50 protein-coding genes and 1 riboswitch (1 of these 51 only partly in view) are annotated in these 57,056 nt (G+C 71.0%); of the genes, 38 read left to right on the top strand and 12 right to left on the bottom strand.

What is annotated here, in order from left to right; all coding sequences use genetic code 11:
* Positions 1–875 carry the 3' portion of a methionine adenosyltransferase gene (gene metK, locus ABD932_RS00480; RefSeq protein WP_345007923.1) on the top strand. Its footprint begins 334 nt before the window's first position, so the window shows 875 of its 1,209 coding nt (coding positions 335–1,209); its start codon lies beyond the left edge, outside the window; its stop codon occupies positions 873–875.
* Positions 876–1,211: 336 nt separating this feature from the next.
* Complete coding sequence (locus tag ABD932_RS00475) at positions 1,212–3,395, top strand: primosomal protein N' (protein WP_345007921.1); 2,184 nt, start codon at positions 1,212–1,214, stop codon at positions 3,393–3,395.
* A 134-nt stretch (positions 3,396–3,529) separates the two neighbouring features.
* On the opposite strand, the gene ABD932_RS00470 is transcribed toward ABD932_RS00475, so the two are convergent.
* Entirely contained in the window at positions 3,530–4,072 is a 543-nt protein-coding gene (locus tag ABD932_RS00470; protein ID WP_126390098.1) for a hypothetical protein, read from the bottom strand.
* Between the two features lie 403 nt (positions 4,073–4,475).
* Between ABD932_RS00470 and fmt the strand changes: the two genes are divergently transcribed.
* Complete coding sequence (fmt, locus tag ABD932_RS00465) at positions 4,476–5,408, top strand: methionyl-tRNA formyltransferase (RefSeq protein ID WP_345007918.1); 933 nt, start codon at positions 4,476–4,478, stop codon at positions 5,406–5,408.
* Between the two features lie 98 nt (positions 5,409–5,506).
* Positions 5,507–6,925 carry an RsmB/NOP family class I SAM-dependent RNA methyltransferase gene (locus ABD932_RS00460; RefSeq protein ID WP_345007916.1) on the top strand — a complete coding sequence of 473 codons (1,419 nt, stop codon included), beginning with the start codon at positions 5,507–5,509 and terminating at the stop codon, positions 6,923–6,925.
* Positions 6,926–7,091: 166 nt separating this feature from the next.
* On the opposite strand, the gene ABD932_RS00455 is transcribed toward ABD932_RS00460, so the two are convergent.
* The gene (locus ABD932_RS00455) at positions 7,092–9,245 is read right to left on the bottom strand and encodes an MMPL family transporter (protein ID WP_345007914.1); all 2,154 of its coding nucleotides are present in this window, start codon (positions 9,243–9,245) and stop codon (positions 7,092–7,094) included.
* A gap of 146 nt (positions 9,246–9,391) precedes the next feature.
* Here ABD932_RS00455 and rpe point away from each other — a divergent pair, with 146 nt between their 5' ends.
* From rpe to ABD932_RS00420, 7 genes are all read left to right on the top strand, one after another.
* On the top strand, positions 9,392–10,078 hold the full coding sequence (gene rpe, locus ABD932_RS00450) for a ribulose-phosphate 3-epimerase (protein ID WP_345007912.1): 687 nt from the start codon (positions 9,392–9,394) through the stop codon (positions 10,076–10,078).
* 78 nt (positions 10,079–10,156) lie between these two features.
* On the top strand, positions 10,157–11,200 hold the full coding sequence (locus tag ABD932_RS00445; RefSeq protein ID WP_250085479.1) for a sugar-binding transcriptional regulator: 1,044 nt from the start codon (positions 10,157–10,159) through the stop codon (positions 11,198–11,200).
* A gap of 95 nt (positions 11,201–11,295) precedes the next feature.
* Entirely contained in the window at positions 11,296–11,601 is a 306-nt protein-coding gene (locus tag ABD932_RS00440; RefSeq protein ID WP_345007908.1) for a barstar family protein, read from the top strand.
* A gap of 453 nt (positions 11,602–12,054) precedes the next feature.
* Positions 12,055–13,497: a GuaB1 family IMP dehydrogenase-related protein gene (locus ABD932_RS00435; protein WP_345007906.1), complete on the top strand. Its 1,443-nt coding sequence runs from the start codon at positions 12,055–12,057 to the stop codon at positions 13,495–13,497.
* Positions 13,498–13,584: 87 nt separating this feature from the next.
* The gene (locus tag ABD932_RS00430; protein WP_345007904.1) at positions 13,585–14,079 is read left to right on the top strand and encodes a GNAT family N-acetyltransferase; all 495 of its coding nucleotides are present in this window, start codon (positions 13,585–13,587) and stop codon (positions 14,077–14,079) included.
* A 243-nt stretch (positions 14,080–14,322) separates the two neighbouring features.
* A complete protein-coding gene (locus ABD932_RS00425; protein WP_345007902.1) occupies positions 14,323–15,795 on the top strand; it encodes an amino acid permease in 1,473 nt (490 codons plus the stop codon).
* Between the two features lie 10 nt (positions 15,796–15,805).
* The gene (locus ABD932_RS00420) at positions 15,806–16,258 is read left to right on the top strand and encodes an Lrp/AsnC family transcriptional regulator (protein WP_053192400.1); all 453 of its coding nucleotides are present in this window, start codon (positions 15,806–15,808) and stop codon (positions 16,256–16,258) included.
* 74 nt (positions 16,259–16,332) lie between these two features.
* On the opposite strand, the gene ABD932_RS00415 is transcribed toward ABD932_RS00420, so the two are convergent.
* Both ABD932_RS00415 and ABD932_RS00410 read right to left on the bottom strand, forming a co-directional pair.
* On the bottom strand, positions 16,333–16,695 hold the full coding sequence (locus ABD932_RS00415; protein ID WP_345007898.1) for a hypothetical protein: 363 nt from the start codon (positions 16,693–16,695) through the stop codon (positions 16,333–16,335).
* A 77-nt stretch (positions 16,696–16,772) separates the two neighbouring features.
* A complete protein-coding gene (locus ABD932_RS00410; protein WP_345007896.1) occupies positions 16,773–17,513 on the bottom strand; it encodes a GntR family transcriptional regulator in 741 nt (246 codons plus the stop codon).
* Between the two features lie 229 nt (positions 17,514–17,742).
* Between ABD932_RS00410 and ABD932_RS00405 the strand changes: the two genes are divergently transcribed.
* The 6 genes from ABD932_RS00405 to ABD932_RS00380 all read left to right on the top strand — a co-directional run bounded on the left by ABD932_RS00405 (position 17,743) and on the right by ABD932_RS00380 (position 24,517).
* Positions 17,743–18,900: an ABC transporter substrate-binding protein gene (locus ABD932_RS00405; protein WP_345007894.1), complete on the top strand. Its 1,158-nt coding sequence runs from the start codon at positions 17,743–17,745 to the stop codon at positions 18,898–18,900.
* Positions 18,897–19,793: an ABC transporter permease gene (locus ABD932_RS00400; RefSeq protein WP_345007892.1), complete on the top strand. Its 897-nt coding sequence runs from the start codon at positions 18,897–18,899 to the stop codon at positions 19,791–19,793. Before ABD932_RS00405 ends, ABD932_RS00400 begins: the two co-directional genes overlap by 4 nt.
* Positions 19,781–20,593, top strand: coding sequence for an ABC transporter permease (locus ABD932_RS00395; protein WP_345007890.1), 813 nt, complete (start codon positions 19,781–19,783; stop codon positions 20,591–20,593). The genes ABD932_RS00400 and ABD932_RS00395 overlap by 13 nt, the downstream gene beginning before the upstream one ends.
* A 2-nt stretch (positions 20,594–20,595) precedes the next feature.
* Positions 20,596–21,687, top strand: a complete 1,092-nt coding sequence (locus tag ABD932_RS00390; protein WP_345008328.1) for an ABC transporter ATP-binding protein — start codon at positions 20,596–20,598, stop codon at positions 21,685–21,687.
* 88 nt (positions 21,688–21,775) lie between these two features.
* Positions 21,776–23,215: an HAD-IA family hydrolase gene (locus ABD932_RS00385; protein WP_345007889.1), complete on the top strand. Its 1,440-nt coding sequence runs from the start codon at positions 21,776–21,778 to the stop codon at positions 23,213–23,215.
* Between the two features lie 105 nt (positions 23,216–23,320).
* Positions 23,321–24,517, top strand: coding sequence for an MFS transporter (locus tag ABD932_RS00380; protein ID WP_345007887.1), 1,197 nt, complete (start codon positions 23,321–23,323; stop codon positions 24,515–24,517).
* Here ABD932_RS00380 and ABD932_RS00375 read toward each other — a convergent pair.
* Complete coding sequence (locus tag ABD932_RS00375; RefSeq protein WP_345007885.1) at positions 24,486–25,049, bottom strand: Repetin; 564 nt, start codon at positions 25,047–25,049, stop codon at positions 24,486–24,488. The genes ABD932_RS00380 and ABD932_RS00375 overlap by 32 nt on opposite strands.
* A gap of 296 nt (positions 25,050–25,345) precedes the next feature.
* Here ABD932_RS00375 and ABD932_RS00370 point away from each other — a divergent pair, with 296 nt between their 5' ends.
* Positions 25,346–26,134 carry a carbon-nitrogen hydrolase family protein gene (locus ABD932_RS00370; protein ID WP_345008327.1) on the top strand — a complete coding sequence of 263 codons (789 nt, stop codon included), beginning with the start codon at positions 25,346–25,348 and terminating at the stop codon, positions 26,132–26,134.
* A gap of 50 nt (positions 26,135–26,184) precedes the next feature.
* Positions 26,185–27,888, top strand: coding sequence for a flavin monoamine oxidase family protein (locus ABD932_RS00365; protein WP_345007883.1), 1,704 nt, complete (start codon positions 26,185–26,187; stop codon positions 27,886–27,888).
* A gap of 77 nt (positions 27,889–27,965) precedes the next feature.
* On the opposite strand, the gene ABD932_RS00360 is transcribed toward ABD932_RS00365, so the two are convergent.
* Complete coding sequence (locus ABD932_RS00360) at positions 27,966–28,652, bottom strand: DUF5995 family protein (RefSeq protein WP_345007882.1); 687 nt, start codon at positions 28,650–28,652, stop codon at positions 27,966–27,968.
* Between the two features lie 173 nt (positions 28,653–28,825).
* On the opposite strand from ABD932_RS00360, the gene ABD932_RS00355 reads away from it, so the two are divergent.
* Positions 28,826–29,962 (top strand): glycoside hydrolase family 6 protein, encoded by a 1,137-nt coding sequence (locus tag ABD932_RS00355; protein ID WP_345007880.1) that lies wholly within the window; start codon positions 28,826–28,828, stop codon positions 29,960–29,962.
* A gap of 26 nt (positions 29,963–29,988) precedes the next feature.
* Here the strand turns inward: ABD932_RS00355 and ABD932_RS00350 are convergent, their stop codons facing one another.
* Positions 29,989–31,410, bottom strand: coding sequence for a uracil-xanthine permease family protein (locus tag ABD932_RS00350; RefSeq protein ID WP_345007878.1), 1,422 nt, complete (start codon positions 31,408–31,410; stop codon positions 29,989–29,991).
* Positions 31,411–31,523: 113 nt separating this feature from the next.
* Positions 31,524–32,735, bottom strand: a complete 1,212-nt coding sequence (locus tag ABD932_RS00345) for an MFS transporter (protein ID WP_345007876.1) — start codon at positions 32,733–32,735, stop codon at positions 31,524–31,526.
* Positions 32,736–32,892: 157 nt separating this feature from the next.
* Between ABD932_RS00345 and ABD932_RS00340 the strand changes: the two genes are divergently transcribed.
* Positions 32,893–34,143, top strand: a complete 1,251-nt coding sequence (locus ABD932_RS00340; protein WP_345007874.1) for an ROK family transcriptional regulator — start codon at positions 32,893–32,895, stop codon at positions 34,141–34,143.
* Positions 34,144–34,428: 285 nt separating this feature from the next.
* Here ABD932_RS00340 and ABD932_RS00335 read toward each other — a convergent pair whose 3' ends face one another.
* Positions 34,429–35,184, bottom strand: a complete 756-nt coding sequence (locus ABD932_RS00335) for an SDR family oxidoreductase (protein ID WP_345007872.1) — start codon at positions 35,182–35,184, stop codon at positions 34,429–34,431.
* A 374-nt stretch (positions 35,185–35,558) separates the two neighbouring features.
* Positions 35,559–35,689, top strand: a riboswitch (FMN riboswitch).
* Between the two features lie 147 nt (positions 35,690–35,836).
* Between ABD932_RS00335 and ABD932_RS00330 the strand changes: the two genes are divergently transcribed.
* The 9 genes from ABD932_RS00330 to ABD932_RS00290 all read left to right on the top strand — a co-directional run bounded on the left by ABD932_RS00330 (position 35,837) and on the right by ABD932_RS00290 (position 43,279).
* On the top strand, positions 35,837–36,454 hold the full coding sequence (locus ABD932_RS00330) for a riboflavin synthase (RefSeq protein WP_126390047.1): 618 nt from the start codon (positions 35,837–35,839) through the stop codon (positions 36,452–36,454).
* Positions 36,451–37,092: a nicotinamide mononucleotide transporter family protein gene (locus tag ABD932_RS00325; RefSeq protein WP_345007869.1), complete on the top strand. Its 642-nt coding sequence runs from the start codon at positions 36,451–36,453 to the stop codon at positions 37,090–37,092. Before ABD932_RS00330 ends, ABD932_RS00325 begins: the two co-directional genes overlap by 4 nt.
* Complete coding sequence (locus ABD932_RS00320; RefSeq protein ID WP_345007867.1) at positions 37,089–38,459, top strand: bifunctional 3,4-dihydroxy-2-butanone-4-phosphate synthase/GTP cyclohydrolase II; 1,371 nt, start codon at positions 37,089–37,091, stop codon at positions 38,457–38,459. The genes ABD932_RS00325 and ABD932_RS00320 overlap by 4 nt, the downstream gene beginning before the upstream one ends.
* A 25-nt stretch (positions 38,460–38,484) precedes the next feature.
* On the top strand, positions 38,485–38,970 hold the full coding sequence (ribH, locus tag ABD932_RS00315; RefSeq protein ID WP_126390041.1) for a 6,7-dimethyl-8-ribityllumazine synthase: 486 nt from the start codon (positions 38,485–38,487) through the stop codon (positions 38,968–38,970).
* Between the two features lie 34 nt (positions 38,971–39,004).
* On the top strand, positions 39,005–39,277 hold the full coding sequence (locus tag ABD932_RS00310) for a phosphoribosyl-ATP diphosphatase (RefSeq protein WP_007491392.1): 273 nt from the start codon (positions 39,005–39,007) through the stop codon (positions 39,275–39,277).
* Positions 39,278–39,326: 49 nt separating this feature from the next.
* Entirely contained in the window at positions 39,327–40,187 is an 861-nt protein-coding gene (gene hisG, locus ABD932_RS00305; RefSeq protein ID WP_345007864.1) for an ATP phosphoribosyltransferase, read from the top strand.
* Positions 40,188–40,207: 20 nt separating this feature from the next.
* Positions 40,208–40,666 (top strand): PH domain-containing protein, encoded by a 459-nt coding sequence (locus ABD932_RS00300; RefSeq protein WP_345007862.1) that lies wholly within the window; start codon positions 40,208–40,210, stop codon positions 40,664–40,666.
* 202 nt (positions 40,667–40,868) lie between these two features.
* A complete protein-coding gene (locus ABD932_RS00295; protein ID WP_345007860.1) occupies positions 40,869–42,194 on the top strand; it encodes a hemolysin family protein in 1,326 nt (441 codons plus the stop codon).
* The gene (locus ABD932_RS00290; protein ID WP_345007858.1) at positions 42,191–43,279 is read left to right on the top strand and encodes a hemolysin family protein; all 1,089 of its coding nucleotides are present in this window, start codon (positions 42,191–42,193) and stop codon (positions 43,277–43,279) included. The genes ABD932_RS00295 and ABD932_RS00290 overlap by 4 nt, the downstream gene beginning before the upstream one ends.
* Positions 43,280–43,304: 25 nt before the next feature.
* On the opposite strand, the gene ABD932_RS00285 is transcribed toward ABD932_RS00290, so the two are convergent.
* Together ABD932_RS00285 and ABD932_RS00280 are read right to left on the bottom strand one after the other, a co-directional pair.
* A complete protein-coding gene (locus tag ABD932_RS00285) occupies positions 43,305–45,170 on the bottom strand; it encodes an AAA family ATPase (protein WP_345007856.1) in 1,866 nt (621 codons plus the stop codon).
* 431 nt (positions 45,171–45,601) lie between these two features.
* Positions 45,602–46,222, bottom strand: a complete 621-nt coding sequence (locus tag ABD932_RS00280; RefSeq protein ID WP_345008326.1) for a hypothetical protein — start codon at positions 46,220–46,222, stop codon at positions 45,602–45,604.
* Between the two features lie 262 nt (positions 46,223–46,484).
* Here ABD932_RS00280 and ABD932_RS00275 point away from each other — a divergent pair, with 262 nt between their 5' ends.
* From ABD932_RS00275 to ABD932_RS00255, 5 genes are all read left to right on the top strand, one after another.
* On the top strand, positions 46,485–47,438 hold the full coding sequence (locus ABD932_RS00275; protein WP_345007854.1) for a hypothetical protein: 954 nt from the start codon (positions 46,485–46,487) through the stop codon (positions 47,436–47,438).
* A 124-nt stretch (positions 47,439–47,562) separates the two neighbouring features.
* Entirely contained in the window at positions 47,563–49,017 is a 1,455-nt protein-coding gene (locus tag ABD932_RS00270; RefSeq protein ID WP_425587394.1) for an amino acid permease, read from the top strand.
* A gap of 246 nt (positions 49,018–49,263) precedes the next feature.
* On the top strand, positions 49,264–50,625 hold the full coding sequence (locus ABD932_RS00265) for a peptidase C39 family protein (RefSeq protein WP_345007850.1): 1,362 nt from the start codon (positions 49,264–49,266) through the stop codon (positions 50,623–50,625).
* A 46-nt stretch (positions 50,626–50,671) separates the two neighbouring features.
* Entirely contained in the window at positions 50,672–50,812 is a 141-nt protein-coding gene (locus ABD932_RS00260) for an SCO1431 family membrane protein (protein WP_126390023.1), read from the top strand.
* A 146-nt stretch (positions 50,813–50,958) separates the two neighbouring features.
* Positions 50,959–51,618, top strand: a complete 660-nt coding sequence (locus ABD932_RS00255) for a TetR/AcrR family transcriptional regulator (RefSeq protein ID WP_345007847.1) — start codon at positions 50,959–50,961, stop codon at positions 51,616–51,618.
* Positions 51,619–51,725: 107 nt separating this feature from the next.
* Here the strand turns inward: ABD932_RS00255 and ABD932_RS00250 are convergent, their stop codons facing one another.
* Positions 51,726–52,976 carry a glycoside hydrolase family 18 protein gene (locus ABD932_RS00250; RefSeq protein WP_345007845.1) on the bottom strand — a complete coding sequence of 417 codons (1,251 nt, stop codon included), beginning with the start codon at positions 52,974–52,976 and terminating at the stop codon, positions 51,726–51,728.
* Between the two features lie 332 nt (positions 52,977–53,308).
* On the opposite strand from ABD932_RS00250, the gene ABD932_RS00245 reads away from it, so the two are divergent.
* The 3 genes from ABD932_RS00245 to ABD932_RS00230 all read left to right on the top strand — a co-directional run bounded on the left by ABD932_RS00245 (position 53,309) and on the right by ABD932_RS00230 (position 57,046).
* Complete coding sequence (locus ABD932_RS00245; RefSeq protein WP_345007843.1) at positions 53,309–54,481, top strand: acyl-CoA dehydrogenase family protein; 1,173 nt, start codon at positions 53,309–53,311, stop codon at positions 54,479–54,481.
* A gap of 350 nt (positions 54,482–54,831) precedes the next feature.
* Positions 54,832–55,935: an Rv3169 family protein gene (locus tag ABD932_RS00235; protein WP_486389360.1), complete on the top strand. Its 1,104-nt coding sequence runs from the start codon at positions 54,832–54,834 to the stop codon at positions 55,933–55,935.
* Positions 55,936–55,948: 13 nt separating this feature from the next.
* Positions 55,949–57,046 carry a phosphotransferase family protein gene (locus ABD932_RS00230; protein ID WP_345007839.1) on the top strand — a complete coding sequence of 366 codons (1,098 nt, stop codon included), beginning with the start codon at positions 55,949–55,951 and terminating at the stop codon, positions 57,044–57,046.
* Positions 57,047–57,056 lie beyond the last annotated feature (10 nt).

The raw sequence follows: 57,056 nt of genomic DNA, 5'->3' as shown, positions 1-57,056 counted from the left end.
AGTCCCGGGTCGAGGGCGACGAGGACGAGCTGGACCGCCAGGGCGCCGGTGACCAGGGCCTGATGTTCGGCTACGCGACGGACGAGACGCCGACGCTGATGCCGCTGCCGATCTTCCTGGCGCACCGCCTGTCCAAGCGCCTGTCCGAGGTCCGCAAGAACGGCACGATCCCGTACCTGCGCCCGGACGGCAAGACGCAGGTCACCATCGAGTACGACGGCGACAAGGCGGTCCGCCTGGACACGGTGGTCGTCTCCTCGCAGCACGCGAGCGACATCGACCTGGACTCGCTCCTCGCCCCCGACATCCGGGAGTTCGTGGTCGAGCCGGAGCTGAAGGCCCTGCTCGACGAGGGCATCAAGCTGGACACCGACGGCTACCGTCTGCTGGTGAACCCGACCGGCCGCTTCGAGATCGGCGGTCCGATGGGTGACGCGGGCCTGACCGGCCGGAAGATCATCATCGACACCTACGGCGGCATGGCCCGGCACGGCGGTGGCGCGTTCTCCGGCAAGGACCCGTCCAAGGTGGACCGTTCGGCGGCGTACGCGATGCGCTGGGTCGCCAAGAACGTCGTCGCGGCGGGCCTGGCCTCGCGCTGCGAGGTTCAGGTGGCGTACGCGATCGGCAAGGCCGAGCCGGTCGGCCTGTTCGTCGAGACCTTCGGCACGGCCAAGGTCGAGACCGAGAAGATCGAGAAGGCCATCGACGAGGTCTTCGACCTCCGCCCGGCCGCGATCATCCGCGCCCTGGACCTGCTGCGCCCGATCTACGCTCAGACGGCGGCCTACGGTCACTTCGGCCGTGAGCTGCCGGAGTTCACGTGGGAGCGGACGGACCGGGTCGAGGAGCTGCGGAAGGCGGCGGGGCTGTAAGGCCCGGCTCGACTGGTTCCTGCACCACTGGTTTGTACGAGGCCCGGCGTCCCCTTGGGGCGCCGGGCCTCGGCGTGCTCCGCCTTGCCGTGGGGGAAATCGGGCGGCGGTCGGGCACGGCGGCTCGTACGCTCTCTTGCGAGGAATCTGACGCCGGGGCGCCCGGTGCGAAGGTGACGGGTACTTCGGGGCTGTAGGCCCCCGCGGGTTCGAATCCCGCCGTCGGCCGGGTGGGTCCGGTGGCGTGGCCGAGTGGTCCAAGGCAGAGTGCGTTCCGTTGCCGTGAGGGAACTCGGGCGCCGCCGGTTGTCAGTGGCGTTTGGTAAGAATGCAAGCGTGAGCAGCGAGAACGGGCAGGCGGGCGGTGGGGCCGAGGGGGCGCCGCCCGAGCAGCTTGCGTTCATCCGGGAGAGCGTGCGCAAGGCCAAGGCGCCCAAGGCCAAGCCGCGGACGTGGCGGGGGGCCGCGCTGGCCAAGGAGCTGCCCGTGGCGCGGGTGCTGGTCGACAAGGGTGTGCTGCACCTTGATCGGTACTTCGACTATGCCGTTCCCGAGGAGTTGGACGCCGACGCGCAGCCGGGTGTGCGGGTGCGGGTGCGGTTCGGGGCCGGGCGGCATCGGGTGCGGGAGGGGCGGCGTGAGGGCGGGGGGCTCATTGACGGGTTCCTTGTCGAGCGGGTCGCGGAGTCCGACTACTCCGGGCCGCTGGCGGCTCTCGCGCAGGTCGTCTCTCCTGAACGGGTGTTGAGCGAGGAGCTGTTGGGGCTGGCCCGGGCCGTCGCCGATCGGTATGCCGGGGGGCTTGCCGATGTGCTGCAGCTGGCCGTGCCGCCGCGCAGCGCTCGGGCTGAACAGCGGCCTTCGCCGGAGCCCCTTCCGGTGCCCGCGGCGCCCGAGGCGGGGTCATGGGGGCGGTATGAGCGGGGGGCCGCCTTTCTGGAGTCGTTGGCTTTGGGGGGTGCTCCGCGCGCGGTGTGGAATGCCCTGCCGGGGCCCGAGTGGAGTGAGGAGCTGGCTCGGGCCGTCGTCGCGACGTTGGCCTCCGGGCGTGGGGCACTCGTCGTGCTGCCGGACGGGAGGGCTGTCGCGCGGGTCGACGCCGCCCTGACCTCGCTCATGGGGGAGGGACGGCATGCGGTGCTGACCGCGGATGCCGGGCCCGAGAAGCGGTATCGGGAGTGGCTCGCGGTGCGGCGGGGCAGTGTGCGGGCCGTCGTGGGGACGCGGGCCGCCATGTTCGCTCCCGTGCAGGATCTTGGGCTGGTCGCCCTCTGGGACGACGGCGACGACAGCCACAGCGAGCTGCATGCTCCGCAGCCCCATGCGCGTGAGGTGCTGCTGCTGCGGGCCGCGCAGGACAAGTGCGGCTTTCTGCTGGGGAGTTGGAGCTGCACCGTCGAAGCCGCCCAGCTCGTGGAGAGTGGTTGGGCCCGGCCGTTGGTCGCCGGGCGGGAGCAGGTGCGGGGCGCGGCTCCGCTCGTACGGACCGTGGGGGACGGGGATCTCGCGCGGGACGAGGCCGCTCGGGCCGCTCGGTTGCCCACTCTTGCCTGGCAGGCGGTGCGGGAAGGGCTGCGGCACGGGCCGGTGCTCGTGCAGGTGCCCCGGCGTGGATATGTGCCGCGGATGGCCTGCGCCAACTGCCGGGCGCCCGCTCGGTGCCGGCACTGCTCCGGGCCCCTGGAGGCGCAGGGCTCCGGGGCCGATCTGCGGTGCGGGTGGTGCGGGCGTGACGAGGGTGCCTGGCACTGTCCGGAGTGCGGTGGGTTCCGGCTGCGGGCTCAGGTGGTGGGGGCGCGGCGGACCGCCGAGGAGTTGGGGCGGGCCTTTCCCGCCGTTCCGGTGCGGACGTCGGGGCGTGAGCATGTGCTGGACACCGTGCCGGGCACGCCCTCACTGGTCGTGAGTACGCCTGGGGCCGAGCCCGTCGCCGAGGGCGGGTATGCGGCGGCGCTGCTGCTGGACGGCTGGGCGATGCTCGGGCGGCCCGATCTGCGGGCGGGAGAGGACGCGTTGCGACGGTGGATCGCGGCCGCGTCGCTGGTACGGCCGCAGCGGGGCGGGGGGACGGTGGTGGTTGTCGCCGAGCCCACCTTGCGGCCCGTGCAGGCGCTGGTGCGGTGGGATCCGGTCGGGCATGCGGTGCGGGAACTGGCCGAGCGGGCCGAGCTCGGTTTTCCGCCGGTGTCCCGGATGGCGTCCGTGGCCGGGCCGGGGGAGGCGGTCGCCGAGTTTCTCCGTGCGGTCGAACTGCCTCCGGAAGCACAGGTGTTGGGGCCGGTTCCGGTACCTGTGACGGCGGTGGGGCGGCCGCGGCGCGTGGGGGCGCCGCCGCCCGGGGAGCACTGGGAGCGGGCGTTGATCCGGGTGCCGCCGGGGCGGGGGGCCGCTTTGGCGGCTGCCTTGAAGGCTGCGCAGGCGGCGCGGATGGCTCGGGGGAGTGGGAGTGGGAGTGGTGCCGGGGGCGGGGGTGGTGAGGCCGTGGTGCGGGTGCGGATGGATCCGCCTGATATCGGGTGACGTTGGTGCTTGGTGCTTGGTGCTTGGTGCTTGGTGCTTGGTGCTGGTGCCTGGTGCTCGCGCGTGTGGCTCTTCTGGCATGGCATGGCTCTGCCCTCCCGGGTGCGCTCCAGGAGGGCAGAGTTAGGGGGGTGTCAGCCGTTGCGAGGGCCTGGGAAGGCTGTGGGCCTGGCCTCGTCGCGGAGGCCGGGGCTGCCTGCCGTCGGCTGCGTCGGCATGGAGCGGGCCGCGGGGACCGTCGGCACCGGGGGGAGTGCGGTGGTGACGTTGACCGTACGGGTTCCCGAGGGCTCGGTCGTGCGCTCGGCCTCGGCTGCCGCCTGGGTGGCGGCGCGGCGGGCGCCGTAGCGGCGGTGCACCGCCTGTTTGGTGACGCCGAGGGCGGAACCCACCGCGTCCCAGGAGAAGCCGAGCGAGCGGTCGAAGTCCACGGCTGCCGTGACCAGGGTCTCGACACTGTCCCGCAGCTCCTGGGCGAGACGGACCGTCGGGGCGGGGGCGCGTCCGTAGACGACGAAGCCCGTGGAGGGACCGGAGCGGCGCGGGCGGTAGACGTTGCCCAGTTGCGCGGTGAGCGTGCGCAGTGCGTCCACCTGCCGGCGGACCCGCTCGATGTCCCGCACCAGCAAGTGCAGGCTGGCCCGAGCCTGGGCGTCGTGGGTTGCGTGGTCGGCCATGAACAAGCCTCTCGAACCGGCGTTGAAGGAGTGGGCCGTGGATACGGATGCGGCGCATGCGGCCCGTTGTGGTCAACTCTTTCTTGACCAACGCGGGAGCGCTCCGCGGGTCACGGTGTGGGGGCGTGTGGGCATATGCCTACGCCCCTGCGCGGGGGTTGTGCGCCTCGGCCTTCGGTCTTGGATGCTTGGCCGCCCGCGCACCACCCGATTCCGGTCGGCCAGGAGGCTGGACCATCCTGTCGCGATTGTTCGCCGTCGGCGGCTTTCCGCTTGCGGGTGAGGCCGTAGGCGTTCTGCGGTCCGGTCGTCCTTGGTGCCGCCGACGTGAGGCCTTGTGGCGTGCACCCATAGACTTGTGCGTTGCCCATGCCAACCCCGCCCGAGAGGCCCGTGCCCACCCATGAAGCTTGTCTTCGCCGGTACCCCCGAGGTCGCCGTTCCCGCTCTGGACGCTCTGATCGCCTCCGGGCGGCACGAGGTGGCCGCCGTCGTCACGCGGCCCGACGCGCCGGCCGGGCGTGGGCGCAGGCTGGTGGCGAGCCCGGTGGCCGAGCGGGCCGAGGAGGCCGGGATCGAGGTGCTCAAGCCGGCCAGGCCGCGCGACCCCGAGTTCCTCGAGCGGCTCAGGGAGATCGCGCCCGACTGCTGTCCCGTCGTCGCCTATGGCGCCCTGCTGCCCCGCGTCGCCCTCGACATCCCGGCCCACGGCTGGGTCAACCTGCACTTCTCGCTGCTGCCCGCCTGGCGTGGGGCTGCGCCCGTGCAGCACGCCATCATGGCCGGTGACGAGATCACCGGGGCCTCCACCTTCCTCATCGAGGAAGGGCTCGACTCCGGGCCCGTCTACGGCACCGTCACCGAGGAGGTCCGGGCCACCGACACCAGCGGTGACCTGCTGACCCGGCTCGCCTTCGCGGGTGCCGGGCTGCTGGCCGCGACCATGGACGGGATCGAGGACGGCACGCTGAAGGCCGTACCGCAGCCGTCCGAAGGGATCACCCTCGCTCCCAAGGTCAACGTCGAGGACGCCCACATCGACTGGAGCGCGCCCTCCCTGCGTGTCGACCGCGTCGTGCGCGGGTGCACTCCCGCGCCGGGTGCCTGGACCGTCTTCCGTGGCGAGCGGCTCAAGCTCATCCACGTGCAGCCGGTGCCCGGGCGGGACGATCTCGCGCCCGGTGCGCTCTCTGTCGGGAAGAACAACGTGTACGTCGGGACCGGGTCGTACGCCGTCGAGTTGCTGTGGGTGCAGGCTCAGGGCAAGAAGCCGATGCGGGCGGCCGACTGGGCTCGTGGGGTCAGGATCGGCGACGGGGAGATCCTCGGGGTCTGACGGGGCCGGCGCCGGTGCCGGTGACCGTCCTGCGCGCCGGTGCCTGGTGCGACGTACGCTGTGTGCGTATCTCATCCAGCAATCCGGAGCACCTTTTCGTGAGCGACACCTCCCGTCGGCCCAGTAAACCCGGCAAGCCCTACCGACGGCCCAAGAAGGACCCCGTCCGCATGCTCGCCTTCGAGGCGCTGCGCGCCGTGGACGAGCGGGACGCGTACGCCAACCTCGTTCTGCCTCCGCTGCTGCGGAAGGCGCGGGACAAGGGCGACTTCGACGGGCGGGACGCCGCGCTCGCGACCGAGCTGGTGTACGGGACGCTGCGGCGGCAGGGGACGTACGACGCCGTCATCTCCGCCTGTGTGGACCGGCCGTTGCGTGAGGTCGATCCGCCGGTGCTCGATGTGCTCAGCCTCGGTGTGCATCAGCTGCTCGGGACGCGGATTCCGTCGCATGCCGCCGTGTCCGCGTCCGTGGAGCTTGCCCGGGTCGTGCTCGGTGACGGGCGGGCGAAGTTCGTCAACGCCGTGCTGCGGAAGGTCGCGCAGGACGATCTCGACGGGTGGATCCAGCGGGTCGCGCCGCCGTACGACGAGGATCCCGAGGAGCATCTCGCCGTGGTGCACTCGCATCCGAGGTGGGTCGTCTCGGCGCTGTGGGACTCGCTCGGTGGGGGTCGGGCCGGGATCGAGCGGTTGTTGGAGGCCGACAACGAGCGGCCCGAGGTGACGCTGGTCGCGCGGCCGGGGCGGGCCACGACCGAGGAACTGCTCGGGGAGGAGGCCGCCGTGCCGGGGCGTTGGTCGCCCTATGCCGTGCGGCTCGCCGAGGGTGGGGAACCGGGGGCCATCGAGGCCGTGCGGGAAGGGCGTGCGGGGGTGCAGGACGAGGGGAGTCAGCTCGTTGCCCTCGCCCTTGCCCATGCTCCGCTGGACGGGCCCGACGAGAGGTGGCTCGACGGGTGTGCCGGGCCCGGGGGCAAGGCGGCGTTGCTCGGGGCGCTGGCCGCGGAGCGGGGGGCCGTGTTGGTCGCCTCCGAGAAGCAGCCGCATCGGGCGGGGCTTGTGGCCAAGGCGTTGGCGGGGAATCCGGGGCCGTATCAGGTCATCGCCGCCGATGGGACGCGGCCGGCGTGGCGGGCCGGGAGCTTTGACCGGGTGCTGGTGGATGTTCCGTGTACCGGGTTGGGGGCGTTGCGGCGGCGGCCCGAGGCTCGGTGGCGGCGTCGGCCGGAGGATCTGGAGGGGTTTGCGCCGCTGCAGCGGGAGTTGTTGCGGGCGGCTCTGGATTCTGTGCGGGTGGGTGGGGTGGTCGGGTACGCCACGTGCTCGCCGCATCTTGCTGAGACGCGGGTGGTTGTCGAGGACGTGTTGAAGCAGCGGGGTGGTGGGGAGCTGATGGACGCCCGGGGGTTGTTGCCTGGGGTGCCGGAGTTGGGGGAGGGGCCTGATGTGCAGTTGTGGCCTCATCTGCATGGGACGGATGCGATGTATTTGGCGTTGATTCGGCGGGTTGGCTGAGGGCTGTTCTCGCCCCCGCCGCCCCTACCCGTCCCATCCCCAGGGGCGCTGCCCCTTCGACCCCGCCAGGGGCTCCGCCCCTGGACCCCGCTGGGGCTGCCGCCCCAGACCTCGCTTCGGGCTGGGATGTGGGGTCGGCCCGGTGAGTGAGCGCGTCCGGGGCCGGTCACGTGCCCGGCTGACCGGCCCTCTCCTCCCCCTCCCGTGCCAGCCCGCTCGGCCACCACACCTTCGGCCCCACGTCCAGGAACAGCGCCGTCACCAGCACCGAGCGGACGATGAACGTGTCCAGGAGTACCCCCAGCGCGACCGCGAAGCCGATTTCGGCGAAGGCGACCATGGGGAGGGTGCCGAGGGCGGCGAAGGTGCCGGCCAGGACCAGGCCGGCCGAGGTGATGACCGCGCCGGTGGCGGCGAGGCCGGTGACCACGCCGGGGCGGGTGCCCTGGTGGGCTGCCTCCTCGCGGATGCGGGTCGTGAGGAAGATGTTGTAGTCGATGCCGAGTGCCACCAGGAAGACGAAGACGAACAGCGGGAAGTCGGTCGTCTCGCCCGCGTAGTCGAAGAGGTGGCGGAAGGCCAGCGCGCTGATGCCCAGGGCGGCCGCGAAGGACAGGATCACCGTGCCGATGAGGAGGAGCGGGGCGATCAGTGCGCGCAGCAGCGCGCAGAGGATCAGGAGGACGACCAGCAGGACCAGCGGGATGATCAGGATGTTGTCGTGCGTCGTTGCCCTGTCCATGTCCAACAGGGCTGCTGTACCGCCGCCCACCTGCGCGTCGGCGTCCGGCACCGTGTGCACCGCGTCACGTACGCGTTCGACCGTCTGCTTCGCGGCCTCGCTGTCGGCGGGATCGGTCATCGTGGCCTCGAAGAGCACCTTGCCCTCGTACGACGGCTTCGTGCCCGGCGGAAGGCCGAGTGACTCGGGGACCACGCCTCGCGTCTCGGCCACCGCGCGGCCCACCTGTTCGGCCTGTGCCCGGTTGCTGACGATGACCAGTGGGTCGCCGCTGCCGGCCGGGAAGTAGCGCTCGGAGACCTCCTGGCCGGTGATCGAGCCCGGCTTGTCGGTGAACGCGTCGGCGTTGCTCAGGCCCTCCGCGCGCAGTTGGATCAGGCCGAGGGAGCAGACCGCGAGGGCGATGGCCGTGACGGTCCAGACCATGCGGGGGCGGTGCGAGATACGGCGGCCCATGCGCGCCCACATGCCTCGCTTCTCCGGGTTCTCCGTGCCCAGATGCGGGATCGCCGGCCAGAAGATCCAGCGGCCGAAGATCACGAGGAGGGCCGGGAAGAGCGTGAGCATCGCGATCAGGCCCACCGCCACGCCGATCGCGGCGACCGGGCCGAGGCCGCTCGTCGAGTTCATCTCCGCCGCGAGCAGCACCAGCATGCTGAGGACGACCGTCGCGCCGGAGGCGAGCACCGCCGGGCCCGCGCGGTGCAGGGCCAGGGCCATCGCCTCGTGGCGGTCCTCGTGGCGGCGCAGTTCCTCCCGGTAGCGGGCGACGAGGAGGAGTGCGTAGTCGGTGCCCGCGCCGAAGACCAGGACCGTGAGGATGCCCGCGCTCTGGCCGTTCACCGTCAGGCCCGCGTGTTCCGCCAGGAGGTAGATGAAGGCCTGCGCGGTGAACAGGGCGGCGATCACCGACAGGAGGGGGACCAGGAGCAGGGTCGGGCTGCGGAAGGTCAGCAGGAGCATCACGATGACCACCGCCATCGCCGAGAGCAGGAGTGTGGAGTCGATGCCCTCGAACGCTTCCGAGAAGTCCGCGGACGTGCCGCCGGGGCCCGTGATGTGCACGGCCAGGCCGCCACCGCCCTCGCCGACGTCATCCTGGATGGAGTCGACCGCGGGCGCGATGCGCTCCCAGCCCTTCTCGTCCATCGTGATCGGGACCTGGACCTGGGCCGCGCGCGGGTCCACCTCGCGGTCGAAGACCGGGCCCCGTGTCTCGGCGCCCCGGATGCCGTGGTCGGTCAGCTGCTTGAGCTGAGCCACGTCCTCGGTGATCGCCGCCCGGTCCTGTGCCGTCAGGCCGCCGTCACGGGCGTAGATGACGACCGCGGGGATCTGCTCCGGCCTGAAGTTCTCGGAGACCTCCAGGACTTGGGTGGATTCGGCGGAGCCGGGCAGCCAGGAGGCCGCGTCGTTGTCCTGGGCGTCGGTCAGCTTCTGGGCGAACGGTGCCGTCAGGAACAGCACCACCAGCCACAGGACGAGCACCACCCACTTGGCGCGTCGCCCGCAGACCAGGTGCGCGATGCCCTGCTGTCCCGGCCGCGTCTGCTGCCTCTTCTCCTGGATCTTCGTCATGGCCACCCCCGCAGCCGCACAACGATCCGGCCAACCGTCCGGTTGGCCGCCCAGCATGGCACGCGTGAACCGAACACAACATCCGATGAACGTCTCAGGTCTGTACCGGCGCGAACATTCGTGCCGGGACATGGCAGTCTTGGGTCATGGCCGCGCAGATCAACCCCAGCATCCTGTCCGCCGACTTCGCCCGCCTCGCGGACGAGGCCAAGGCGGTCGAGGGAGCCGACTGGCTCCACGTCGACGTCATGGACAACCATTTCGTCCCGAACCTCACGCTCGGCGTGCCGGTCGTAGAGTCTCTGGCCCGTGCGACGGACACCCCGCTGGACTGCCATCTGATGATCGAGGCCCCCGATCGGTGGGCGCCCCAGTACGTGGAAGCGGGGGCCTCCTCCGTCACCTTCCATGTCGAGGCCGCCGCGGCCCCGGTGCGGCTGGCCCGGGAGATCAGGGCCAAGGGCGCCCGCGCCTCCATGGCGCTCAAGCCCGCGACCCCCATCGAGCCGTACGAGGATCTCCTTCCCGAACTCGACATGCTGCTGATCATGACGGTCGAGCCGGGCTTCGGTGGTCAGGCGTTTCTCGACATCATGCTTCCGAAGATTCGCCGCACCCGCGAGTTGATCAGCAAGCACGGTCTTGAGTTGTGGCTCCAGGTCGATGGTGGTGTGGCCGCCTCGACCATCGAGCGATGTGCCGAGGCGGGCGCCGATGTCTTCGTCGCCGGTTCGGCGGTGTACGGGGCCGAGGACCCGGCCGAAGCGGTCCGTGCGCTGCGTGCTCAGGCAGAGGCGGTCACCAGGACCGCCGCCTGGGCATGCGACCACTGAGCCAAGGGAACGTGAACGGCGCCCATCAGGGCGGATCAAGAGCGCCGGATCTGCAAGGATGAACGGCGAATCCAGAGTGTGAACAGCAGTGAGGAGATCGCCGTGTCGGGTATGTCGGCTGGCCGGTCAGCCATGCGGATGGGACCCGCTGAGCTGGTGCAGGCGGCGGCCATGGCCCGCCGCTTCTACCTCGAGGGCAAGTCCAAGATCCAGATCGCGGAGGAGTTCGGCGTCAGCCGCTTCAAGGTGGCCCGGGTCCTGGAGACCGCTCTCGAACGGGATCTGGTGCGCATCGAGATCCGTGTGCCGGCCGAGCTGGACGCGGAGCGCTCGGACGCGCTGCGCGCCCGCTACGGCCTCAGGCACGCGGTCGTGGTCGAGTCCCCGGCCGAGGCCGAGGAGACGCCCGACCCCGAGAACCTGGGAGAAGTGGCCGCCGACCTGCTCGGCGAGCTGGTGAACGAGGGGGATGTGCTGGGACTGGCGTGGGGCCGGTCCACCATCCACATGGCGGCCGCCCTGGACCGGCTGCCGCCGTGCACCGTGGTGCAGCTGACGGGCGTGTACGACGCCGGGACCGCCGAGCGCGGTTCGGTGGAGGCCGTGCGCCGGGCCGCGCAGGTCTCCGGCGGCGACGCGCACCCCATCTACGCGCCGATGCTGCTGCCGGACGCGGCCACCGCGGCGGCGTTGCGTCACCAGACCGGGATCGCCCGGGCCTTCGAGTACTTCGACAAGGTCACGGTCGCCTGTGTCTCCATCGGCTCCTGGGAGCCGGGCATCTCGACGGTGCACGACATGCTCAGCGACGAGGAGCGCGCCCACTACGCCTCGCTCGGCGTCGCCGCCGAGATGTCCGCGCACCTCTTCGACGGGGAGGGGCGCCGGGTCGGGCGGGACCTGGGGGAGCGGTGCATCACGGTCAAGGCCGACCAGCTCCGCCGTATCCCGGAGGTCGTCGCGATCGCGGGCGGGGCGCGCAAGGCGGCCGCCATCGACGCGGTGCTGCGCTCGGGGCTCGTCACCAGCCTGGTGACGGACACCTCGGCGGCGGACGTGCTGATGACGGCGGGGCCGACGCCGAAGCCGGCGCTCAACAGGGCTGATCCGGACGGACACTGACGGAGTGTCAGGAGGGGGTGGCCGGAGCGGCCGCCCTCTCATTCGTCGAACGGCCATCAAGACCGAACGGCCACTACTACCTGGGCGGTACTGAGATGACGGACCTCGTGGTCACGCTGGACCTCGACGGGGTCACCGACAAGGCCGGCCTGATGGACCGCTGCGCCGGTGCCCTGCGGCTGCCCGACTGGTTCGGCCGCAACTGGGACGCGCTGGCCGACTCCCTCTCCGACCACTCGGTCTGGCCGGAGGGTGCCGTCGAGCGGGGGCTGCTGGTCGTCGTACGGAACTGGCAGCCGTACGCGAAGACCAGGCCCGAGGAGTGGGCGGTCGCGCAGGACGTTTTCGGTGACGCGGTCGCCCGTACGTCCTCGCTCACCGTGGCGCTCGCCCTTGGGTGACGCCTTGCGCGTGGGCTGACGGAATAGCAACTCCCGTTACCGGATGGGTTCGTGCCGGGGGCTGTTGTGCTCCCTCGGCGCCGACTGGATCCGGCGGTACTGGTCGCTGACGCACGGCAAGCGGCTGGTGGCCGAGGGACGACCGCTGCCCCGTTTCCTGGAGGCCGCCGAAGCGGTCGCCGGTACGCGCAGGGCGTGGGAGGGGCAGCCGACGGATCGTCCGGGGACCTGGAGCGGGCCTACAGCGTCGTAGTCCTGGAGGGCCCGGCGGAGCGCGCCGCCCTCGCGCAGGACTGACACCGGCCTTGGAGGTTCCTCCTAAGGGGCCTCTGACCTGCTTGGATGATGTGACCATGCATCCCATTCCGGTCAGCATGGGACAATGAAGTACGTGCTCCTCCCCCTGGCTGACCTGTCCGGGGGCCACCTCTGATCGACTGGGATGTGCAGCACGTGCGTTTCCTCAATGACATCCAGCCCGCGTACGACCTGACGTACGACGACGTCTTCATGGTCCCGAGCCGCAGCGCGGTCGGCTCGCGGCAGGGCGTGGACCTCAGCTCCCCGGACGGCACGGGCACCACGATCCCGCTGGTCGTCGCCAACATGACCGCCATCGCCGGCCGCCGTATGGCCGAGACGATGGCCCGGCGCGGCGGCCTGGTGGTCATCCCGCAGGACATCCCGATCGACGTGGTCACGGACGTCGTCTCCTGGGTGAAGAGCCGCCACCACGTCCTCGACACCCCGATCGTGCTGGCCCCGCACCAGACCGTCGCCGACGCGCTGGCCCTGCTGCCCAAGCGCGCGCACAACGCCGGTGTGGTCGTCGACGACGACTTCAAGCCGATCGGCGTGGTCACCGACTCCGACCTGTCCGGCGTGGACCGCTTCACCCAGCTCGAAGTGGTCATGTCCCGGGACCTGCTGCTCCTCGACGCGGACCAGGACCCGCGCGAGGCCTTCAACACCCTCGACCACCACAACCGGCGCTACGCCCCCGCCGTCGACGCCGACGGCCGCCTCGCCGGCATCCTCACCCGCAAGGGCGCCCTGCGCGCCACGCTGTACACGCCGGCCGTCGACGCGAACGGCAAGCTGCGCATAGCGGCCGCCGTCGGCATCAACGGCGACGTGGCGGGCAAGGCCAAGCAGCTGCTCGACGCGGGCGTCGACACGCTGGTCATCGACACGGCGCACGGCCACCAGGAGTCGATGATCGCCGCGATCAGGACCGTGCGCGCGCTCGACCCGCAGGTGCCGATCGTCGCGGGCAACATCGTCGCCGCTGAGGGTGTGCGGGATCTGATCGAGGCGGGCGCCGACATCATCAAGGTCGGTGTCGGCCCGGGCGCCATGTGCACCACCCGCATGATGACCGGCGTCGGCCGGCCGCAGTTCTCGGCGGTGCTGGAGTGCGCCGCCGAGGCGAAGAAGTACGGCAAGCACGTGTGGGCCGACGGTGGTGTCCGCCACCCGCGCGATGTCGCCATGGCGCTGGCCGCCGGTGCCTCCAACGTGATGGTCGGGTCCTGGTTCGCGGGCACGTACGAGTCGCCGGGCGACCTCCAGCACGACGCCCAGGGACGCGCGTACAAGGAGTCCTTCGGCATGGCGTCCGCGCGGGCCGTGGCCAACCGTACGTCCGAGGAGTCGGCCTACGACCGCGCCCGCAAGGCCCTGTTCGAGGAGGGCATCTCCACCTCCCGCATGTTCCTCGACCCGGCCCGCCCGGGTGTGGAGGACCTGATCGACTCGATCATCGCGGGCGTGCGGTCGTCCTGCACCTACGCGGGCGCCGGCTCCCTGGAGGAGTTCGCCGAGAAGGCCGTCGTCGGCATCCAGAGCGCGGCCGGTTACGCGGAGGGCAAGCCGCTGCACGCCAGCTGGAGCTGACGCCAACTCCCTTGCCTACGGCCCCCGTTGTCCCGACTGCCGGGAAAATCGGGGGCCGTTTCGCATGCCCGGCTCTACCGTCGGCGTATGGAGATAGCCGCCTGCAGGGCCGAGGACATCGAGGTGCTGGATCGCTTCATGCCGTCACGCAGTCTCGACGGCAACCACGCTGCCCGCTTCGCGCGACAGGAGGCGGGAGACAGCACGTATCTGATCCCGTGGCTGGACGGCAGGCCCGTGGGTCACGCGGAGGTGCGCTGGACCGGGTGCGAGGCGTCGGAGGTGCGGACCGCGCAGCCGGGCTGCCCCGAGATCAACGGCCTCTGCGTATGGCCCGAGTCGCTCCGCTCCCAGGGCATCGGCACCGCCCTGGTGAGCGCCGCCGAGCGGCTGGCGCGGGAGCGCGGCATCGGCTCCATGGGCCTCGGCGTCGGCGACGGCAATCCGCGCGCTGCGGCGCTCTATGCCCGGCTCGGATATCTGCCCACGGTGGCGTACGTCGACCGCTGGGCCCACCTCGACGACCACGGTGTTCGGCATGAGCAGGCTGATACCTGCGTGTTCCTGGTGAAGGCCCTCTGAGTGCCCTCTGCCGGCCTCTTGCGCAACGGTCGAAAGCCACCGCGCAACGAACACCCACCCAACCCCCAGGAACGCAATGATCTTGCGGACATGCGCAAGGTTGCTGCATTTCACCCGCAACGTCACACCTCATAGGCTGTCGCCTCGTACGTGGCGTGGCGGGGACCCCGCTCGGTGGGTCCCTGCTCGTGGGGGTGCCGTCGGTTCCCGCCGCCCAGATTGGCAGCGATAAGGAGCCAGCGCGTGCTCGACCAAGGCGCACCACCGCAGAACCCAAGCCAGACCGCCGCCCCCGCGTCCCTGGGCGTCGGCGCGCGCCTGATGCGACGCAAGCCCGTGGAACACCTGGTCGCGGAGGGCGGCCAGGGTGAGGGAGGGTCCCTGCGGCGCTCCCTGGGCATGTGGCAGCTCACCATGATCAGCATCGGTGCCACCCTCGGCACCGGCATCTTCGTCGTCCTCGGCGACGCCGTCCCGGAGGCCGGTCCCGCGGTCACCCTGGCCTTCGTGATCGCCGGTCTCACGGCGCTCTTCTCGGCCCTGTCGTACGCCGAGCTGGCCGGCAGCATCCCGGTCGCGGGCTCCTCGTACTCGTATGCGTACGCAACGATGGGCGAGCTGGTCGCGTGGGTCTGCGGCTGGTGTCTGGTGCTGGAGTACGGCGTCTCGGTGGCCGCCGTCGCCGTCGGCTGGGGCGAGTACCTCAACGAGCTGCTCGACGGGACCATAGGGGTCACCATCCCGTCCGCGCTGTCCTCGGCGCCCGGCGAGGGCGGGATCATCAACCTGCCCGCGCTGATCGTCGTGCTGCTGGCGATGGTGTTCCTGCTCGGCGGGGTCCGCGAGTCCGCCCGCGCCAACACGATCATGGTCGCCGTCAAGATCGCCGCGCTCGTGCTGTTCTGCGCGGTCGGCTTCATGGGCTTCAAGTCCGGCAACTACGAGGACTTCATGCCGCTCGGCATGGCGGGCGTCAGCGCCGCCGGTGCCACGCTCTTCTTCTCCTACATCGGCTTCGACGCCGCCTCCACCGCCGGTGAGGAGGCCAAGGACCCCAAGCGGGACCTGCCGCGGGCGATCATGCTCTCGCTGATCATCGTGACCGCGCTGTACGTGCTCGTCGCGGGCGTCGCCGTCGGTGCGTGGAACTGGACCAAGTTCGAGGGCTCCGAGGCGTCCCTCGCCGCGATCATGACCGACGTCAGCGGCCAGACCTTCTGGGGCACCCTGCTCGCCCTCGGCGCCGTCATCTCCATCGCGAGCGTCGTCCTCACCGTGCTCTACGGCCAGACCCGCATCCTCTTCGCGATGTCCCGCGACGGCCTGGTGCCGAAGGCGCTCGGCAAGGTCCACGCGAAGACCGGCGCGCCCCGTCTCAACACGGTCATCGTGTCGCTGTTCTGCGGTGTCCTCGCCGCCCTGATCCCGCTGGGCAAGCTGGTCGACGCCACCAGCATCGGCACGCTGTTCGCCTTCGCGCTGGTCAACATCGCGGTGATCGTGCTGCGCGTGAAGCGGCCCGAGCTCGAGCGCACGTTCAGGGTGCCGTTCGGGCCGGTGCTGCCGGTGCTGGGCTTCCTGTTCTGCGCGTACAACATGTTCAGCCTCGACACCGTCACCTGGGTCGTCTTCGGGTTCTGGATGGCCGCCGGTCTCGTGTTCTACTTCCTGTACGGCTATCGCCGTTCCCGTCTTGCCATGCCAGAAGTGAAGTGAACCACCCGCAGTGCTGAACGATCTCGACGAACGCATCGTGCACGCCCTCGCCGAGGACGCCCGCCGCTCCTACGCGGACATCGGGCACCTCGTCGGCCTGTCCGCGCCTGCCGTGAAACGGCGCGTGGACCGGCTGCGCGCCACCGGAGCCATCACCGGATTCACCGTACGGGTGGACCCGTCGGCGCTCGGCTGGGAGACCGAGGGGTTCGTCGAGATCTACTGCCGGCACAACACCTCGCCGGACACCATCCGGCGGGGTCTGGAGCGGTACCAGGAGGTCGTGGCCGCGTCCACCGTCACCGGGGACGCGGACGCGGTGGTGCAGGTGTTCGCCTCTGACATGCGGCACTTCGAGCGGGTCCTCGAGCGGATCGCGGGGGAACCGTTCGTCGAGCGGACCAAGTCCGTGCTGGTGCTGTCGCCGTTGTTGCGGCGGTTTTCCTCCGGGTCGCCTACGTAGTGCTTTGCCCGCGGGCCGGTGGGGGCTGGTCGCGCCCACGTGGCGGAGCCGCATATTCGTACAGCCCCGCGCCCTCAGAGGGCGCGTTTGCGGATCTTCCTCAGCATGTGCCGCATGATGATCGCGTGGCCGCCCGAGCCGATGACGACTCGGCGGTAGAGGGCGCCCGCGGCACCGGGGAACATCGCCCTGCTCTCGGCCCGTAGCCGGGTGTGGCCCTCGTCCGTCTCGTCCAAGTGGAAGATCAGCGCGTACCTGGAGAAGGGGTGATGGCCCACCAGGGCCAGCTTCTGGCCCGGGGTCGACACTGCCACCCGGAATCCTCGGGCGCCGTCCATCCGGGCGGTCAGTTCGCGCCAGACGGCGTCCGCGCTCGTCTCGACGACCGTCGCGTGTTCGTCGACGAACGGCAGTGCGGGGATTTCGGTGGCGTCCATGTGAGCAGTCTCGTCTGCTTGCCCACGCCGTGGCCTCCTCCGTCAGGCGGACCCGTATAGCCGCTCGGCGGAGGGCGTCAGTCGGCCGTCTTGCGCGCCAGCGCGTTGTTGTCGATCGAGTTGTGCACGCTGAAGCTCACCGCGTCCGAGCGGTAGCGGTCGTCCGACCATTCCACCGGCCGGCCCTCGCGGGTCGTCGTCACGCGTCGTACCCGCAGCAGGGGGCTCGTGCGGCGGATGCCCAGCAACTCAGCGTCCTGGGCGCCCGCCGCCACCGCGTCGATGACGTGCTCGCCGTAGGCGAAGACCAACCCCGTCTCGTCGTACAGGCGTTGGGTGACGGACGGGCACTCGGGCTCTATGGCCTCTACGGCGGGGGAGATCCAGTCGGCGTAGACCGTGCGCTCCAGCAGCACCGGCTCACCGTCCAGGCCGCGCACGCGCAGGACGTGCAACACGGGTGTGCCGACGCGCAGTTGGAGGCGTACCGCGTCCTCCTGGGTCGCCGGGGTGTACTCCTGCGCGACCACCTGGCCCGTCGCCTCCCGGCCCATCGCCCGCGCCCACTGGGCGAAGCTGCGCAGTTCGGCGAAGCTCTGGCTGCGGCGGCTGGCCAGCACCACGCGACGGGCGCCCTGGCGCGAGCCGATGAGGCCCTCGGCGGTCAGTGTGGCGACGGCCTGCCGGACCGTGCCGCGTGAGACGCCGTAGTGAGCCGAGAGTTCCGTCTCGGCGGGCAGCAGACTGCCGACCGTGTACTCCTCGCGGTCGATCGCCCGGCGCAGCTCGTCGGCGATCTCCTCGTGTCGCGCCGCCATGCTTCCCCTCTGAGTCGGTTGCTGTGCACAGCGTGACCAGCCTAGTCGAGATCGTCCGGTGAGCCGTGTCGGCGGGGAGTGCGCACAAATTCAGGGCGGAGGCTTTCGCCAGTGTTAACGAACGTGTCACCATCGGCGGGCCTACTGGGGCCAACTTGTTCAGACAAGTTTGAGACCTTTCCTGGGCAAGATCCTCCTGCACCCTCGCGCGTCCCCCTGGAGAAAAGCCGTGACCGTGTCCCTGCAGAGAACCGCCGTCCCGGTCGGCGCCCTCGTCGTCGTAGCCGCGCTCGCCCTGAGCGCCTGTGGCGCCGCCCCCGACAACGCGTCCACCACAGCCGACGGCAAGAGCGCCGCCACCGCCACCTCCGCCGAGGACTTCGGCGGCATGGACGCCCTGGTGAAGGCGGCCAAGGAAGAGGGCACGCTGCACGCCATGGCGCTGCCGCGTGACTGGGCCAACTACGGCGCCCTCATCGACGGATTCGAGAAGAAGTACGGCATCAAGGTCGAGGTCGAGAACCCCGACGGCTCCAGCCAGGACGAGATCAACGCCGTGACCTCGCGCAAGGGGCAGGACCGGGCGCCGGACGTCCTGGACCTCGGCAGCTCCTTCGCGCTGAGCGCCGCCCAGCAGGGGCTGCTCGCCCCCTACAAGGTGCAGGCCTTCGGGGACATCCCCGAGGGGCAGAAGGACGCGCAGGGGCGCTGGTACAACGACTACGGCGGCTACATCTCCATCGGGTGCGACGCCAAGCGGGTCAAGCAGTGCCCGAAGACCTTCGCCGACCTGCTCAAGCCGCAGTACAAGGGGCAGGTCGCCCTCAACGGCAACCCCACCAAGTCCGGCTCGGCCTTCGGCGGCGTCTACGCGGCGGCTCTCGCGAGCGGCGGCTCCTTCGACGACATCCAGCCCGGCCTCGACTTCTTCGCCAAGCTGAAGAAGAACGGCAACTACACGCCCGTCGAGTCGACCCCGGCCACCGTCGAGAAGGGCGAGACGCCCATCAGCATCGACTGGGACTACCTGAACGCCGGGTACGCCGAGGAGTTCAAGTCCAAGGGCGTCGACTGGCAGGTGTCGGTGCCGAGCGACGGCAAGTTCTCGCAGTACTACTCCCAGGCGGTCAACAAGGACGCCCCGCATCCGGCGGCCGCCCGCCTGTGGGAGGAGTACCTCTACAGCGCCGAGGGCCAGAACCTGTGGCTGAAGGGCTACGCCCGACCGGCCCTGATGACCGCCATGGAGAAGGCCGGCACCCTCGACAAGACCGCCGCGGCCAAGCTGCCCGAGGTCGCCGGGACGCCGTCCTTCCCGACCGAGGCCCAGCAGAACAAGGCCAAGACGGTCCTCGGACAGGGCTGGGCGAAGGCCGTCTCCGGATGACGGCCACCGCCGTACGGGTCGACACGGCGCCCGCCGCTGCGGTGAAGCGGCGGCGCCGGTCGCTCGGCTCGCTCGCCGTCGTCCCGCTGCTCGCCTTCACCGCGCTCTCCTTCGGACTGCCCGCCCTGGCCATGCTGGACGGCGCCTTCACCGTCAAGGACCCGGCCACGGGGGCGACTTCGTACAGCGCCGGCAACCTGACGGCCTCCCTCCAGGGCGCCTACCTCACGGCACTGCTCGGCAGCGTCAAGCTGTCCGCCGTGTCCGCGGCGCTCGGCGCTCTCCTCGGGCTGCCGCTCGCCCAGGCCGTGGTGACCTCCCGCTTCCGCGCGCTGCGCGAGGCCGTGCTCACCGCCTCCGGGGTCCTCGCCAACTTCGGCGGCGTCCCGCTGGCCTTCGCGTTCGTCGCCACGCTCGGCAACGCCGGTGTGCTGACCCGGCATCTGGGCCTGACGGACAAGGGCTGGGACCTGTACAGCTTCTGGGGCCTGGTCCTCGTCTACCTGTACTTCCTGATCCCGCTGATGGTGCTCACCATCACGCCGGCCCTGGACGGCCTGCGCTCCCAGTGGCGCGAGGCGGCGCAGAACAACGGCGCCACCACCGTGCAGTACTGGCGCCACGTGGCCCTGCCCGTCCTGCTGCCCACGCTCCTCGGCGGGTTCGTCCTGCTCTTCGGCAGCGCCTTCGCCGCGTACGCCACCGCCGCCGCCATGGTGGGCAGTTCCGTCCCGCTGGTCACCCTCCAGATCGCCGACGCCCTCTCCGGCAACGTCCTCGTCGGCCAGGAGAACGTGGCGCTCGCCCTCAGCCTCGACATGGTCCTGGTCGCCGGCCTGGTCATGGCCGTGTATCTGCCCCTGCAACGACGGAGCGCCCGATGGCTCGCCTGAACCTGTGGCGGTGGGGCGTCCTCGGCCTCGCCGGACTGTACTTCCTGGTGCCGCTCGCGGCGTCGGTGGTCTTCACTGTCGACGTGCCGGGGCAGGGGCTCACCTTCGACGCCTACACCCAGATCTTCTCCACCGAAGGATTCGCGTCCAGCCTGCTTCTCTCGCTGGAGCTGGCCCTCGCCACCATCGCCCTCGTCCTGCTCCTGATGGTGCCCGCCATGGTCGCGCTGCGGCTCGGCGCGCCCCGGCTGCGGCCGGTCGTCGAGGTGGTGTGCTCGCTGCCGCTGGTCGTGCCGCCGATCGCGTTCGTCGCCGGGATCGGGACGGTGCTGAAGTGGGGGCCGGAGCATCTCTCGCGCACGCCGCTGTTCCAGACGTTCGTAGCGATCCAGAACCCCGACTTCCCGTTCGTGCTCGTCCTCGCCTACGTCGTGATGGCGCTGCCGTTCGTGCACCGGGCCCTGGACGCCGGACTGCGCGCCATCGACGTACGCACCCTCGTGGAGGCCGCCCGCAGCTGTGGCGCGAGCTGGCCGCAGGCGCTGGTCCAGGCCGTCCTGCCCAACCTCCGCGGCGCCCTGCTCAACGCCTCCTTCCTCACCCTCGCCCTGGTGCTCGGCGAGTTCACCGTTGCCCAGCTGCTCGGCTTCCAGCCCTTCGCCGTGTGGATCGTGAACGTCAGCGGCTCGCAGGCCCAGCTCTCCGTCGCCGTGTCCGTGCTCAGCCTGCTCGTGACATGGGTGCTGCTCCTCGTGCTCGCCGGCTTCGGCGGCCGTACCCGTACTACCTCCCGGGGATGACCATGACCGTGCTCGACAAGACAGCCGCAAAGACAGCCGAAGACGCGGCGACGCAGGCCGCCACCGTCGAATTCCGCGGCCTGCGCCGGGAGTTCGGGCCCACCGTAGCCCTCGACGGGCTCGACCTGACCGTCCGGCCGGGCGAACTCCTCGCCCTGCTCGGCCCGTCCGGCTGCGGCAAGACCACCGCGCTGCGCATGCTCGCCGGCTTCGAACACCCCGACTCCGGCACGGTGTTGGTGGACGGCGAGGACGTCACCGACATCCCCGCGCACCGCCGCGACGCCGGGATGGTGTTCCAGTCGTACAGCCTCTTCCCGCATCTGAACGCCCTCGACAACGTGGCCTTCGGGCTGCGCATGCGCAAGGTCCGCACCGCCGAACGACGCGCCCGTGCAGCCGAGTTGCTGGAGCTGGTCGGCCTCGCCGACAAGGGCGAGCGGTACCCGCACCAGCTCTCCGGCGGCCAGCAGCAGCGCATCGCCCTGGCCCGCGCCCTCGCCCTGCGCCCGCGCGTCCTGCTGCTGGACGAGCCGCTGTCGGCGCTCGACGCCAAGGTACGCCTGACGCTGCGCGAGGAGATCCGGCGGCTCCAGCGGGAGCTGGGCATCACCACCCTGTTCGTCACCCACGACCAGGAGGAGGCCCTGTCCATGGCCGACCGGGTCGCGGTCATGCGGTCCGGACGGCTCGAACAGTGCGCCGCACCGGCCGAGTTGTACGGCCGCCCCGCCACCGCCTTCGTCGCCGAGTTCGTCGGCACGATGAGCCGGATTCCGGGCCGGCTCGTCGAGGGCGGTGTCGAGGTGCTGGGCCGGCGGCTGCCCGTCGACGGCGACGTTCCCTCGGTGGCCGACATCGACGTGCTGGTGCGGCCGGAGGCGGTGGCCGTGCGGGCCGACGACGCCTCCGACGCGCGCGTGGTCGCCACGGCGTTCCTCGGCGCCACCACCCGGCTGACCGTACGGCTCGCCGACGGCACCGAGGTCAAGGCCGACCTGCCCGCCCACGAGGGCGCCGCGCTCGGCGCCGGCGCCGCGGTGAGCGTGTCGCTGCCGGAGCGGCCGGTGCTGGTGGCCGAGCGCCGACACTGAACCCCGTACGTCCTTGATCCCCGTACGTCGTTGATCCCTGTATGTCCTTGCCCCCACGTATGAACCCCCGCGCATGAAAGAGACAACCGTGACCCGACTCCCGCTCCAGGCCGTCCTCTTCGACATGGACGGCACGCTCGTCGACACCGAGCGGCTGTGGTGGGAGGCGGTGGAACACGTCGCCGGGCGGGCGCTGACGGAGGCGGACGAGGCAGACGTGCTCGGCCGGCCCGTCGAGCACACCGCTGCCTGGCTGGCGGCCGCCACGGGTGCCCCGGCGGACGCCCTCGCCGACGAGCTCCACCGGGAGTTCGCCGACCGCGTCCGCGCCGGCATCGTCCCCCGCCCCGGCGCGCTCGACCTGCTCGACGCGCTGGCCCGCGAGGGCGTCCCCACGGCCCTGGTGACCGCGTCCCCGAGAGCCGTCGCTGACACCGTCCTGGCAGCCCTGGGAGGCGCGAGCCGGTTCGCCGTCTCCGTCACCGCCGACGACACCGAGCACACCAAGCCTGCCCCCGACCCGTATCTGGCCGCCTGCCGCGTCCTGGGCGTCGACCCGTCCGGCTGTGTCGCCGTCGAGGACACCGCGACCGGCGTCGCCTCCGCCGAGGCGGCCGGGTGCACGGTGCTCGCGGTGCCCTCGCTCGCGCCCATCGAGGCGGTGCCCGGACGGACCGTGGAGGCCAGCCTGGAAGGCATCACCCCCTCGGCACTGCGCTCCCTGCTGCCCCACCGCCTCCGCGTCATGACCTGGAATCTCTGGTACGGCGGCACGAAGGTCCACGATCACCGGGCCAAGCAGCTCAAGGTCATCGCGGAGACCGATGTGGACGTGGTCGGCCTCCAGGAGACGTACGGCACGGCCGCGGAGGAGCTCGCCGACGCCCTCGGCTGGTACCACCACCGTGCGGGGGAGAACCTCGGCGTCATCAGCCGGTACCCGATCACGGCCCGCTTCGGGGACCCGGACGTCGGGTTCTACGGGGCGGCCGGCGTACGGGTCCGAGTGCACGAGGGTGCCGAGGCGGACGTGTGGACGGTCCATCTGGACTACAAGGAGTACGGGCCCTATGCGACCGACGGTGATCCGACCGCCCACGAGGACGTGCGCCTCGCCCAGATGCGGGACGCTCTCGGCCGCGTCGACGACTCCGTGCCCGTCGTCCTCGTCGGCGACTTCAACAGCCCCTCCCACCTGGACCGGCCCGACGCGGACTGGCCGGTGACGAAGGCGGCCGAGGAGGCGGGGCTCCGCGACTCCTACCGCGAGGCCCACCCGGACCTGGTCGCCCACCCCGGGCACACCTGGTCGCCGATCCACCCCGTGCGCGAGGACGGCAGCGGACGCCCCGAACCGCAGGACCGGATCGACTTCGTCCTGCACCGCGGCCTGCGCGTGCTCGACTCCGAGACGTACGTCAGCGGCCGCCCGCGCCCCTGGCCCCACGTCGAGGACAACGACTGGCCCTCCGACCACGCCGCCGTCATCACCACATTTTCGCTGGGCAACGGGACCGCGCCTGTCTAACATCGGTGTCATGACCTGGCGACATTGATCCACCAGCCGCGCCTCCCGAGGGCCGCCTCGGACGCCGTACCGACGACGTCCGAACCGCCCTTCCGGGAAGGCCTCATGACACTCACACCCGCACGCGTACCCGCCACCGGCGTCCGACGCCTGACGGCCACGCTGTACGGCTACTCGTTCCTGGACGACTTCGTCCTGCTCTACCCGGTGTACGCGCTGCTGTTCGCCGACACCGGCATGTCGCTCTGGCAGATCTCCTCGCTGTTCGCCCTGTGGTCGATCACGGCCGTCGTGCTGGAGGTCCCCTCCGGCGCGCTGGCCGACGCCGTCTCCCGACGGCTGCTGCTGTGGGTCGGCCCGCTGTTCAACGCCGTCGGCTTCGCCCTGTGGGTGATCGTCCCGTCGTACTGGGCCTTCGCGCTCGGCTTCGTCCTGTGGGGCGTCGGCGGAGCACTGTGTTCCGGCTCGTTCGAGGCGCTGGCCTACGACGAGCTGGACCGGCTCGGCGCCGGCGACCGGTACGCGCGCGTGATGGGACGGGTGCGGGCGGCGCGACTGGCGGCCACCATGGCGTCGATCGGCCTCGCCGGACCGGTCGTCGTCCTGGGCGGCTACCCGGCCGTGGGGGCGGGCAGCGTGCTGGCCTGTCTGCTGGCCGCCGCGGTGGCGACCCGGCTGCCGGAGCACCGGACGCGGCCGGAGCACGGTGGTGACGGTTGGTGGGTGACCCTGCGCACCGGCCTCGCCGAAGCCCGCGGGAACCGTTCCGTGCGCGGCGCCCTCCTGCTGATCCCCGCCGTCGCCGCGGTGTGGGGCGCGCTCGACGAGTACACGCCCCTGCTGGCTCGGGACACGGGCGTGGCGGAGACGACGGTGCCGTACCTGATCCTGCTCGTCTGGACGCTCGTCACGGCGGCCAGCCTGCTGGCAGGTCCGGCCGAACGCCTCGGCACCAGGGGGATGGCCTGGCTGCTCGCGGGCTCCGCGCTCGCCCTGGCCGTCGGCGCCGCGGTCCGGACCCCGGCCGGCATCGCCCTCGTGGGCCTCGCCTTCGGCGGCTTCCAGCTGGCGGAGGTGCTCGCCGACGTCCGTCTCCAGCACCGGATCGACGAGTCCCGCCGGGCCACGCTCACCTCCGTGGCGAGCCTGGGCACGGAGCTCGCCACGGTGGCCACGTTCGGCGTGTACGCCTTGCTCGGCACGGGCGCGGCGCACAGCACGGTCTTCGCGGTGCTCGCGGTGCCCTACCTGGTGACCGCGCTGGCCCTGGCTAGAAGTCGGGCAGCCACGGCACGACCGTGAAGTCGCCCGTCCCCTTCTTGACCTTCTCGAAGGGGGCGGAGCCCACGCACTTGGGCAGCCCCTTCGTCTCGACGGGGCTGCCCGTCGACGCCCAGCTGTAGCCGAGCCGGTCGCGGTGGCCGACGTCGTGGACGGTGATGCCGACCCGCTTGCCCTTGGCGCCCGGCAGGTCGGAGGAGGTGATGACCCCGGAGACGACGGCGACCTTCCCACCGGTCAGCAGGCAGTCGACCTTGGCCTTGGCCTTCGCGCCCTCGCCGTTCAGGTAGTGGCTGAACTCGAAGGTGCCGGTGGCCTTCGTCGGGTCGGCGGTGTCCTTCGCCGCCAGATGCGCGTCGAAGGAGAACGTGATGTCGTCCCCGGCCGAGCGGTACAGCTTGGCGGTGCCGGTGAGCGCGGCGGCCTCCCGCTGCCGCGGTGCCTCCGAGTCCGACGCGGTGGCGGCCGAGGCCGCGGTGGCGGAGAGCAGCAGTGCGGAGCCGAGCACGAGGATCTTCGTACGGCGGTCCAGCGCGGTCCATCGGCGGTTCATCGTGGTCCTTTCTGCAGGTCAGGTGGACAGTCCCCACTCTCCCGGCGCCGCGCCCGCACCACATCGCGCCGGAGGCGGGACCCCACCTCCGCCGCCCGGCGGGGACGCCGAAACCCACTGCGCCCCAGGGACCAGCGGGCCTACGCCTGTGGTCGCGCAACGAATCGCCGCCCACCCCCCGACCCACGCAACAAACCGCTCACCGGCGCGCAACGGCTCCTTCTTGTCCGCCCTGGTCAGCCGCCCGTACCGTCTACGTGGCCCCCACAACCACCCTTCCGCCCGGTGAGGACACCATGCGCACCGCCCTGCTCCAGAGCTCCGGCCGCCCCGGCTCGACCGTCGAGAACCTCAAGGTCCTCGACGAGGCCGCGGGCCGTGCCGCCGCCGCGGGTGCCGGGCTGCTGGTCGCGCCGGAGATGTTCCTGACCGGGTACGCGATCGGCGACGACATCGCCCGCCTCGCCGAGCCGGCCGACGGCGACTGCGCGGACGCGATCGCCGAGACGGCGACGAGGCACGGACTGGCGATCGCCTACGGCTACCCCGAGCGCGCGGGCGACACCGTCTTCAACTCCGCCCAGCTGATCTCCGCCGACGGCACCCGGCTCGCCAACTACCGCAAGACCCACCTCTTCGGCTGCTTCGAGCGCGACCACTTCACGCCGGGCGACCGGCAAGTCGTCCAGGCCGAGCTCGACGGCCTCCGCGTCGGCATCCTGATCTGCTACGACGTCGAGTTCCCGGAGAACGTCCGCGCCCACGCCCTCGCCGGCACCGACCTGCTTCTCGTGCCGACCGCGCAGATGCACCCGTTCCAGTTCGTCGCCGAGTCGATGATCCCGGTGCGGGCCTTCGAGAACCAGATGTACGTCGCGTACGTCAACCGGGTCGGGCAGGAAGGGGAGTTCGAGTTCGTCGGCCTCTCCACCCTCGCCGGGCCCGACGGGGTCGCCCGCACCCGCGCCGGACGAGGCGAGGAGCTGGTGTTCGCCGACGCCGACCCCGCCTTCCTCGCCGCCTCCCGCGAGGCGAACCCGTACCTGAAGGACCGCCGCCCCGGCCTCTACGGGTCCCTGGTCTGAACCCCCCTGAGCTTCCCCCGAGTTCTTCACGCGCAAGGAGTCCGTACCCCATGACGTCCATGGTGCCCAACGCCGTCGAGCACACCGACGAGCAGCAGCAGCCGCCGATCACCATGTTCGGCCCGGACTTCCCGTACGCCTACGACGACTTCCTCGCCCACCCGGCGGGGCTCGGCCAGATACCCGCGACCGAGCACGGCACCGAGGTCGCGGTCATCGGCGGTGGCCTGTCCGGCATCGTCGCCGCGTACGAGCTGATGAAGATGGGCCTCAAGCCGGTCGTGTACGAGGCCGACCGGATCGGTGGCCGGCTGCGCACCGTGGGCTTCGACGGCCCCAACACCGAGGGCCTCACCGCCGAGATGGGCGCCATGCGCTTCCCGCCCTCCTCCACGGCCCTCCAGCACTACATCGACCTGGTGGACCTCAAGACCCAGCCCTTCCCCAACCCCCTTGCCGAGGCGACCCCTTCGACGGTCGTCGACCTCAAGGGCGAGAGCCACTACGCCGAGACGATCGACGATCTCCCGCAGGTCTACCGGGACGTCGCCGACGCCTGGAACAAGTGCCTCGAAGAGGGCGCCGACTTCTCCGACATGAACCGGGCGATGCGTGAGCGGGACGTGCCGCGCATCCGGGAGATCTGGGCGAAGCTCGTCGAGAAGCTCGACAACCAGACCTTCTACGGCTTCCTCTGCGACTCCGAGGCCTTCAGGTCCTTCCGGCACCGCGAGATCTTCGGCCAGGTCGGCTTCGGCACCGGCGGCTGGGACACCGACTTCCCGAACTCCATCCTGGAGATCCTGCGCGTCGTCTACACCGAGGCCGACGACCACCACCGCGGCATCGTCGGCGGCTCCCAGCAGCTGCCGCTGCGCCTCTGGGAGCGCGAGCCGGAGAAGATCGTCCACTGGACCTACGGCACCTCGCTCGCGAGCCTGCACGAGAACGGCGAGCCCCGCCCGGCCGTGACCAGACTGCACCGCACCGCGGGCAACCGGATCACCGTGACCGACGCGGATGGCGACATCCGTACGTACCAGGCGGCGATCTTCACCGCCCAGTCCTGGATGCTGCTGTCGAAGATCGCCTGCGACGACTCGCTCTTCCCGATCGACCACTGGACCGCCATCGAGCGCACCCACTACATGGAGAGCTCGAAGCTCTTCGTGCCGGTCGACCGGCCCTTCTGGCTGGACAAGGACGAGGAGACGGGGCGTGACGTCATGTCGATGACGCTCACCGACCGTATGACGCGCGGGACCTACCTCCTCGACGACGGCCCGGACAAGCCCGCCGTCATCTGCCTCTCCTACACCTGGTGCGACGACAGCCTGAAGTGGCTGCCGCTGTCCGCGAACGAGCGGATGGAGGTCATGCTGAAGTCGCTCGGCGAGATCTATCCCAAGGTCGACATCCGCAAGCACGTCATCGGCAACCCGGTGACGGTCTCCTGGGAGAACGAGCCCTACTTCATGGGCGCGTTCAAGGCCAACCTGCCCGGCCACTACCGCTACCAGCGGCGCCTGTTCACGCACTTCATGCAGGAGGGGCTGCCCGAGGACAAGCGGGGCATCTTCCTCGCCGGCGACGACATCTCCTGGACGGCCGGCTGGGCCGAGGGTGCGATCCAGACCGCGCTGAACGCGGTGTGGGGCGTGATGCACCACTTCGGCGGGTCGACGGACGCCTCCAACCCGGGGCCGGGCGACGTCTACGACGAGATCGCGCCCGTGGAGCTCCCCGAGGACTGACCGGCGTTCACGGCCCAGCGGCCTGTGCGTTTGCGTTGTCGTACACGCACAGGCTGTCGTAGCCGATCCGACTCGGCTCAGTCCGCCAGTGGCGTGAGCAGCATGCGTCCCGCGAACCCCACCGCGGCGTCCAGTCGCTCGGCGAACTCCTCGGCGACGTCCGGGAGCCGGCGCAGCGCCCACAGCGCCCGCGCCGCCGACCAGGTGGCGTCCCGGGCGCGCTCCAGGCTCCAGGAGCCGAGCAGATGGGTGAGCGGGTCGGCGATCTGGAGCAGGTCGGGGCCCGGCATCAGATCTTCGCGGATGCGCTCCTCCAGCGAGACGAGGAGATCACCTACCCGCTCGAACTCGTCCTCCAGGTCGGCGGGTTCGCAGCCGAGGCTACGACAGGCGTCCACCACGGCGAGCGCCAGATCGTGGCCGATGTGCGCATTGATGCCCGCCAGCGCGAACTGCAACGGTCGTACGCCGGGATGGCGGCGCATCTGGAACACCGGCCGCCAGCAGGCCGGTGGACGCCGCTCCTCCTCGGCCGCCTCCACCGCCGCGAGATACCGCTCCGCGAACCGCACGTCCAGCGTGATCGCCGCCCGCGCGTCCGGGAACCGGCCGCCGTCGATGTGCCGGTCGACCGTCTCCGTGACGGTGAGGTAGACGCGGTTGAAGACCGCGACCCCGTCGCGGTCGGGCAGCGCCGCGTCGAGGGCGCGCATACGGGAGATGACCGCGTCCACGGGTGTGGTGAATTGTTCGCATTGCGCCATGGGGGCAATGTCCCAGCTTTAGGCTGACCGGAGTGTCGGCGGGCCCGGCGCTTCCCCAGAACGGGGGAACGCGCTCGCTGTGGGGGAGGGGAATCAGGACCGTGCCAGGCTTACGTGCCCAGCGACTGGCCGCACGCAGGTCCGAGCGAAGGAGGACGGCCCGACGTCATGCCATGGTCGTGGCGGCCTCGGTCGTGGTCGCCGTCGGCACCGTGACCGGCATGATGTCCGCGCTCGACGACAGAGGGCGCTCCGACGAGGCGGGGCCGCCCGAGGTGACGCGGTCTCCCGGCCTGGAGTCCCTGCCCGCCGTGCCCTCGCCCTCCCCGTCCGTGACGAAATCGCCGCCCCCCACGTCCGCTGCCCCGACGCCGAAGCGGAAGGCCGGTCCCACGCCCTCGCCGACCAGGACCGAGCCCGAGAGGAAGCAGCAGCCGACCGTGGTGTCCGCCCGCCTCTACCGCCACCCCGAGTCCCAGGTACTCGAATGGGTCCGCGACAACTCCGGCGACCCGCGCCACGCCGTCATCCAGGCCCGGATAGCCGCCCAGCCGGCCGCGGTGTGGTTCGCCGACTTCACGCCGGACACCATCACCGCCCGGGTCCGCGCGGTCACCTCGGGCGGGTCGGCGTCGGGCCGGGTACCGGTGGTCGTGCCGTACGCGATCCCGGACCGCGACTGCGGCGGGCACTCACAGGGCGGGGCGCCCGACCTCGACGCGTACGACGCCTGGGTCGACCGGTTCGCCGCCGGGCTGGGCTCCGGCGACGTCATCGTCGTCCTGGAGCCCGACTCCGTCGCCCAGACCGAGTGCCTCTCCGCCGCCGAACGCGCCGACCGCTTCGCCTCCCTCGCCCGCGCGGGCCGCGCCTTCAAGGCCGCGAACCCCAAGGCCCGCGTCTACTACGACGCCGGACACTCCGGCTGGAACACGCCCGGCAAGCAGGCGGAGTGGTTGCGCCGGGCGGGCGCCGCCTCGACCGCGTCCTCCGACGGCATCTTCAGCAACGTCTCCAACTTCCACGCCACGACCGACGAGATCGCCTACGACCGACAGGTCCTGGACGCCCTCGGCGGCCCCGCGAGCCTCGGCGCCGTCATCGACACCAGCCGCAACGGCGCCGGGGCCCCGGCCGACGGGGAGTGGTGCGATCCGGCGGGCCGCAAGCTGGGCCGGGCGCCGACGCTCGCCACGGGCGAGGCACGGATCGACGCCTACCTGTGGGTGAAGCTGCCGGGGGAGTCGGACGGGTGCAAGGGGAAGCCGGGGACCTTCACGGCGTCGTACGCCTACGACCTGGCGCGCTGAGACGCAGCTCGCCGGTCGGCGCCCGGCTATGACCTGGCGCGTCGAGAACCGTCGCCGGTGTCGCTCGCCTCGTCGTACTCCTCGTCGTACGAGGACGTGCCCTCGTCGAGCAGCGGCTCCTGCGTCTTGAGGTGGGCCGGGGCGAACGCCCGCAGCGCGTGGTAGCCGGTGATGACGACGAGCGTGCCCAGCGCGATGCCGCTCAGCTCGAAGGTGTCGGTGAACTCCATGGTGACGTTGCCGACGCCGATGATGATGCCCGCCGCGGCCGGCACCAGGTTGAGCGGATTGCGCAGGTCCACCTCGGCGTTGATCCAGATCTGCGCGCCGAGCAGGCCGATCATGCCGTACAGGATGACGGTGATGCCGCCGAGGACGCCGCCCGGGATGGCGGCCACGACCGCGCCGAACTTGGGGCAGACACCGAAGAGCAGCGCGAAGCCGGCGGCGGCCCAGTAGGCGGCGGTCGAGTAGACCCGGGTCGCGGCCATCACGCCGATGTTCTCGGAGTACGTGGTGTTGGGCGGGCCGCCCACCGCGGTGGAGAGCACCGAGGCGGCGCCGTCCGCGGAGATCGCGGTGCCCAGCTTGTCGTCCAGGTTGTCGCTGGTCATCTCGCCGACCGCCTTGACGTGCCCGGCGTTCTCGGCGACCAGGGCGATGACGACGGGCAGCGCGACCAGGATGGCCGACCACTGGAAGGACGGGCCGTGCAGGTCGGGCAGCCCGATCCAGTCGGCCTTCGAGACCCCGGAGAGGTCGAGCCGCCAGTGGTCCGTGAGCTTGCCGCTCGCGTCGACCGAGTGGATCCTGCCGAAGATCCGGTCGAAGGCCCAGGAGATGCCGTAGCCGAAGACCAGGCCCAGGAAGATCGCGATACGGGACCAGAACCCGCGCAGACAGACGACCGCCAGCCCGGTGAACAGCATCACCAGCAGCGCCGTCCACTGGTCCTGCGGCCAGTACGTCGCGGCCGTCACCGGGGCGAGGTTGAAGCCGATCAGCATGACGACGGCGCCGGTGACGATCGGCGGCATCGTGGCGTGGATGATCCGCGCCCCGAACCGCCGCACGGCGAGACCGACCAGGAACAGCACGACACCGACGACCAGGACCGCGCCGGTCACGGTCGCGCTCGTACCGCCGTCGGCCCGGATGACCGCCGCGACGCCGACGAAGGAGAGGGAGCAGCCGAGGTAACTGGGCACCCGGCCGCGGGTGGCGAGCAGGAAGACGACCGTCGCGACGCCCGACATCATGATCGCCAGGTTGGGGTCGAGCCCCATCAGGACCGGCGCCACGAAGGACGCGCCGAACATGGCCACCACATGCTGGGCGCCGAGCCCGAAGGTGCGGGGCCAGGAGAGCCGTTCGTCGGGGCGGACGACCGCTCCTGGCGCCGGCGTGCGTCCGTCGCCGTGCAGTTTCCAGCGGACGCCGAGATCCATGGTGCGGTTTCACTTTCGTCGTGCGAGTGAGTGTCCGGACCATTGTCAGGGACGGCAGGGGCGGTGCCGACCCGGGTTGACCTGGCATGCTGAGCGCCCGCTCAGGGCGGCCCTCAGAGCCGCGGGTCCGGAACTGCCGCGTCCGGGCGGCTGACCTTCGGGCGGTCGCGGTCGCCGGCGCGCAGGACCCGCGCGAACACGACGAGCCCCGAGGACAGCACGGTGACCAGGCAGAAGGACACCATCAGACTGGTGGCCTGGGCGATCCCGCCGATCGCGCTCGGCGCGATGAGCCCCGAGGTGTACGTGATCGTCGCGACGCCCGCTATGGCCAGACTGGGGTTGGAGCCGCTGCGGCCCGCCGCCGCGAAGCACAGCGGCACGACCACGGCGATACCCAGACCGAGCAGCCCGAACCCGGCCATCGCCAGGGCCGGCCGGTCCGACACCACGATGAGCAGGCCGCCGAGCGTGGCGAGGACACCGCTGAACCGGACCGTGCGCACGGCTCCGTAGCGGTCCACCACCTTGTCGCCCGCGATCCGGGCGATCGCCATGGTGAGCGTGAACCCGGTCGTGCACGCCGCCGCGAGACCGGCCGAGGTGTCGAGCTGGTCCCGCAGATAGACCGCCGACCAGTCCAGGCTCGCGCCCTCCGCGAAGACCGCGCAGAACCCGACCGCGCCGATGAGCAGCGCCGACCGGGGCGGCAGCGCGAACCGGGGCGGCGGCTCCTCGTCCTCGGCGGGCTGCAGGTCGAGCACCCACTGGCAGGCCAGGACGCCGAGGAGGGTGAGGGTCGCCGCCGCGAGGGCGTGGTGCAGCCGGGCGTCCGAGCCCAGGTGGGCCGCGAGCGTGCCGGCCGCCGAACCGATCAGGGCGCCGGCGCTCCACATCCCGTGCAGCCCCGACATGATCGACCGGTCCAGGCGGTTCTCGACCTCGACGCCGAGCGCGTTCATCGCCACGTCCGCCATGCCCGCCGTGGCGCCGTAGGCGAACAGCGCCAGGCAGAGGGTCAGCAGATTGGGGGCGAGGGAGGGCAGGACGAGCGCGAGCGTCCACAGGGCGATCAGCCCGCGCAGGGCGTTCCGCGCGCCGAAGCGGTGACTGATGCTGCCGGCCAGCGGCATCGCGACGGACGCGCCGAGCGCGGGGAAGGCGAGCGCGAGCCCCAGCTGTCCGGCGCTGACCCCGGCATGGTCCTGGATCCACGGCACCCGTGTCGCGAACGAGCCGGTGACGGCACCGTGCACGGCGAAGACGGCCGCCACGGCGTACCGGGCGCGCCTCACCTCGCGCAGGTCGTAGACCACCTCACTCATTGTCCGACCCCTCCCGGTCCTCGCTTGGTCCTTGAGTCACTGGTTCTTGAGCCACTGGTTCTTGATCCGCGCGAAAACTATCAGGAACCCTGCCTGATAGATAGGTAATAAAGTGGTCGTCCTCAGGACGGCCCCTCCGATCTGGAAGGATCCCGGCATGCCCGCATCACCGAGCACCGCCCGGGCCATCAACGACCGGCTCGCCCTGCGCCTGCTCCAGCAGGAAGGCCCGTTGACGGCAGGGCAGTTGAAGCACCTGACCGGCCTGTCCCGGCCGACCGTCGCCGACCTCGTCGAGCGCCTCACCGACGCCGGCCTGATCGAGGTGGTCGGCGAGGCCGGGGAGCAGCGGCGCGGGCCGAACGCCAAGCTGTACGGCATCGTCGCCGACCGCGCCCATCTGGCGGCGCTGGACGTCCGTACCGAGGGCGTCTCGGTGGTGGTGTCCGACCTGGTCGGGGCAGTGCTCGCCGAGGCGTCGGTGCCGATCGGCGGCGACACGGGGACGGGGCCCGCGGTGGAGCAGGCGGTGGCCCTGGTGGAGCGGGTCGTGAAGGAGGCGGGGGCCGACCGGCTCCACACGGTGGGCATCGGCGCCCCGGGCCTCATCGACCCGGCGAGCGGTGAGCTGCGCGACTCCTCGGGCCTGCCCGCATGGCACCGCCGCCTGGTGGCAGCCCTGCAGGAACGGCTCCCCGAGGCACGCGTCAACGTCGAGAACGAGACGAACCTCGCCGCCCTCGCGGAACAGCGCGACGGGGTGGCCCGAGACCGGGACACCTTCGTTCTCCTGTGGCTGGGGCACGGCACGGGCGCGGCCGTGGTCCTCGACGGCGCCCTGCGTCGCGGGGCCTCCGGCGGCACCGGCGAGATCGGGTTCCTGCCGGTGCCGGGGACATCGGGACTGCCGTCGGCGGTGGACTGCGACGGGGGGTTCCATTCGCTGGCGGGGTCGGCGGCGATCGTGGAGTTGGCGGGGGAGTACGGGCTGACGGTCGGGGGCGACGCCGTGCACGAGCCGGTTGCCGCGGGGGTGGTGAGGGGCGCGGTGGAGCGGGTCGCGTCCACCGACTCGTCCCGCACCTCCGACACGGCACCGCCGGCCGGTTCGCTCCACGACCCGGCGTCCGCCTCCCGCTTCCTGGACGCCCTGGCCGACCGCCTCGCCATCGGCGTCGCCTCCGTCGTCGCCATCCTCGACCCCGGCTGTGTGGTCCTCGGCGGGGAGGTCGGACAGGCAGGGGGCGAGGAGCTCGCCGGGCGGGTGGAGGAGCGGATCCGGCGGATGTCGCCGCTGGCGACGATCGTGCGGCCCAGCAGCCTGGGCGGCGCCGCGGTCCTGCGCGGAGCGCTGCTCACGGCCAGGGACGCCGCACAGGACGAGTTGTTCGCGCCGCCCGACCGGTGATCTGCCCGGCAGTACGGCCGGGCAGGGGGCCCTGGCTCAACCCGTAGGGCCACCGCAAAACCCGGCTCAGACCGTACGGTCGCCGCGGAATCCGGCTCGGGCCGTACGGCCGCGGGGGAACCCTGGCTGGCTCAGGCCATGAAGCCGCCGCAAAACCCGGCCCAGACCGAACGGTCGCCGCGGCACCCCGACTCAGACCGAACGGTCGCCGCGGCACCCCGACTCAAACCGAACGCTCGCCGCGCCACCCCCACTCAGACCGAACAGCCGCCGCCGCACCCCGCCTCAGACCTTCTGCCCACCGCCGAACCGTCGCCCCAAGTACTCCTCGAACGTCCCCTTCCCCGCCGCGAGTCCGGGCGTCAGATGGCCACCCGAGCGGAAGCCCCCGTACGCCTTCCCCCACAGCGGCACGCTCACCACAAGCCGTCTGCGCCCCGTCGCCCTGAGGTACGCGCGGGCCAGTGAGTCGAGGGTCCGCACCTCGGGGCCGCCCATGTCCGGGACCCGCCCGGCCGGGGCTCCCAGAGCCAGTTCGGCGAGTCGGTCCGCGACCTCGGCCACCTCGACCGGCTGGTCCTTCACCCGGGCCGGCAGCAGCATGACGGGCGCCTTGGACACGATCCCGAACAGCCTCGCCGGCAGGTCGTGGAACTGCGTCGCCCGCAGCACCGTCCAGCCCAGCCCCGACTCCTCGACCAGCCCTTCCACGGCGAACTTGGTCCGGTAGTAGCCCAGGGGCACCCGGTCGACGCCGACGATCGAGATGTACACCAGGTGCCGTACGTCGGCCCGCCGCGCCGCCGCGATCAGATGCGCGGCCGCTTCCTCGTCACCGCCGCCCGGCGCGGTCGCGCAGTGCACGATCGTGTCCACGCCCGCCACCGCCGCGTCCAGGCCGGCACCGCCCTTGCGCAGATCGACGGCGTACGGCTGGGCATGCCGGCTGAGCACCCGCACCTCGTGCCCGTCCGCCCGCAGCCGCTCAGCGACGAGCCGACCGAGCGTTCCGGTGCCGCCGGTCACCAGGATCGTGGTCATGTCGTGTCAGCCCTTTCGGACGCCGGGCGCCCCCGGATGGAGCGCCCCTCGTCAGCTGGGACGAGTACCCGGTGCGGAAATGTGACATGCGGCCCTGCGCCCCGCCGCGTTGGGAGGCCCGGCGGCGGGCAAGGGCCGTCGTCACCGCCGCCGGGCCGTCTGGGGCAGGGAGAGGTCGCGGGGTTCCCGCACCCTAAAGAGGACTAGACCACAGCGTCAATAGGTATGGACCAATCTCAAGAGCATTTCCGTGCACGGGAGTTGGGCTGCGGCGATTCGCTCGGGAAGTCCAGCGAGAGGGCCTGTGAGCCACCCCACACCGGCCACCCGTATGGACGCCGATCAGGCGTGGCACACTGGCCCTGTACCAGAAGCAGCGCACTCCGGGGTCGGTGAAAGTCCGAACCGGCGGTTACAGTCCGCGACCCGGTCGCCTCCAGCGGCCGGTTGACCAGGTGAAATTCCTGGACCGACGGTTAAAGTCCGGATGGGAGGCAGTGCGCGGCGGGCGGGCATTCGTGCGCGCCGCCGTATCGGTTCGTCCATGAGGCGAACTCTGTTCGGCGTCGCCCCCGGTGTCCCTGCTCGTACATTCTGTCGTCATCGACAGGCCCCGGAGTCCGTGCCCCAATGTGGCAGGAGGACCCGGGAAGTGTTCACCGGAATCGTCGAAGAGCTGGGCGAGATCACCGCCGTCGAGACCCTCGACGACGCCTGTCGCTTCCGAGTGCGCGGCCCCGTCGTCACCGACGGCGCGAAGCACGGCGACTCCATCGCGGTCAACGGCGTCTGCCTCACGGTCGTCGACCACGAGGGCGACGAGTTCACCGCCGATGTCATGGCAGAGACCCTGAACCGCTCCAGCCTGGGCGTCCTCGCCGTCGGCTCCCGCGTCAACCTCGAACGCCCGACCGCCGTGGGTGCCCGCCTCGGCGGGCACATCGTGCAGGGACACGTCGACGGCACCGGCGAGGTGCTGGAGCGCAAGCCCTCCGACAACTGGGAGATCGTCAAGGTCTCGCTGCCCGCGGACCTCTCCCGGTACGTCGTCGAGAAGGGCTCCATCACCGTCGACGGCATCAGCCTCACCGTCGTCGACGCCGGGCCCGACTTCTTCACCGTCAGCCTGATCCCGACCACCCTCGCCCTGACCACGCTCGGCCTGAAGCAGCCCGGCGACCCGGTCAACCTCGAGGTCGACGTCATCGCCAAGTACGTCGAGCGGATGCTGGGCGACCGGCTCTCCTCCGAAGGGGCGACGGCCAAGTGAACTCGCTGAACTCCGAGGCCTTCGCCCTGTTCGGCCAGCACATCCTCTGGTCCGACATGGTCGGCAACCTCTTCGGCCTGGCCGCCCTCGCCCTCGGCTGGCGGCGCTCCATATGGACCTGGCCCGTGCAGTTCCTGGCCGGCCTGATCCTCTTCGGCGCCTTCTTCGGCCACCTCACCGGCAGCGCGGGCAAGCAGGCGGTCGTCATGCTCGTCGCCCTGTACGGCTGGTGGCAGTGGCAGCGGGGCAAGGGACAGGCCGAGGACGGCCACATCGCCGTACGGTTCGCCACCTGGCGCGAGCGGGGCGCGATGATCGCCGCGGCCGCCGCCGGCACCGTCGCGGTGGCGCTGCTCTTCGAGGCGTACCCGACCCTGTCCTGGGACCCCTGGCCGGACGCCTACATATTCGTCGGCACCATCGTCGCCATGTACGCCCAGGCGCGCGGCATGGTCGAGTTCTGGTTCGCCTGGCTGCTCGTCGACCTGGTCGGCGTGCCCCTCAACTTCGCCAACGGCTACGCCTTCTCCGGCTTCGTCTACGTCATCTACGGCGCACTCGTCCTGTGGGGCATGCGCGACTGGTGGCTGCGCTCCCGCAGGGACGCGCGGCCCGTCCTGGAAGGAGCGCCGGCATGACCACGGCACCGATCCTGTACCGCACCGAAGGTCCGGAGGACCTCACGCTCGACCCCGTCGAGCAGGCCGTCGCCGACATCGCCGCGGGCCGCCCGATCGTGGTGGTCGACGACGAGAACCGGGAGAACGAGGGCGACCTCGTCGTCGCCGCGGAGAAGATCACCCCCGAGATCGTCGCCTTCATGATGAGCGAGTGCCGTGGCCTGATCTGCGCCCCCATGGAGCCCGAGGAGCTGGACCGGCTGGGCCTCCCGCAGATGGTCGAGGACAACACCGAGTCGATGAAGACCGCGTTCACGGTCTCCGTGGACGCCTCCGCCGCGCACGGCGTGACCACGGGCATCTCGGCCTCCGACCGGGCCACCACGCTGCGGCTCCTCGCGAGCGGTGAGGCGCAGCCGTCGGACCTCGTCCGCCCCGGCCACATCTTCCCGCTGCGCGCCAGGCCCGGCGGCGTTCTCGTCCGCAACGGCCACACCGAGGCCGCCGTCGACCTGGCCCGGCTCGCGGGGCTGCGCCCGGCCGGCGCCATCGTCGAGATCGCCGGCGCGGACGGCGAGATGCTGCGGCTGCCCCAGCTGATCCCGTTCGCCCGCAAGCACGGCCTGACGATCATCTCCATCGAGGACCTGATCGCCTACCTGCGCGGCGCCGAACCGCGCGAGCCGGCCGAGTCGCAGCCGGCCGAGCAGGAGCCGGTCCTCTCCGAGCCGAGCGTCGAACCCACCGTCCGTCGCGAGGCCGAGGTCCACCTGCCCACCGCCCACGGCACCTTCACGGCGCACGGCTACCGCTCCACCGTCGACGGCGTCGAGCACGTCGCCCTCGTCCACGGCGAGATCGGCGACGGCGAGGACGTACTCGTCCGCGTCCACTCCGAGTGCCTCACCGGCGACGTCTTCCACTCCCAGCGCTGCGACTGCGGTCCCCAGCTGGAGGCGGCCCTGGAGCGGATCCGGGCCGAGGGCCGGGGGATCGTCGTGTACCTGCGCGGACACGAGGGCCGGGGCATCGGCCTGATGTCCAAGCTGCGCGCGTACGAGCTCCAGGAGCGCGGCCGCGACACCCTCGACGCCAACCTCGAACTCGGCCTGCCCGCGGACGCCCGCGACTACGGCGCCGGCGCGCAGATCCTGGCCGACCTGGGCGTGCGCAGCGTGCGCCTGCTGACCAACAATCCCGACAAGTCCGACGCGCTTCTCGCCCACGGGCTCAAGGTCACCGAGCGGGAGCCGATGCCCGTACAGGCGGGCGAGCACAACCTGACGTACCTGCGCACCAAGCGCGACCGGATGGGCCACGACCTGCCCTGGCTGGACCCGGCCCCCGTGGCCCCGGCCTCCCTGTCCACCTGCACCAACCAGTAAGAGCACACCGAGGAGACGCAAGAACGTGAGCGGCAAGGGCGCACCGGAGCTGTCCGTACGCAATGTGGGCGACCTGCGGGTCGCGGTCATCGCGGCGCAGTGGCACGAGAAGGTGATGGACGGTCTGGTGGACGGCGCCCTGCGCGCCCTGCACGACCTGGGGATCGACGAGCCGACCCTGCTGCGGGTCCCCGGCAGCTGGGAACTCCCGGTGGTCGCGAAGGTCCTCGCGGGCCGCGGCTACGACGCGATCGTCGCGCTGGGTGTCGTCATCCGCGGCGGCACCCCCCATTTCGAGTACGTGTGCCAGGGCGTGACCCAGGGCCTGACCCAGGTGTCGGTCGAGACCGGCGTGCCGATCGGCTTCGGCGTGCTGACCTGCGACACCGAGGAGCAGGCCCTGGACCGGGCCGGTATCGAGGGCTCCAACGAGGACAAGGGGCACGAGGCGGTGACGGCGGCCGTGGCGACCGCGGCCACCCTCCGCTCAGTATCTGAACCGTGGCGCTGACGAAGGCCGTGTGTGGCATAGGCTGAGCGTCACCATGTCCAAGAAGACGTTCGAGGAGCTCTTCACCGAGCTCCAGCACAAGGCCGCACACGGCGACCCCGCCACTTCCCGCACCGCCGAGCTGGTCGGCAAGGGCGTCCATGCCATCGGCAAGAAGGTCGTCGAGGAGGCCGCCGAGGTCTGGATGGCCGCCGAGTACGAGGGCAAGGAAGCGGCCGCCGAGGAGATCTCGCAGTTGCTGTACCACGTCCAGGTGATGATGGTCGCCCGCGGCATCTCCCTGGACGACGTGTACGCCCACCTCTGAGCACCAGCAACCCAGCACACCGTTAGAGCGAACGAAGGAAGCCGACCTCATGCTGCGCATCGCCGTCCCCAACAAGGGTTCCCTGTCCGGCCCTGCGGCGGAGATGCTGCATGAGGCCGGCTACCAGCAGCGCCGCGAGTCCAAGGAACTGCGGATCGTCGACCCGGAGAACGAGGTCGAGTTCTTCTACCTCCGTCCCCGCGACATCGCGATCTACGTCTCCTCCGGCCAGCTCGACATCGGCATCACCGGCCGTGACCTGCTGATCGACTCCGGCGCCAACGCCGAGGAGATCCTGCCGCTGGGCTTCGCCCGCTCCACCTTCCGCTTCGCCACCAAGCCGGGCATCGTCGGCGACGACCTGGCGGACCTGAACGGCAAGACGGTCGCCACCTCCTACGAGGGCATCGTCGCCAAGCACCTCGCCGACAACGGCATCGACGCCTCCGTCGTCCACCTCGACGGCGCCGTCGAGACCGCCATCCAGCTCGGCGTCGCCCAGGTCATCGCGGACGTCGTCGAGACCGGCACCTCGCTGCGCAACGCAGGCCTGGAGGTCGTCGGCGACCCGATCATGAAGTCCGAGGCCGTCGTCATCCGCCGCACCGGCGCGGACGGCGAGGAGGCTGCCGAGTCGAAGGTTCAGCAGTTCCTGCGCCGTCTCCAGGGCGTCCTGGTCGCGCGGACCTACGTGATGATGGACTACGACTGCCGCGTCGAGCAGCTGGAGAAGGCCGTCGCCCTCACCCCGGGTCTGGAGTCGCCGACCGTCTCGCCCCTGCACAACGAGGGCTGGGTGGCCGTCCGTGCGATGGTTCCGGCCAAGGAAGCCCAGCGGATCATGGACGACCTGTACGACATCGGCGCCCGGGCCATCCTGACCACGGCCATCCACGCCTGCCGCCTCTGAGATCGAGGGGCCTTACACCGATGTCCTCCGAACTGCCCACCCTGCCCGTCACGTTCCGGCCGGGCCGGACCCGGGCCATCCTGCTCGCCGCCGGCAGCGCGATCTTCGTCGTCATCACGGCGATCGCGCTGCTGCTGGAGAAGCTCGGCCCGGGCGAGCGCCTCAGCTTCATCTTCACCGGCGCGCTCATGTTCGGCGTGCTGGCCATGCTGGCGCGCGTCAAGGTCGTCGCCGACGAGTCCGGCGTCACCGTCGTGAACATCGCCTCCAAGCGGCACCTGGAGTGGGCCGAGATCGTCCAGGTGAACCTCCGCCCGGGTGATCCCTGGGTGTTCCTCAACCTCAGCGACGGCACCAGCCTGCCCGCCCTCGGTATCCAGCCGGGCATCGCCAAGCAGCACGCCATCGCCGACGCGCGCGCTCTTCGGGCCCTCGCCGAGGCCCGGTCCGTCCAGGAGCCGGGGGACCGTCGGAGCTGACTCGGGGGCGTTCACCCTGCCGTAAATCCCCATGTCTTGATTAATCTGTTGGCGGAGGCGTATTTCTGGCGCCTCCGCCACTGATGTGCCCACCGGGCTTCAGAGGCCCCCTGCTACCCGAGGAGTGATTCCCTCCAGCGATGGACGGATCGTCCTGTAGTACCTGCGCCGCCCCCTCCCGACATACCGGGGCGGCGGCATCATGACCATCCCCTTGCTGCTTCTGGCAGCCGCGTTCCTCCTGATTCTCGCCAACGGCTTCTTCGTGGCCGCCGAGTTCGGCCTGGTCACGGTCGAGGCGACGGACGCCGAGAAGGCGGCCGCGGAGGGCGACCGACGGGCCCACCGGGTCGTCGAGTCGCTCAAGGAACTGTCCTTCCAGCTCTCCGGCACCCAGCTCGGCATCACCATCACCTCCCTCGTCGTCGGCATGCTCGCCGAACCGGCGCTGGCGGAACTGCTGGGCGGGCCCTTCACCGCGATCGGCATCCCCGAGGGCGCGGTGTCCGGTGTGGCCGTGGTCGTCGGCATGCTGCTGGCCTCGGCCGTGCAGATGGTGATCGGCGAGCTCGTGCCCAAGAACTGGGCGGTGTCCCGGCCGATGCAGGTCGCGCGCTTCGTCGCCGGCCCGCAGCACGTCTTCGCGCGGCTGTTCCGCCCGGTGATCGCCGGGCTGAACTCGGTCGCCAACCGCCTCGTGCGCGCCCTGGGCATCGAGCCCACCGAGGAACTGGCCTCCGCCCGCACCCCGGACGAACTGGTCTCCCTGGCCCGGCACTCCGCCCAGGCCGGTGCCCTGGAACAGGACACCGCGGACCTCTTCGTACGGACGCTGTCGCTCGGCGAGCTGACCGCGCAGCACGTGATGACGCCGCGCGTGAAGGTCAGCGCGCTCCAGTCGTCGGCCACTGCCCAGGACGTGGTGAACCTGACCCGCGCCACGGGCCTGTCCCGCTTCCCGGTCTACCGGGAGAAGATCGACGAGATCGTCGGCATGGTCCATCTGAAGGACGCCCTGGCGATCCGTTCGAGTGACCGGCTGCGCACCCCGGTCGGCCGCATCGCCCGCCCGGCGCTGCTGGTCCCCGAGACCCTGCCGGTCCAGCCCCTCCTCGCCCAGCTGCGCAGCGAGCAGCCCATCGCGGTCGTCGTCGACGAGTACGGCGGCACGGCCGGGGTGGTCACGCTGGAGGACATCGTCGAGGAGATCGTCGGCGAGGTCCGCGACGAACACGACGGGCAGGACCTGCCCGAACTCGCCGCCGCCCCGCCGGAGGAGGGCCGGCCCGCCTGGGACGCCGACGGCAGCTGCCGCGTCGACATCCTCCAGCGCATAGGACTCGACGTGCCCGAGGGGCCGTACGAGACCGTCGCCGGACTCGTCGCCGACCTGCTCGGGCGTATCCCGGCCGTCGGCGACAAGGCGGAGCTGCCGGGCTGGCGGCTGTCGGTGCGCCGGGTCGGCCACTACCGGGCCGAGCGCGTCCGGCTGGTCCGGACCGGGCCCGTGGTGGAGGTCGCCCGATGAGTGTGCTCCAACTCCTCTTCGCCGCGCTGCTCGTGCTCGCCAACGGTTTCTTCGTCGGCGCCGAGTTCGCCCTCGTGTCGGTCCGCCGCAGCCAGATCGAACCACTGGGCACGGCACGCGCCCGTCAGGTGCTGTACGGCCTGGAGCGGCTGCCGCAGATGATGGCGGCGGCCCAGTTCGGCATCACGCTCTGCTCGCTGACGCTCGGCGCGGTCGCCGAGCCGACGGTGGCGCATCTGCTGGAGCCGGTGTTCGAGTGGGTCCATCTGCCGCACGGCATGATCCACCCGCTCACCTATGTCATCGCGCTCGCCGCGGTGGTCTTCTGCCACCTGGTCATCGGCGAGATGCTGCCGAAGAACATGGCGATGGCGGCCCCGGAGAAGGTCGCGCTGTGGCTCAGCCCCGGGCTGGTCTGGTTCGCGCGCTTCTGCCGGCCGATCACCGTGGCCCTCGGTGCGGTCGCCAAGGCCATCCTGCGGCTCTTCCGCGTCGAACCGAAGGACGAGGTGGAGGCGGTGTTCACCAGCGAGCAGCTCAACCGTCTCGTCGAGGACTCCGGCCAGGCGGGTCTGCTCGACCCCGAGGAGCAGGAACGTCTGGAGGACGCCCTGGAACTGGGCTCCCGCCCGGTGACCGACGTGCTCCTGAAGCGCGAGTCCCTGGTCACCGTCAGCCCCTCGGTCACCCCCGGTCAGATCGTCGAGCTCACCGCCCGCACCGGATACTCCCGCTTCCCGGTCGCGACGGAGAACGGCGCCTTCATGGGCTACCTGCACGTGAAGGACGTGCTGGACCTGGAGGAGTCGGAGCGGGCGGTACCGCAGCAGGTGTGGCACCCGATGACGACCCTGCGCTCGGAACTCCCGCTGGACGACGCCCTCACGGTCATGCGCCGTGCCGCGACCCACCTCGCCCAGGTGGCCGACACGTCCGGCAAGGTGCTGGGGCTCGTCGCGCTGGAGGACGTACTGGAACTGCTGGTGGGCGAGGTACGGGACCCGGCACACCGGGAGCTGCCGGAGGTGCGGGTCACGCAGCCGCGGGTGAGCAGCGGGGAGCCGGAAGGGGCACTGGCCGGCTAGCCGGCGCCCGCGGGATCCGCCCACCTCACATGGCGGACGGATCCTGCGGGCCCCTTCCCGACAGCACTTCGCCATACGCCTGCATCAGGTCCGGCAACCGCAATGTCGACAAATCGTCCCTCGTCAACGCCCCCGGGTAGGTCGTCAACCGCAGATCCCGGTACGCGCAGCTCTTCTCGTACAGCGTCCGCAGGAACCGCCCGTTGCCCAGCTCGTCGATCCACCCCTGATCGACCACGTGCCCGGCGATCGACCGCAGCTCGTCCAGCGCCTCCTCGTCCCACACGTCCCCGTTCTCGGTGGCGAGCACCTCGCCGATCGAGGTCAGTTCGAGGGGACGGTACGAGGGGAAGTCGACGCGGGTCGTGAAGCGCGAGGACAGACCGGGGTTCGCGGTCAGTAGACGGTCCATGCCCTCCGGGTAGCCGGCGAGGATCACCACCAGGTGGTCCCGGTTGTCCTCGGCCCGCTTCAGCAGCACCTGAAGGGCCTCGTCGCCGTAGGCGTCGCCCTTGCCGTAGCCGGAGTTCGACAGGGAGTAGGCCTCGTCCACGAAGAGGACCCCGCCGAGCGCGGAGTCGATGAGTTCGTTGGCCTTCACCGCCGTCTGACCCAGGTACTCGCCGACGAGGTCGGCTCGCTGGGCCTCCACCAGATGGTCGCCGCCGAGGAGCCCGAGGGCGTAGAAGACCCGGCCGAGGATGCGGGCGACCGTGGTCTTGCCCGTGCCGGAAGGGCCGGAGAAGACGAAGTGCCGTTTGGGCGGCTGGACCGGCAGGCCCTGCCCGGTCCGCAGCCGGGCCATGTTCAACTGGGCGGACAGCGCCTTGACCTGGCGCTTGACGGGTTCGAGCCCCACCATGCGCTCCAGCTCGGCGAGCGCCTCCTCGAGTAACCCGGGGTCGGTCGGCCCGGCGGGCAGCGTCTGCGACGGTACGGTCGTCTTCTCGCGCACTGCCGGATCCACCACCGACGGCAGCGGACCGGCCGGCGGCAGGTCGGGGTCCGGCAGCCTCATGTCCCGTCCCTCGATGCCGAAGAGCGGATCGAACCCGTCGGGGCCGTCGGCCACGTCCTGCCCGATGCCGGTCAGCGTGATCGCCGCGAGGTCGGCCGTGTCGTCGTACCCGTCGCCCTCGGCGATGGCCGCGAGCCGGGCCGAGGTGTCCATGAAGGCGGGGTCGACGCGGTGCACGGCACGGTAGAGCGGCAAGGCGGCCGCGGACCTGCCCGTGCCCTCGTGCGCCCGGGCCAGCCAGTAGCGCAGCTCCTTGCGCTGCGGCTGTTCGCTGCGGCACCGCATGAGCGCGGCCGACAGGAGCGGATCGGCCTGGCCGTACATCTCCAGCCGTACCCGCGCCATGCCGCCGAACAGGCCCGCCTCGATGCCGAGCATCGCGTCGTCGAGCAGCGGGTCGGTGTGCCGTACCAGCTGCTCCCAGTCCTTGACCAGGTAGGCGCGGCAGGCGTGCAGGAAGCGGACCTGGTGATCGGTGTCCACGGGAGGCAGCCCGGCCAGCGCCCGGTCCAGCTCCGGGACGTGCCGGCCGTCCAGCCAGTGCGAGGCGTGGGCCAGCAGCAGGTCGCGCGGGCTCTCCAGCACCGGCTGCACCCACCAGCCCAGCCAGTACCAGGAGTTGATGGTCCGCCGATGCCGGGCGCGCTGTTCCCCGAAGCGCTCCCGGTGCCGGAACATCCGCAGCAGCGCGGTCGTCGTGTCGACGCGCAGCGCGTGCAGGCCGAGCCAGCCGTCGGCCATCCCGGGATCGATCCGCACCGCGGTGCGGAACTCCTCCTCCGCCTGCGGATACGCCCCCATCGTGTAGGCATCCACACCTCGCAGCCAGGCGAGGTCGGCCGGGGCCTCGGGGCCCTGCATGCCGAAGTCCATCCCGTCCCCCACAGACCGTGCCCCCGTCGGTTGGCCGCCGGGCCGTCGCCCGGGGCCGCCTTGTTCGAACCGCCGTACTGCGGACCGGAGTTGCAGCGGTGCGCAGAGCAGCTGTCCGTAGGTCGCACCGAGGGCATCGTACCTGCGCGGGTATGGCCCGCCCCAGGGTGCCGCACCGGCCGTTTGAGGAGGTGGGAACAGAGCGCGCGTATCGCGTTCGGTGACCGAGGGTGAGCGAATCGCGCCTCACAGCGCGCGAAAAGCGGTCTGAGGGCAGAACGAAGCCCCCGATCACGGGGGAACAACCGGGGGCTTCGCGTATGAGGGCGACCTCGATTGGCCGCACATTGAGAACGTAAGTCCTGTACGGCCCCCGGGTCAAGCCGAGTTGAAGCACTCCGGGAACTTATCCCGCAAGGCTCTTCACAAGTTCAGCACATTGCCGATGGGTCGTCACCCTGCGTGAAGGGCTGGTCCGGTCCAATCGTCCCGGCAGGCCCACTGAGCACCTCATACCCCTTGCCGCACTGCTGAATCAGAAGATCGGCGAACGGCCGGGAAGGGTCGTCGGCGAAGTGCTTCAGCTCCGCCCCGACCCACCCGTCCCAGAACTCCCGCTGCTCCTCCCCGTCCCGCGAGCGCCCCCGGGTCCAGGAGTCCTCGTACGGCAACTCCATCCACAGCAACTGGGCGAGATACGGACGCAGTGCGCGGCGGCCGGCGCCGACGCCCTCGACGACGACCACCGGGGCGGGCGGTACGGGGAGGGGCGGTCCGAAACGGCGGGCCCGCCAGTCGTAGGGGGTGTAGTGGGCGGTCTCGCCCCGGGTGAGCGGTTCGATCACCTGGGTCAGCAGGCGCCCGGTCCACTCGAACAGCTCGTCGTGGCTCGCGATGTCGTCGAGGTGCAGCACCGGGGCGTCGCCGAGCGCCCGGGCCAACTGCCCGGCGAACGTGGACTTTCCGGAGCCGGCGTGCCCGTCGACGGCGATCAGGCGGACCGGGCCGCAGGACGGGGGGAGGCGGCGGAGTCGGGTGGCGAGGTCGTGAATCGTTTTTCCCGGAGTGAAGTGGAGGTCGGCATATTTATTTGGAACATTCTAGTGGTGGGCGAAGCGGATCCGGGCGGGGTGGTGTCCGTGACGACGGGACGGAATGAGAAAAGGTGTCGCTTTGAACTAGCCGTGGTCGGGTGCAATCCCGCCGAAAAACTCCGGCCGCCACCCCGAAATGTACGTTCCGGTTGAGTCCCCCGATGAGTAAGGTGCCTGGTGCGCAACTGTGAGGTGCCGTAACGGGGATGGGCTGGGACAGATGGCCGCGGGGTTATTCGAGGGGCAGTATGTGTGGCATCCGGCAGCCGACGACCGCTTGCTCGCGAGCGTAAGCGTCGATGTCCGGGCCGGCCGCTATCTGAGCGCCCGCGACGCCCTGGCCGAAACCCGCGGCGACTTCGGCCTGCGCGCCCACCGTTCCCTCGTGCTCGCCTCGGAAGCGGCCGACTCCGACCTCGTCGAGCGCTGGCTCGCCGAGGAGCCCGGCCCCGAGGCCGCGCTGCTGTGGGCCCGGGTGGCCGTGCTGCGGGCACTGCGCGCGGCCGACGCCCGCGACCCGCGCACCGAGGCGCTGGAGCGGATAGCGCTGGCCGCCTGCGACCGGGCCGCGACGGCCGACCCCGCCGATCCCACGCCCTGGGTGGCCAAGCTGGCCATGGCCCGGCTGCACCGGCTGCGCGACCAGGCCCCGCGCGGGCTGCTCACGGCACCGCCCGGGCCCTGGCGCCTGTTCGCGCACGTCCTCTCGCTCGACCCGTGGCACCGCGAGGCCCACCACCGCTTCCTGGCCTGCTTCTTTCCCCGGTACGGCGGCTCCGTGACGGCCGCCTGGGACGTCGCCGCCTTCCTCGGCCAGCGAGCGCCCACCGACTCACCGCTGCGCCTGCTGCCCCTGGTCGCCCTGGTCGAGTGCTACGACCCGACCCAACTGCTCGCCGACCGTGTCTGGGAGCAGCCGCAGTGGCGCTCCACCGCCCTGGCGATCCAGGAGAACTGGCTGCCCGTGGTGGCCGAGTACCGCTTCACGCCCGTCCTCGACCTGGCCTACCTCGCACACGCCCTGGTCATGGCCCGGCGCGAGGAGGAGGCACGTGCCGTCTTCGCGGCGATGGGGCCGTACGCCTCCCGTATGCCCTGGTCCGTCTTCGGTGATCCGGCCGAGCAGTTGTCCCGGGCGCGGCGCGCCTGCGGTCTGCCGGTGCCGGGCGCCTGACGTACCGCAACCCCCCACCAAGAGAAAGGTCCGTTCCGTGTCAGAAGGGATAACGGCTCCGCGTGCCAGAGCGCGCGGGGGAGCGGTTCCGATCGAGCTCGACGACGACGCGACCCTGCATGCGATGGGTTATCCGAGAAAACTCACGCGTCGTTTTCAGGCATTCGACAATTTCGCCATCTCGTTCACCATCATCAACATCATCTCGGGAATCTTCTCGGGAATCGGGTTCGGCCTGAACGCGGGCGGTCCGAGCGTTCTCGTCTTCGGCTGGATCGGCGTATCCGTCATGGTGCTCTTCGTGGGAGCATCGATGGCGGAAGTCGCCTCGGCCTATCCGACGAGCGGCGCTCTGTATTTCTCCGCCGGAAAACTCGCCAAACGGCACAAGGGCGCCTGGTCCTGGTACACCGGCTGGCTGAACTTCGTGGGCCAGGTCGGCGGCACGGCCGCCACCGGGTACGCCGCCGCCACCTTCCTCCAGGCCTTCATCGCCCTGCAGTGGCCCTCGTACGAGCCGACCCCGCACCGGACGGTGCTGATCACGGGCCTGATCATCGTGCTCCAGGGGCTCGCCAACACCTACACCGTGCAACTCGTGGCCGTACTGAACCGGATCTCCGTCTGGTGGCTGCTGATCGGACTCGTGGTGATCGTGAGCGCGCTGATCGTCATGCCCGAACATCATCAGTCGGCTTCCTTTGTCACGCATTTCGTGAACAACACCGGTTTCACGAGCGGCCTTTACGGCGGGATGCTCGGTCTGCTGGTCACCAGCTGGACCTTCACCGGCTTCGACGGCAGCTTCCACATGTCCGAGGAAACGGTCCGGGCGACGGTCAACGCGCCGCGGGGGATCACGCGGGCGATCGGTTTCTCGGCGATCGCGGGACTGCTGCTGATGCTCGCATTGGTCTACAGCATTCGTGACTACGACCGGGTGGCGAGCGCCGACGCACCGCCCGTGCAGATCCTGATCGACGGGCTGGGCCTCGGCACCGCGAAGGCGCTGCTGCTGATCGTGATCGGCGCCATGCTCTTCTGCGGCCTCGCCAATCTCACCAGCAACACCCGGCAGATCTTCGCCTTCTCCCGGGACGGTGCGATGCCCGGCTCCCGCTGGTGGCACTCGGTCTCGCCGCGCACGCGCACGCCCGTCAAGGCGGTGTGGCTGGCGGTCGCCTGCTCGCTGGCGCTCGTGCTGCCCGGCTGGTGGTCGCACACCGCGTTCACCGCCATCGTCAGCGTCAACGTCGTCGGACTCTTCCTCGCCTACGCCGTGCCGATCCTGCTCCGGCTGCGACTGGGGGACGAGTTCCAGCCGGGGCCCTGGCACCTGGGCCGCTGGGGACGGCCGGTCGGGGCGGTCGCCGTGGTCTGGATCCTGCTCAGCAGCGTCCTGTTCATGCTGCCGCACGCCTCGCCGATCACCGCCCACTCCTTCAACTACGCGCCGATCGCGCTGGCCGTCGTCCTGGCCGTGGCCACGGTGTGGTGGTTCACCAGCGCCCGCCGCCGCTTCCAGGGCCCGGTCAGCTACGGCCGCCCCGACGAGATCGCCGCCATGGATCTCGTCTGACGATCTGTCACCCGTCTCGGCGTACGCCGTTCCAGCGACGTACGCCGAGACCCGGCTCGCTCATCTCGCCCTGCCCGTAAGGCGGTTGGGTCGGACGGACACCCTGCGTCGTGCCATTGGTCGAGACCAATATTGGTAGGCGCGCCAGGGGCCGAAGTGCTGGCAGACGGTGCCGCCTGCGGCCATAGTTGGCGGACAGCCGTGCATTGGACCTTGCCGACTCGGACACCTGGGAGTCTTCCGCCCATGAGCAGAGCCGAACAGCCGTCCCGGAGAGCCGTCCTGACCGCCGCCGTCGCCGCGGCCGTAGTCGGCGGCGCGGGCCCGGTCGCCGCCGACGAGGGCGCCGATGTCCCGGCTCCCGCCGACGCCCCGGCCCGCACCGTCGACAACCGGGCCTGGACCACGTACGCCGACTGGCGCTCCGGTACCGCCGAGGGCACGCGAGCCGTCGCGGGCGTCCGCCCCGGGCTGGTGATCGCCAAGCCCAGGGGCGCCATCGACTACACCGACCCGCACACCGGCAGGACCGCCCGCTGGGAGTACGCGACCTGGACGTCCCCCGTCCACCGCCTCTCCGTCCCCGCGACCGAGGCGATCGCCTCCTGGAACGCGCACACCCCCGACGGCACCTGGCTCCAGATCGAGCTGCAGGGCACGTACTCCGACGGCACCGCGACCCCCTGGTACGTGATGGGCCGCTGGGCCGCCGGCGACCAGGACATCAGGCGGACGTCGGTCGACGACCAGAGCGACGGCCGGAGCAGCATCTGGACGGACACTTTCGCCATCGACGACCCGGCCACCGGGCTGCGCCTCTCCTCCTACCGGCTGCGGCTGACCCTGTACCGCAAGCCCGGCACGAAGCTCACCCCCAAGGTCTGGCGCGTCGGCGCCATGGGCTCCGACGTCCCCGACCGCTTCACCGTCCCGGCCTCCACTCCCGGCCTCGCCCGGGAGCTGATCGTCCCGCGCTACTCGCAGGAGATCCACATCGGCCAGTACCCCGAGTACGACAACGGCGGCGAGGCCTGGTGCAGCCCCACCTCCTCGCAGATGATCATCGAGTACTGGGGTGGCAGCCTCACCCCGGAGCAGCTGGCCTGGGTCGATCCGGCGTTCGCCGACCCACAGGTCTGCCACGCGGCCCGGTTCACCTTCGACTACCAGTACGAGGGCTGCGGCAACTGGCCGTTCAACGCCGCCTACGCGGCCACCTTCGAGGACCTCCGGGGCGTCGTCACCCGGCTCGGATCCCTCACCGACCTGGAGAAGCTGATCGCGGCCGGTATCCCGGCCATAACGTCCCAGTCCTTCCTCAAGGAGGAGCTGACCGGGGCGGGGTACGGCACCGCCGGGCATCTCATGACCGTCATAGGGTTCACCACCGACGGCGACGTGATCGCCAACGACCCGAACTCGCCGAGCAACGAGGCGGTGCGGCGCGTCTACCAGCGGCGCGAATGGGAAAATATCTGGCTGCGCACCAAGCGGTACAACGCCGCGGGCAAGGTCGTCTCCGGCACCGGCGGCGTCTGCTACCTCTACTTCCCGGCGTTTCCGACCCCGCGCCAGCGCGCCGCGCTCGCCGCGGTCGGGGTGTTGTGAGCAAGGTCTCCGCCGCAAAAGCCGTTCCCGGTGGCAGGGTGGGCATATGACCGCGCACTCTGCCACCGCCGCCCGCGTCCGTACCGGCGGCCCCAAGGAAGACGGCCCGAAGATCGTCGAGCACGTCATGGGCTGGACCCTCGTCGTGGTCGTCGCGATGCTGGTCACTCAGCTCGGCCTGCTGTGACCTGACACACACTCGACCCTTTGGTCGGACATATGCCGACGTGATGTCGAGCGGACTCATCAAAGTCGATCAGACTCGAACGAGCAGCTGGTGCAGGTCTGCCATACTGCCGATGTCCCGCCGCCCGTTGGAATCCAGGGTCGAAATTGAATATTAGTCAACAGCGCGACGCGGCCCGTCCCCGGGCCCGCGGCACCGAGCGTTCGGTGGCGCGCCGTGCCGAACTCATCACCATCGGGCGGAAGTTGTTCGCCGACACGTCGTACGACGCGCTCTCCATGGACGACATCGCCCGGCAGGCCCATGTCGCCAAGGGGCTCATCTACTACTACTTCCAGTCCAAGCGCGGCTACTACCTGGCGATCATCCAGGACTCCGTCGCCGACCTGGTCACCTACGCGGCGAGCGGCGGCGAACTGCAGCCGGTGGACCGGGTCCACCGCACCATCGACAGCTACCTCCGCTACGCCGAGCACAACCAGGCTGCCTACCGCACCATCGTCAGCGGCGGCGTCGGCTTCGACACCGAGGTGCACGCGATCCGGGACGGGGTGCGCGAGGCGATCGTGGCGACCATCGCCGAGGGGGCGTACGGCCGTATCGACATCGCCCCGCTGGCCCGCATGGGTCTGCTCGCCTGGGTGTGCAGTGTGGAGGGCGCCACCCTCGATTGGATAGACCGCCCCGAGCTGCCCCGCGACACCATGCGCGAGCTGCTGGTGAGGACCCTGGGCGGCGCCATGCGTGCCATCGAGGAGCTCGACCCGTCCTACAAGGCGCCCGACCCCGCCCGGCGGGACGGCTGAACCGTTCGGCAAGACGACCGAGCCGGTCGACGGGCGACTGAGCCCGTCGGACAGGACAAGGGGCGGAGGCCTCGTGGTCCTCCGCCCCAAGTCCCCCGAGGGTCCTGCTACTTGATGGACTTGATCAGCTCACCGTTCGCGGTGTCCCCGCTGAGCTCCCAGAAGAAGGTCCCGCCCAGCCCCTGCCGGTCCTTGTACTGCATCTTGGTCTTGATGGTCGTCGGCGTGTCGTAGCTCCACCAGTCGTCCCCGCACTTGGCGTACGCCGTGCCACCCACCGTGCCGGTCGCCGGGCAGGTCTGCTTGAGCACCTTGTAGTCCTCGAAGCCGTCCTCGTAGGTGCCCTTCGCCGGGCCCGTGGCGGTGCCGCCGGGCGCCGCCTGGGTGACGCCGGTCCAGCCGCGGCCGTAGAAGCCGATGCCGAGCAGCAGCTTCGAGGGCGGGATGCCCAGGCTCTTGAGCTTGGCGATGGTGGCGGCCGTGTTGTAGCCCTCCTGGGGGATGCCCGGGTAGGAGTGCAGCGCGGAGTGCGGTGCCGTGGGGCCGGTGGCGGCCCAGGCGCCGAAGTAGTCGTAGGTCATCGGGTTGTACCAGTCGACGTACCGTGCCGCGCCCGCGTAGTTCGCCGCGTCGATCCGCCCGCCGTCACTGGCGTCGGCCGTGATCGCTGCGGTGACCAGGTTCCGCTTGCCGAACTTGGCGCGCAACGCCTTCATCAGCTCGGGGAAGGCCTCCCGGCCACTGGTGTCGCAGGTCAGTCCGCAGGCGTTCGGGTACTCCCAGTCGATGTCGATGCCGTCGAAGACGTCCGCCCACTTGGGGTTCTCGACCATGTCGTAGCAGGACTGGGCGAAGGCCGCCGGGTCCTTGGCCGCCTCGCCGAAGCCGCCGGACCAGCTCCAGCCGCCGATCGACCAGACGACCTTGAGGTTCGGGTGGAGCTTCTTCAGCTTGCGCAGCTGGTTGAAGTTGCCGCTCAGCGGCTGGTCCGCGGTGTCCGCGACGCCGTCCACGGACTCCGCCGCGGTGAACGGCTTGTCGGTGTCCGCCCAGGTGTCGCCGATGGCGCACTTGCCGCCGACGACGTTGCCGAAGGCGTAGTTGATGTGGGTGAGCTTCTTCGCCGAGCCGGAGGTCTCGATGTTCTTGACGTAGTACTGGCGGTCGTAGATGCCCCAGTCGGTGAAGTAGCCGACCACCTTGGAGCCGGCCGCCTTGCGGGCGCCGTCCTGGTCGGGGCCGTCCTGGTCGGCGGTCGCCGTACCGGCGCCGGCGAGCAGGCCGGCGCCGAGGGCGGCGGAACACGCGGCGGCCAGCAGGGTGCGGCCGCGAGCGCGGGAGGAAAGCGGGGTGTGCATCGGGTGTCTCCTCGCGGGGGACAGAGGGGATCGCACGCCGATTGGCATGAACGCGGAGAGGCGTTGGACCGAAACGGTAGGAGGACTAGACCACTTGGTCAATGGTTCGGACCAATTTGGGAGGTCGGGAATCGGTCGGAAAGTTTCTTGGAGTAAGCGGTCGTTAACTGGTGACTCGATGTCCCCGATCGGGCATACTCACCGCAGAGCCGCTGGTCAGCAGCTTCCGCGACCCGGGAGCGGAGCACCTGCCGGCACCCGAGAGACCGGCGGAGCCGCCCCACCCAAGGCGTGCGACCGCCGATGTTCCCGAAAGGGAGGAGAGCGTCGCCATGCCCGACCGCGCCCCGCAGCCGGTGGACCGTCAACTGCCCACGGACGAGGCCCGGGACCTGATCTCGCTCGTCCGCGACATCGCGCAGCGCGAGATCGCCCCGAACGCGGCCGAGGAGGAGGACGCCGGACGCTTCCCGCGCGAGGTCTTCACCCTGCTCTCCGAATCAGGACTGCTCGGTCTGCCGTACGACTCCGAGTACGGCGGCGGTGACCAGCCGTACGAGGTCTACCTCCAGGTCCTGGAGGAGCTCGCCGCGGTCCGCCTCACCGTCGGCCTCGGCGTCAGCGTGCACACCCTGGCCTCCTACGCCCTCGCCGCCTACGGCGCCAAGCAGCAGCAGGTCGAGCACCTGCCCGCGATGCTCGGCGGCGGGCTGCTCGGCGCGTACTGCCTCTCCGAGCCGGCCTCCGGATCGGACGCGGCCTCCCTGCGGACCAAGGCGGTGCGGGACGGGGGCGAGTGGGTGATCAGCGGCACCAAGGCCTGGATCACGCACGGCGGCATCGCCGACTTCTACACCGTCATGGCCCGCACCGGCGAGGACGGCCCGCGCGGGATCACCGCGTTCCTGGTGCCCGGTGACGCGGAGGGGCTGAGCGCGGCGGTGCCCGAGAAGAAGATGGGCATGAAGGGCTCGCCCACGGCCCAGGTCCACTTCGACGGTGTCCGGGTCTCCGACGACCGGCGTGTCGGCGACGAGGGCCAGGGCTTCGCGATCGCCCTGTCCGCACTCGACTCCGGACGGCTCGGCATCGCGGCCTGTGCGATCGGCGTGGCCCAGGCGGCGCTGGACGAGGCGGTGACGTACGCGACCGAGCGACGCCAGTTCGGCAAGCCGATCGCCGACTTCCAGGGCCTGCGCTTCATGCTCGCCGACATGGCGACCCAGATCGAGGCGGGCCGTGCGCTGTACCTGGCGGCGGCGCGGCTGCGCGACGCGGGCCGGCCGTTCGCCAAGCAGGCGGCCATGGCCAAGCTGCACTGCACCGACACCGCGATGCGGGTAACCACCGACGCCGTCCAGATCCTCGGCGGGTACGGCTACACCGCGGACTTCCCCGCCGAGCGCTTCATGCGGGAGGCCAAGGTCCTGCAGATCGTCGAGGGCACCAATCAGATCCAGCGGATGGTCATCGCCCGTCACCTGGCAGGTCCCGAAGGACGCTGAACTGGCCGTGCCTGACCTGGGGCGCCGTGAGCCGGATCCACTCCGGGTCGTGGCGCCCCGGCAGGGTGCGGCCGCGGTCGGCCCACTTGCGCATCAGATCGCGGTAGATGGGCGGATCCTGCGGCTGCGGGGGCGCCGGCGTGACCGTTCCCGCGGGCCGCGGAACGAAGATGCGGCGCTGCGGCCCGGTCGCGGAGTACGTCTGGGGCATACCAGGGCAACGCGGAGGCAGGCGGACAAGTCACCGCTCGGGGGAATCGGGCGTGAGTTCGCGGTCGTCCGGCCTCTTCTCTGGTCACCCGACGCTGCCTGACGTACCGTCAGGCCAGCCGTCTCCAGGGAGGTTTGCCGTGGCCGACGACGACCGCCCGGTACCGCTCGACGAGTACCCGGTGCACCAGGTGCCCCTGTCCATGAAGTACGTCGCGACCAGCGACCGGAACGCCTACGACCGCTGCATCTTCCACGTCCTCGACCACGAGGGGCGTGCCCTGCTGATCCTCGGGCTCGGGGTGTATCCCAACGTCGGGGTGATCGACGCGTACGCGACCCTGCGGGTGGGGGAGACCCTGCACGCGGTGCGGGCCTCGGACGCGCTCGGCGAGGACCGGATGCGGCTCGCCGTCGGGCCGCTGCGGATCGAGGTGGAGGAGCCGCTGCGGCGGCTGCGCCTGATCTGCGACGACGCCGAGTTGTCGTACGACATCACCTGGACCGCCGACTTCCCCGCCCTCTGGGAACCCCACCACCTCCAGCGCCGCGGCGACCGGCTCACCCTCGAGGGGCGCCGCTTCGTGCAGGCGGGCGGAGTGGCGGGTGTCGTGCGCGCGGGCGGGCAGGAGTTCCGCGTCACCCCGGACGAGTGGACCGGCACCCGCGACCGCAGCTGGGGTGTGCGCCCCATACCGGGGGAGGAGGGCGGGCGGTTCGCCGAGGAGCGGCCGACCGAGGGCTTCCACTGGATCTGGTGTCCGGTGCGCTTCGAGGACCGGTTCCTGATGGTGATCGTCCAGGAGGACGCGGACGGGTACCGCACGCTGAGCGAGGCGACGATGGTCCACCCCGGCCATCGCGACCGCCAACTCGGCCGGCCCCAGCCCGAGATCACCTACCGCTCCGGCACCCGCCACCCCGAACGCGCCCTCGTCCACCTCGGCGACGTGCGCAAGCCGCAGGAACTTCAGGTGGAGATCCTCACCTCGTCCCCGCTCGCCATCGGCGCCGGCTACCCGCCCGCCGACGACTGGCAGCACGGCACCTGGCAGGGGCGCGGGTGGACCGACCGGCGCAGCTACGACCTCACCCGGGCCCACCCTCTGGCGGCGTACGGCGTCACCGACCACGCCGCGCGCTTCCGGCTGGACGGCCGGGTCGGCCACGGCATCTTCGAGCACGGCTCGTTCGGGCGGCACGACCCGAGCGGCTTCGTGGACTTCAAGTCGGTCGCACCGTAGGAGGGTTCGGGACATGGCAGCCACGGCACCCCGCCCGCGCACCACCACCCGCGACCCGGAGGAACTCACCCGCCGCCTCACCGCCTGGCTCGGCACCCGGCTGCCCGGAGCGCAGGCGGTCGGCGTCACCGTCCCCGAGTCGAACGGCTTGTCCAGCGAGACCCTGCTCTTCGACATCGAGCACCCCGAACCGCCCGCGCGTGCCTGCGCGTTGCGGCTCGCGGCGGATCCGGCGGCGTACACCGTCTTCCCGGTGTACGACATGCCGCGCCAGTACCGCACGATGCGCGTCGTCGCCGAGCACACGGATCTGCCCGTGCCGAAGGTGCTGTGGCTGGAGGAGGACCCCGGCCCGCTCGGGGCGCCCTTCTTCGTCATGGAGCGCGTCGAGGGGCGCGTGCCGCCGGACGTCATGCCGTACACCTACGAGGGCAACTGGCTGCACGCGGCGAGTGACGCCGAGCGCGAGCACCTGGAGGCGGCCACCATCGGACTGCTGGCCAGGCTGCACGACCAAGTCCCGCCGAAGGATGCGGAGTTCCTCGCGCTCGCGGGCGAGGGTGACGCGCTGCGGCGGCACGTCACGGCCCAACGCGCGTACTACGAATGGGTGGTTGCCGGACTCGCCCGTTCACCGCTCATCGAGGACGCGTTCGAGCGCCTGGAGGAGCTCTGGCCCCGCGATCCGGGCACGCCGGTGCTCAACTGGGGCGACGCGCGCATCGGGAACGTCGTCTACGACGGTTTCGAACCCGCGGCCGTCCTCGACTGGGAGATGGCGGCACTGGCCCCGCGCGAGGTCGACCTCGGCTGGACCGTCTATCTGCACCGCTTCTTCCACGACCTGACGGTCACCTTCGGACAGCGCGGGCTGCCGGACTTCCTGCGCCGCGACCGGATCGAGGCACGCTATGCGAACCTCACCGGACACACCCCGCGTGACATGGACTTCTACACGCTGTACGCCGCACTGCGGCACGCCGTCGTCATGCTGCGGATCGCCTACCGCCAGGCGTACTTCGGCGAAGTCGCCGTCCCGGCGGACCCGGACACACTGATCCTGCACCACGGCAGCCTGCGAGCCATGGTGCAGGGCAGCTACTGGGGTTGAGCGACGCGAC

The sequence above is a fragment of the Streptomyces shaanxiensis genome (genome assembly GCF_039537145.1).
Classification (GTDB): Bacteria; Actinomycetota; Actinomycetes; order Streptomycetales; family Streptomycetaceae; genus Streptomyces; species Streptomyces shaanxiensis.
The sequence above is the reverse complement of the archived record's forward strand: the minus strand, read 5'-3'. Positions and strand labels throughout refer to the sequence as shown.

What these genes read in the sequence shown, in the direction of transcription:
- ABD932_RS00230 (WP_345007839.1), top strand. Translation starts at nt 55,949, where the DNA reads ATGGCAGCCACGGCACCCCGCCCGCGCACCACCACCCGCGACCCGGAG.
- ABD932_RS00275 (WP_345007854.1), top strand. Translation starts at nt 46,485, where the DNA reads ATGGCCGCGGGGTTATTCGAGGGGCAGTATGTGTGGCATCCGGCAGCC.
- ABD932_RS00400 (WP_345007892.1), top strand. Translation starts at nt 18,897, where the DNA reads ATGACGGCCACCGCCGTACGGGTCGACACGGCGCCCGCCGCTGCGGTG.
- ABD932_RS00265 (WP_345007850.1), top strand. Translation starts at nt 49,264, where the DNA reads ATGAGCAGAGCCGAACAGCCGTCCCGGAGAGCCGTCCTGACCGCCGCC.
- ABD932_RS00415 (WP_345007898.1), bottom strand. Translation starts at nt 16,695, where the DNA reads ATGGACGCCACCGAAATCCCCGCACTGCCGTTCGTCGACGAACACGCG.
- ABD932_RS00320 (WP_345007867.1), top strand. Translation starts at nt 37,089, where the DNA reads ATGACCACGGCACCGATCCTGTACCGCACCGAAGGTCCGGAGGACCTC.
- ABD932_RS00470 (WP_126390098.1), bottom strand. Translation starts at nt 4,072, where the DNA reads ATGGCCGACCACGCAACCCACGACGCCCAGGCTCGGGCCAGCCTGCAC.
- ABD932_RS00260 (WP_126390023.1), top strand. Translation starts at nt 50,672, where the DNA reads ATGACCGCGCACTCTGCCACCGCCGCCCGCGTCCGTACCGGCGGCCCC.
- ABD932_RS00395 (WP_345007890.1), top strand. Translation starts at nt 19,781, where the DNA reads ATGGCTCGCCTGAACCTGTGGCGGTGGGGCGTCCTCGGCCTCGCCGGA.
- ABD932_RS00350 (WP_345007878.1), bottom strand. Translation starts at nt 31,410, where the DNA reads ATGGATCTCGGCGTCCGCTGGAAACTGCACGGCGACGGACGCACGCCG.
- ABD932_RS00365 (WP_345007883.1), top strand. Translation starts at nt 26,185, where the DNA reads ATGACGTCCATGGTGCCCAACGCCGTCGAGCACACCGACGAGCAGCAG.
- ABD932_RS00440 (WP_345007908.1), top strand. Translation starts at nt 11,296, where the DNA reads ATGACGGACCTCGTGGTCACGCTGGACCTCGACGGGGTCACCGACAAG.
- ABD932_RS00390 (WP_345008328.1), top strand. Translation starts at nt 20,596, where the DNA reads ATGACCGTGCTCGACAAGACAGCCGCAAAGACAGCCGAAGACGCGGCG.
- ABD932_RS00310 (WP_007491392.1), top strand. Translation starts at nt 39,005, where the DNA reads ATGTCCAAGAAGACGTTCGAGGAGCTCTTCACCGAGCTCCAGCACAAG.
- ABD932_RS00370 (WP_345008327.1), top strand. Translation starts at nt 25,346, where the DNA reads ATGCGCACCGCCCTGCTCCAGAGCTCCGGCCGCCCCGGCTCGACCGTC.
- ABD932_RS00290 (WP_345007858.1), top strand. Translation starts at nt 42,191, where the DNA reads ATGAGTGTGCTCCAACTCCTCTTCGCCGCGCTGCTCGTGCTCGCCAAC.
- ABD932_RS00375 (WP_345007885.1), bottom strand. Translation starts at nt 25,049, where the DNA reads ATGAACCGCCGATGGACCGCGCTGGACCGCCGTACGAAGATCCTCGTG.
- ABD932_RS00455 (WP_345007914.1), bottom strand. Translation starts at nt 9,245, where the DNA reads ATGACGAAGATCCAGGAGAAGAGGCAGCAGACGCGGCCGGGACAGCAG.
- ABD932_RS00340 (WP_345007874.1), top strand. Translation starts at nt 32,893, where the DNA reads ATGCCCGCATCACCGAGCACCGCCCGGGCCATCAACGACCGGCTCGCC.
- ABD932_RS00285 (WP_345007856.1), bottom strand. Translation starts at nt 45,170, where the DNA reads ATGGACTTCGGCATGCAGGGCCCCGAGGCCCCGGCCGACCTCGCCTGG.
- hisG (WP_345007864.1), top strand. Translation starts at nt 39,327, where the DNA reads ATGCTGCGCATCGCCGTCCCCAACAAGGGTTCCCTGTCCGGCCCTGCG.
- ABD932_RS00335 (WP_345007872.1), bottom strand. Translation starts at nt 35,184, where the DNA reads ATGACCACGATCCTGGTGACCGGCGGCACCGGAACGCTCGGTCGGCTC.
- ABD932_RS00345 (WP_345007876.1), bottom strand. Translation starts at nt 32,735, where the DNA reads ATGAGTGAGGTGGTCTACGACCTGCGCGAGGTGAGGCGCGCCCGGTAC.
- ABD932_RS00410 (WP_345007896.1), bottom strand. Translation starts at nt 17,513, where the DNA reads ATGGCGGCGCGACACGAGGAGATCGCCGACGAGCTGCGCCGGGCGATC.
- fmt (WP_345007918.1), top strand. Translation starts at nt 4,476, where the DNA reads ATGAAGCTTGTCTTCGCCGGTACCCCCGAGGTCGCCGTTCCCGCTCTG.
- ABD932_RS00380 (WP_345007887.1), top strand. Translation starts at nt 23,321, where the DNA reads ATGACACTCACACCCGCACGCGTACCCGCCACCGGCGTCCGACGCCTG.
- ABD932_RS00295 (WP_345007860.1), top strand. Translation starts at nt 40,869, where the DNA reads ATGACCATCCCCTTGCTGCTTCTGGCAGCCGCGTTCCTCCTGATTCTC.
- ABD932_RS00355 (WP_345007880.1), top strand. Translation starts at nt 28,826, where the DNA reads ATGGTCGTGGCGGCCTCGGTCGTGGTCGCCGTCGGCACCGTGACCGGC.
- ABD932_RS00300 (WP_345007862.1), top strand. Translation starts at nt 40,208, where the DNA reads ATGTCCTCCGAACTGCCCACCCTGCCCGTCACGTTCCGGCCGGGCCGG.
- ABD932_RS00245 (WP_345007843.1), top strand. Translation starts at nt 53,309, where the DNA reads ATGCCCGACCGCGCCCCGCAGCCGGTGGACCGTCAACTGCCCACGGAC.
- ABD932_RS00270 (WP_425587394.1), top strand. Translation starts at nt 47,563, where the DNA reads ATGGGTTATCCGAGAAAACTCACGCGTCGTTTTCAGGCATTCGACAAT.
- ABD932_RS00430 (WP_345007904.1), top strand. Translation starts at nt 13,585, where the DNA reads ATGGAGATAGCCGCCTGCAGGGCCGAGGACATCGAGGTGCTGGATCGC.
- ABD932_RS00250 (WP_345007845.1), bottom strand. Translation starts at nt 52,976, where the DNA reads ATGCACACCCCGCTTTCCTCCCGCGCTCGCGGCCGCACCCTGCTGGCC.
- rpe (WP_345007912.1), top strand. Translation starts at nt 9,392, where the DNA reads ATGGCCGCGCAGATCAACCCCAGCATCCTGTCCGCCGACTTCGCCCGC.
- ABD932_RS00360 (WP_345007882.1), bottom strand. Translation starts at nt 28,652, where the DNA reads ATGGCGCAATGCGAACAATTCACCACACCCGTGGACGCGGTCATCTCC.